At 71.1% G+C, this 57,671-nt stretch carries 46 protein-coding genes and 2 pseudogenes (2 of these 48 running past the window's edge); 26 read left to right on the plus strand and 22 right to left on the minus strand.

What is annotated here, in order from left to right; all coding sequences use genetic code 11:
- From Sri02f_RS44045 to Sri02f_RS11950, 11 genes are all read left to right on the plus strand, one after another.
- Positions 1–34, plus strand: partial view of a putative leader peptide gene (locus tag Sri02f_RS44045; RefSeq protein WP_309486338.1) — the 3' end only. 50 nt of this gene lie to the left of the window's left edge; only the last 34 of its 84 coding nucleotides appear in the window; its start codon lies beyond the left edge, outside the window; it ends in the stop codon at positions 32–34.
- A 127-nt stretch (positions 35–161) separates the two neighbouring features.
- Positions 162–1,859: a nitrite/sulfite reductase gene (locus tag Sri02f_RS11900; RefSeq protein ID WP_109001116.1), complete on the plus strand. Its 1,698-nt coding sequence runs from the start codon at positions 162–164 to the stop codon at positions 1,857–1,859.
- Positions 1,856–2,044: a hypothetical protein gene (locus tag Sri02f_RS11905; RefSeq protein ID WP_109001117.1), complete on the plus strand. Its 189-nt coding sequence runs from the start codon at positions 1,856–1,858 to the stop codon at positions 2,042–2,044. Before Sri02f_RS11900 ends, Sri02f_RS11905 begins: the two co-directional genes overlap by 4 nt.
- Positions 2,041–2,751 (plus strand): phosphoadenylyl-sulfate reductase, encoded by a 711-nt coding sequence (locus Sri02f_RS11910; protein WP_109001118.1) that lies wholly within the window; start codon positions 2,041–2,043, stop codon positions 2,749–2,751. Before Sri02f_RS11905 ends, Sri02f_RS11910 begins: the two co-directional genes overlap by 4 nt.
- 68 nt (positions 2,752–2,819) lie before the next feature.
- Positions 2,820–3,356: an adenylyl-sulfate kinase gene (gene cysC, locus Sri02f_RS11915; protein ID WP_109001242.1), complete on the plus strand. Its 537-nt coding sequence runs from the start codon at positions 2,820–2,822 to the stop codon at positions 3,354–3,356.
- The gene (gene cysD / locus Sri02f_RS11920) at positions 3,353–4,291 is read left to right on the plus strand and encodes a sulfate adenylyltransferase subunit CysD (protein WP_109001119.1); all 939 of its coding nucleotides are present in this window, start codon (positions 3,353–3,355) and stop codon (positions 4,289–4,291) included. The genes cysC and cysD overlap by 4 nt, the downstream gene beginning before the upstream one ends.
- Before the next feature lie 2 nt (positions 4,292–4,293).
- Positions 4,294–5,628 (plus strand): sulfate adenylyltransferase subunit 1, encoded by a 1,335-nt coding sequence (locus Sri02f_RS11925; protein WP_109001120.1) that lies wholly within the window; start codon positions 4,294–4,296, stop codon positions 5,626–5,628.
- A 275-nt stretch (positions 5,629–5,903) separates the two neighbouring features.
- Positions 5,904–7,016 carry an aliphatic sulfonate ABC transporter substrate-binding protein gene (locus Sri02f_RS11935; RefSeq protein WP_109001121.1) on the plus strand — a complete coding sequence of 371 codons (1,113 nt, stop codon included), beginning with the start codon at positions 5,904–5,906 and terminating at the stop codon, positions 7,014–7,016.
- A 9-nt stretch (positions 7,017–7,025) separates the two neighbouring features.
- Entirely contained in the window at positions 7,026–7,838 is an 813-nt protein-coding gene (locus Sri02f_RS11940; protein WP_167467530.1) for an ABC transporter ATP-binding protein, read from the plus strand.
- Positions 7,825–8,727, plus strand: coding sequence for an ABC transporter permease (locus Sri02f_RS11945; RefSeq protein WP_109001122.1), 903 nt, complete (start codon positions 7,825–7,827; stop codon positions 8,725–8,727). Before Sri02f_RS11940 ends, Sri02f_RS11945 begins: the two co-directional genes overlap by 14 nt.
- A gap of 6 nt (positions 8,728–8,733) precedes the next feature.
- Positions 8,734–9,483, plus strand: a complete 750-nt coding sequence (locus Sri02f_RS11950) for a sirohydrochlorin chelatase (protein WP_109001123.1) — start codon at positions 8,734–8,736, stop codon at positions 9,481–9,483.
- Positions 9,484–9,804: 321 nt separating this feature from the next.
- Here the strand turns inward: Sri02f_RS11950 and Sri02f_RS11955 are convergent, their stop codons facing one another.
- Together Sri02f_RS11955 and Sri02f_RS11960 are read right to left on the minus strand one after the other, a co-directional pair.
- A complete protein-coding gene (locus Sri02f_RS11955; protein ID WP_109001124.1) occupies positions 9,805–10,827 on the minus strand; it encodes a ketopantoate reductase family protein in 1,023 nt (340 codons plus the stop codon).
- A 354-nt stretch (positions 10,828–11,181) separates the two neighbouring features.
- Positions 11,182–11,730: a DUF1697 domain-containing protein gene (locus Sri02f_RS11960; RefSeq protein WP_109001125.1), complete on the minus strand. Its 549-nt coding sequence runs from the start codon at positions 11,728–11,730 to the stop codon at positions 11,182–11,184.
- Between the two features lie 393 nt (positions 11,731–12,123).
- Here Sri02f_RS11960 and Sri02f_RS11965 point away from each other — a divergent pair, with 393 nt between their 5' ends.
- Positions 12,124–14,391, plus strand: a complete 2,268-nt coding sequence (locus Sri02f_RS11965; RefSeq protein WP_109001126.1) for an MMPL family transporter — start codon at positions 12,124–12,126, stop codon at positions 14,389–14,391.
- Between the two features lie 245 nt (positions 14,392–14,636).
- On the opposite strand, the pseudogene mgt reads toward Sri02f_RS11965, so the two are convergent.
- From mgt to Sri02f_RS11990, 4 genes and pseudogenes are all read right to left on the minus strand, one after another.
- A pseudogene (gene mgt, locus Sri02f_RS11970) lies at positions 14,637–15,876 on the minus strand (macrolide-inactivating glycosyltransferase).
- Positions 15,877–16,129: 253 nt separating this feature from the next.
- A complete protein-coding gene (locus tag Sri02f_RS11980; protein WP_109001128.1) occupies positions 16,130–17,407 on the minus strand; it encodes an ABC transporter substrate-binding protein in 1,278 nt (425 codons plus the stop codon).
- The gene (locus Sri02f_RS11985) at positions 17,407–18,240 is read right to left on the minus strand and encodes a carbohydrate ABC transporter permease (RefSeq protein ID WP_109001129.1); all 834 of its coding nucleotides are present in this window, start codon (positions 18,238–18,240) and stop codon (positions 17,407–17,409) included. Before Sri02f_RS11985 ends, Sri02f_RS11980 begins: the two co-directional genes overlap by 1 nt.
- Positions 18,237–19,172, minus strand: coding sequence for a carbohydrate ABC transporter permease (locus Sri02f_RS11990; protein ID WP_373865090.1), 936 nt, complete (start codon positions 19,170–19,172; stop codon positions 18,237–18,239). The genes Sri02f_RS11985 and Sri02f_RS11990 overlap by 4 nt, the downstream gene beginning before the upstream one ends.
- Before the next feature lie 229 nt (positions 19,173–19,401).
- Between Sri02f_RS11990 and Sri02f_RS11995 the strand changes: the two genes are divergently transcribed.
- Positions 19,402–20,265 (plus strand): phosphotransferase enzyme family protein, encoded by an 864-nt coding sequence (locus Sri02f_RS11995; protein WP_109001131.1) that lies wholly within the window; start codon positions 19,402–19,404, stop codon positions 20,263–20,265.
- A gap of 335 nt (positions 20,266–20,600) precedes the next feature.
- Here the strand turns inward: Sri02f_RS11995 and Sri02f_RS12000 are convergent, their stop codons facing one another.
- From Sri02f_RS12000 to Sri02f_RS12015, 4 genes are all read right to left on the minus strand, one after another.
- Positions 20,601–21,323 carry a 3'-5' exonuclease gene (locus Sri02f_RS12000; protein WP_109001244.1) on the minus strand — a complete coding sequence of 241 codons (723 nt, stop codon included), beginning with the start codon at positions 21,321–21,323 and terminating at the stop codon, positions 20,601–20,603.
- 131 nt (positions 21,324–21,454) lie between these two features.
- On the minus strand, positions 21,455–22,693 hold the full coding sequence (locus tag Sri02f_RS12005) for a DUF5919 domain-containing protein (protein ID WP_109001132.1): 1,239 nt from the start codon (positions 22,691–22,693) through the stop codon (positions 21,455–21,457).
- Positions 22,694–22,795: 102 nt separating this feature from the next.
- A complete protein-coding gene (locus tag Sri02f_RS12010) occupies positions 22,796–24,142 on the minus strand; it encodes a copper amine oxidase (protein ID WP_109001133.1) in 1,347 nt (448 codons plus the stop codon).
- Between the two features lie 77 nt (positions 24,143–24,219).
- A complete protein-coding gene (locus tag Sri02f_RS12015; protein ID WP_109001134.1) occupies positions 24,220–25,050 on the minus strand; it encodes a Tat pathway signal sequence domain protein in 831 nt (276 codons plus the stop codon).
- Between the two features lie 189 nt (positions 25,051–25,239).
- Here Sri02f_RS12015 and glgX point away from each other — a divergent pair, with 189 nt between their 5' ends.
- The 3 genes from glgX to Sri02f_RS12030 all read left to right on the plus strand — a co-directional run bounded on the left by glgX (position 25,240) and on the right by Sri02f_RS12030 (position 31,474).
- Positions 25,240–27,357 carry a glycogen debranching protein GlgX gene (gene glgX, locus Sri02f_RS12020; protein ID WP_109001245.1) on the plus strand — a complete coding sequence of 706 codons (2,118 nt, stop codon included), beginning with the start codon at positions 25,240–25,242 and terminating at the stop codon, positions 27,355–27,357.
- A 264-nt stretch (positions 27,358–27,621) separates the two neighbouring features.
- A complete protein-coding gene (treY, locus tag Sri02f_RS12025) occupies positions 27,622–29,985 on the plus strand; it encodes a malto-oligosyltrehalose synthase (RefSeq protein ID WP_109001135.1) in 2,364 nt (787 codons plus the stop codon).
- Positions 29,986–30,223: 238 nt separating this feature from the next.
- On the plus strand, positions 30,224–31,474 hold the full coding sequence (locus Sri02f_RS12030; protein ID WP_109001136.1) for a M14 family zinc carboxypeptidase: 1,251 nt from the start codon (positions 30,224–30,226) through the stop codon (positions 31,472–31,474).
- Between the two features lie 135 nt (positions 31,475–31,609).
- Here Sri02f_RS12030 and Sri02f_RS12035 read toward each other — a convergent pair whose 3' ends face one another.
- Both Sri02f_RS12035 and Sri02f_RS12040 read right to left on the minus strand, forming a co-directional pair.
- Positions 31,610–32,080, minus strand: a complete 471-nt coding sequence (locus Sri02f_RS12035) for an SSI family serine proteinase inhibitor (protein ID WP_109001137.1) — start codon at positions 32,078–32,080, stop codon at positions 31,610–31,612.
- Positions 32,081–32,317: 237 nt separating this feature from the next.
- On the minus strand, positions 32,318–32,869 hold the full coding sequence (locus Sri02f_RS12040; RefSeq protein ID WP_109001138.1) for an FHA domain-containing protein: 552 nt from the start codon (positions 32,867–32,869) through the stop codon (positions 32,318–32,320).
- A gap of 166 nt (positions 32,870–33,035) precedes the next feature.
- Here Sri02f_RS12040 and treZ point away from each other — a divergent pair, with 166 nt between their 5' ends.
- Positions 33,036–34,781, plus strand: a complete 1,746-nt coding sequence (gene treZ / locus Sri02f_RS12045; protein ID WP_109001139.1) for a malto-oligosyltrehalose trehalohydrolase — start codon at positions 33,036–33,038, stop codon at positions 34,779–34,781.
- Between the two features lie 369 nt (positions 34,782–35,150).
- On the opposite strand, the gene Sri02f_RS12050 is transcribed toward treZ, so the two are convergent.
- The 7 genes from Sri02f_RS12050 to Sri02f_RS43840 form a co-directional block, all read right to left on the minus strand.
- Entirely contained in the window at positions 35,151–36,182 is a 1,032-nt protein-coding gene (locus Sri02f_RS12050) for an aminoglycoside phosphotransferase family protein (protein ID WP_109001140.1), read from the minus strand.
- 49 nt (positions 36,183–36,231) lie between these two features.
- Positions 36,232–37,359, minus strand: coding sequence for an aminopeptidase P family protein (locus tag Sri02f_RS12055; protein ID WP_109001141.1), 1,128 nt, complete (start codon positions 37,357–37,359; stop codon positions 36,232–36,234).
- A 407-nt stretch (positions 37,360–37,766) separates the two neighbouring features.
- On the minus strand, positions 37,767–38,396 hold the full coding sequence (locus Sri02f_RS12060) for a PDZ domain-containing protein (RefSeq protein WP_109001142.1): 630 nt from the start codon (positions 38,394–38,396) through the stop codon (positions 37,767–37,769).
- Between the two features lie 148 nt (positions 38,397–38,544).
- The gene (cyc2, locus tag Sri02f_RS12065; protein ID WP_109001143.1) at positions 38,545–40,752 is read right to left on the minus strand and encodes a germacradienol/geosmin synthase Cyc2; all 2,208 of its coding nucleotides are present in this window, start codon (positions 40,750–40,752) and stop codon (positions 38,545–38,547) included.
- Positions 40,753–40,965: 213 nt separating this feature from the next.
- Positions 40,966–42,279: a damage-control phosphatase ARMT1 family protein gene (locus tag Sri02f_RS12075; RefSeq protein WP_109001144.1), complete on the minus strand. Its 1,314-nt coding sequence runs from the start codon at positions 42,277–42,279 to the stop codon at positions 40,966–40,968.
- A 335-nt stretch (positions 42,280–42,614) separates the two neighbouring features.
- A complete protein-coding gene (locus Sri02f_RS12080) occupies positions 42,615–43,265 on the minus strand; it encodes a ScbR family autoregulator-binding transcription factor (RefSeq protein WP_109001145.1) in 651 nt (216 codons plus the stop codon).
- Between the two features lie 702 nt (positions 43,266–43,967).
- Positions 43,968–44,552 carry a proprotein convertase P-domain-containing protein gene (locus tag Sri02f_RS43840; RefSeq protein ID WP_307721031.1) on the minus strand — a complete coding sequence of 195 codons (585 nt, stop codon included), beginning with the start codon at positions 44,550–44,552 and terminating at the stop codon, positions 43,968–43,970.
- Between Sri02f_RS43840 and Sri02f_RS12090 the strand changes: the two genes are divergently transcribed.
- A complete protein-coding gene (locus Sri02f_RS12090) occupies positions 44,534–45,499 on the plus strand; it encodes a lytic polysaccharide monooxygenase auxiliary activity family 9 protein (protein ID WP_109001146.1) in 966 nt (321 codons plus the stop codon). The two genes, Sri02f_RS43840 and Sri02f_RS12090, sit on opposite strands and share 19 nt — an antisense overlap.
- 184 nt (positions 45,500–45,683) lie before the next feature.
- On the opposite strand, the gene Sri02f_RS12095 is transcribed toward Sri02f_RS12090, so the two are convergent.
- Positions 45,684–46,331, minus strand: coding sequence for a Tat pathway signal sequence domain protein (locus Sri02f_RS12095; RefSeq protein WP_109001147.1), 648 nt, complete (start codon positions 46,329–46,331; stop codon positions 45,684–45,686).
- Positions 46,332–47,008: 677 nt separating this feature from the next.
- On the opposite strand from Sri02f_RS12095, the gene Sri02f_RS12100 reads away from it, so the two are divergent.
- From Sri02f_RS12100 to Sri02f_RS12130, 7 genes and pseudogenes are all read left to right on the plus strand, one after another.
- Entirely contained in the window at positions 47,009–47,674 is a 666-nt protein-coding gene (locus tag Sri02f_RS12100) for a DUF6230 family protein (RefSeq protein ID WP_109001148.1), read from the plus strand.
- Positions 47,674–48,153: a DUF6114 domain-containing protein gene (locus Sri02f_RS12105; protein WP_109001149.1), complete on the plus strand. Its 480-nt coding sequence runs from the start codon at positions 47,674–47,676 to the stop codon at positions 48,151–48,153. The genes Sri02f_RS12100 and Sri02f_RS12105 overlap by 1 nt, the downstream gene beginning before the upstream one ends.
- A 792-nt stretch (positions 48,154–48,945) precedes the next feature.
- Positions 48,946–49,959 (plus strand): substrate-binding domain-containing protein, encoded by a 1,014-nt coding sequence (locus tag Sri02f_RS12110; RefSeq protein ID WP_109001150.1) that lies wholly within the window; start codon positions 48,946–48,948, stop codon positions 49,957–49,959.
- A 113-nt stretch (positions 49,960–50,072) separates the two neighbouring features.
- Positions 50,073–52,706, plus strand: a complete 2,634-nt coding sequence (locus Sri02f_RS12115) for a sensor histidine kinase (protein WP_109001151.1) — start codon at positions 50,073–50,075, stop codon at positions 52,704–52,706.
- Positions 52,707–52,717: 11 nt separating this feature from the next.
- Positions 52,718–53,152: a roadblock/LC7 domain-containing protein gene (locus Sri02f_RS12120; protein ID WP_069767649.1), complete on the plus strand. Its 435-nt coding sequence runs from the start codon at positions 52,718–52,720 to the stop codon at positions 53,150–53,152.
- Between the two features lies 1 nt (position 53,153).
- The gene (locus Sri02f_RS12125) at positions 53,154–53,510 is read left to right on the plus strand and encodes a DUF742 domain-containing protein (protein WP_109001152.1); all 357 of its coding nucleotides are present in this window, start codon (positions 53,154–53,156) and stop codon (positions 53,508–53,510) included.
- Positions 53,497–54,106, plus strand: a pseudogene (locus tag Sri02f_RS12130) (GTP-binding protein). Before Sri02f_RS12125 ends, Sri02f_RS12130 begins: the two are co-directional and overlap by 14 nt.
- Positions 54,107–54,226: 120 nt before the next feature.
- Here Sri02f_RS12130 and Sri02f_RS12135 read toward each other — a convergent pair.
- Positions 54,227–54,643: an ankyrin repeat domain-containing protein gene (locus Sri02f_RS12135; RefSeq protein ID WP_109001153.1), complete on the minus strand. Its 417-nt coding sequence runs from the start codon at positions 54,641–54,643 to the stop codon at positions 54,227–54,229.
- A 209-nt stretch (positions 54,644–54,852) separates the two neighbouring features.
- Between Sri02f_RS12135 and Sri02f_RS12140 the strand changes: the two genes are divergently transcribed.
- On the plus strand, positions 54,853–56,223 hold the full coding sequence (locus Sri02f_RS12140) for a glycoside hydrolase family 43 protein (RefSeq protein WP_109001154.1): 1,371 nt from the start codon (positions 54,853–54,855) through the stop codon (positions 56,221–56,223).
- Between the two features lie 66 nt (positions 56,224–56,289).
- Here Sri02f_RS12140 and Sri02f_RS42695 read toward each other — a convergent pair whose 3' ends face one another.
- Positions 56,290–57,671, minus strand: the 3' portion of a protein-coding gene (locus Sri02f_RS42695; protein ID WP_245970605.1) for an aromatic amino acid lyase. Its footprint extends 886 nt past the window's final position; only the last 1,382 of its 2,268 coding nucleotides appear in the window; its start codon lies off the right edge, out of view; its stop codon occupies positions 56,290–56,292.

The raw sequence follows: 57,671 nt of genomic DNA on the forward strand, positions 1-57,671 counted from the left end.
CCGCATGTCCAGCGCCATCTGTCCGGCGAGCTGACGAGCCGCAGCACCGCCGACGTCTCCGCAAGAGCCTTCCGCCTGCGCAATGATGCGCACGCTATTCCCATGCGCCCGTACGCGCAGGTCAGAGCCGCTTCCCGCCTGTCCCGAAGGACGTATCATCCATGGCCGCCACCCCGCAGAACCCTGCCGCCGCGACTCCCCGCCGCAAGGTGAGCCGTCACCGCGGCGAGGGCCAGTGGGCCGCGGGTCACTTCACCCCGCTCAACGGAAACGAACAGTTCAAAAAGGACGACGACGGTCTCAACGTGCGGACACGCATTGAGACGATCTACTCCAAGCGGGGCTTCGACTCGATCGACCCCAGTGACCTGCGCGGCCGGATGCGCTGGTGGGGCCTGTACACCCAGCGCAAGCCCGGGATCGACGGCGGCAAGACCGCGATCCTGGAGCCGGAGGAGCTCGACGACAGGTTCTTCATGCTGCGTGTCCGCATCGACGGAGGGCGGCTGACCACCGAGCAACTGCGCGTGATCGGCGAGATCTCGCAGGAGTTCGCCCGCGGGACGGCCGACATCACCGACCGGCAGAACGTCCAGTACCACTGGATCCGCATCGAGGACGTGCCGGAGATCTGGAACCGCCTGGAGGCGGTCGGTCTGTCCACCACCGAGGCCTGCGGTGACACGCCCCGCACCATCCTCGGCTCACCCGTCGCCGGCATCGCCGAGGACGAGATCATCGACGGCACGCCGGCCGTCGAGGAGATCCACCGCCGCATCGTCGGCAACCCGGCCTTCTCGAACCTGCCCCGCAAGTTCAAGACCGCGGTTTCCGGCTCACCGCTGCTGGACGTGGCGCACGAGATCAACGACGTCGCGTTCGTCGGGGTGCACCACCCCGAGCACGGCCCCGGCTTCGACCTCTGGGTGGGCGGCGGCCTGTCCACGAACCCGAAGATCGGCGTACGGCTCGGCGCCTGGGTCCCGGTGGACGAGGTGGCGGACGTCCATGAGGGCGTCGTCTCGATCTTCCGTGACTACGGTTACCGGCGGCTGCGCAACCGTGCCCGTCTGAAGTTCCTGGTGGCCGACTGGGGCCCGGAGAAGTTCCGGCAGGTGCTGGAGGACGAGTACCTCGAGCGCAAGCTGCTCGACGGCCCCGCCCCGGACCAGCCTGTCGAACGGTGGCGCGACCACGTCGGCGTGCACCGTCAGAAGGACGGCCGTTTCTACATCGGTTTCGCACCGCGCGTGGGCCGGGTGGACGGCGCCACCCTGACGAAGATCGCCGAGCTCGCCGAGGCGCACGGCTCGGGCCGGGTGCGCACCACCGTCGAGCAGAAGATGATCGTCCTCGACATCGAGGAGGCGCAGGTCGAGTCGCTGGTCGAGGCGCTGGAGGCGTTGGATCTCACCGCCCGGCCCTCCACTTTCCGGCGCGGCACCATGGCCTGCACCGGTATCGAGTACTGCAAGCTCGCCATCGTCGAGACCAAGCAGCGCGGTTCTCAGTTGATCGACGAACTGGAGCGCCGCCTCCCGGAGTTCGACGAGCCGCTCACCATCAACATCAACGGCTGCCCGAACGCCTGCGCCCGCATCCAGGTCGCGGACATCGGCCTCAAGGGCCAGCTGGTGCTGGACGACCAGGGCCGACAGGTCGAGGGCTACCAGGTGCACCTGGGCGGCGCACTCGGACTGGAAGCCGGCTTCGGCCGCAAGGTCCGGGGACTGAAGGTCACTTCGGACGAGCTGCCGGACTACGTGGAACGTGTGCTGAAGCGGTTCAAGGACGAGCGCGAAGACGGCGAGCGCTTCGCCGCCTGGGCTTCGCGGGCCAGCGAGGAGGCCCTCTCATGAGCGAGCGGGCGGCCCCCTTCTACTGCCCCTACTGCGGCGACGAGGACCTCCGGCCGAGTGAAGCCCTGGAGGGCGGTCACGGCGCCTGGGAATGCGCGGCATGCAACCGCGCATTCCAGCTGAAGTTCCTCGGGCTGCTCGCCCGGGGCGTTCAGCGCACGGACACGGGAGGGGACCGGATATGACGACCACTCAGGAAAACCGGACGACCGACGAGTTGAAGGCGCTGGCCGAGCAGGCCGGCCGCGATCTGGAGGAAGCCTCCGCCCTGGAGATCCTCCAGTGGGCGGTGGACACCTTCGGCACGCAGTTCTGCGTGACGTCCTCGATGGAGGACGCCGTGGTGGCGCACCTGGCGTCCCGAGTCCTCAAGGGCGTGGACGTCGTCTTTCTCGACACCGGTTACCACTTCCCCGAGACCATCGGCACCCGGGACGCGGTGGAAGCCGTGATGGACGTCAACGTCATCACGCTCACCCCACGCCAGACGGTCGCCGAGCAGGACGCCGAGTACGGGCCCAAACTGCACGACCGCGATCCCGACCTGTGCTGCAAGCTGCGCAAGGTGCAGCCGCTCGAGCAGGGGCTCAGGGGCTACCGGGCCTGGGCCACCGGGCTGCGCCGCGACGAGTCGCCGACCCGGGCGAACACGCCGGTCGTTGGCTGGGACGAGAAGCGGCAGAAGGTCAAGGTCTCTCCGATCGCCCGCTGGACCCAGGACGACGTGGACGCCTACGTCACCGAGCACGGCGTGCTGACCAACCCCCTGCTGATGGACGGTTACGCGTCGGTCGGATGCGCCCCCTGCACCCGTCGGGTCCTGGAGGGCGAGGACGCGCGCGCCGGACGCTGGGCGGGACGGTCCAAGACCGAGTGCGGGCTGCACGGCTGACCGCCATGACCGCCGACTCCCCGAACACCCCCAAGCCCACCCCCACTTCTACGAACCGGGAGAACCACGTGACGACCGGAGCCACCGTCTGGCTCACGGGTCTGCCGAGCGCCGGCAAGACCACCATCGCGTTCGAGCTGGCCGGCCGGCTGCGCGAGGAGGGCCACCTCGTCGAGGTGCTCGACGGCGACGAGATCCGCGAGTTCATCTCCGCGGGCCTCGGTTTCAGCCGCGAGGACCGGCACGTCAATGTGCAGCGCATCGGTTTCCTGGCCGAGCTGCTCGCCCGCAACGGCGTGAAAACGCTTGTGCCGGTGATCGCACCGTACGCCGACAGCCGCGAGGCGGTGCGCAAGCGGCACCAGGAGAGTGGAACCGCTTACCTGGAGGTGCACGTGGCCACCCCCGTCGAGGTGTGCTCGGTGCGTGACGTGAAGGGCCTGTACGCCAAACAGGCGGCAGGCGAGCTCACCGGCCTCACCGGGGTCGACGACCCGTACGAGGCGCCCGAGACGCCCGACCTGCGGATCGACTCCCAGGAGCAGAGCGTGCAGGAGTCCGCGGCGTCGGTGTACGCCCTGCTCAGCGAGAGGGGACTGGCATGACGACGACCGTCGCCCAGACCGAGGAGGGCACGGTCAGCCCGTACGCCCTGAGCCACCTGGACTCGCTGGAGTCCGAGGCGGTGCACATCTTCCGCGAGGTGGCGGGCGAGTTCGAGCGGCCGGTGATCCTGTTCTCCGGTGGCAAGGACTCCATCGTCATGCTGCATCTCGCGCTCAAGGCGTTCGCGCCGGCCACGGTCCCCTTCTCGCTGCTGCACGTCGACACCGGGCACAACTTCCCCGAGGTGCTGGAGTACCGCGACCGCGTGGTGGCCGAGCACGGCCTGCGGCTGCACGTGGCCTCCGTGCAGGACTACATCGACCGCGGCGCGCTGAAGGAACGTCCCGACGGGACGCGTAACCCGTTGCAGACGCTTCCGCTGACGGAGAAGATCCAGTCGGAGAAGTTCGACGCTGTCTTCGGCGGCGGACGTCGTGACGAGGAGAAGGCCCGCGCCAAGGAGCGCGTGTTCTCCCTGCGGGACGAGTTCTCGCAGTGGGACCCGCGCCGCCAGCGGCCCGAGCTGTGGAACCTGTACAACGGCCGACACGCGCCCGGCGAGCACGTTCGCGTCTTCCCGCTCTCCAACTGGACCGAGCTGGACGTCTGGCAGTACATCGCCCGCGAGGGCATCGAGCTCCCGGAGATCTACTTCGCGCACGAGCGGGACGTGTTCCAGCGCAGCGGCATGTGGCTGACCGCAGGGGAGTGGGGCGGCCCGAAGGACGGTGAAACGGTCGAAAAGCGTCTCGTAAGGTACCGGACCGTCGGCGACATGTCGTGCACCGGCGCCGTCGACTCCGACGCCGTGACGCTGGACGACGTCATCGCCGAGATCGCCGCTTCCCGGCTGACCGAGCGGGGCGCGACGCGCGCCGACGACAAGCTCTCCGAAGCCGCGATGGAAGACCGCAAGCGCGAGGGGTACTTCTAAGCATGAGCACCATCACCGCCGAGGCACTCTCGGAAACGACCCTGCTGCGGTTCGCCACCGCCGGCTCCGTCGACGACGGCAAGTCCACCCTGGTGGGCCGGCTGCTCCACGACTCCAAGTCGATCCTCACCGACCAGCTCGAGGCCGTGGAGCGCGCCTCGGCCGGCCGCGGCCAGGACGCCCCCGACCTGGCTCTCCTCACCGACGGCCTGCGCGCCGAACGCGAGCAGGGCATCACCATCGACGTGGCCTACCGCTACTTCGCCACTCCGCGGCGCCGGTTCATCCTCGCCGACACGCCCGGCCACGTGCAGTACACCCGCAACATGGTGACCGGCGCCTCCACGGCCGAGCTGACGGTGATCCTGGTCGACGCCCGCAACGGCGTCGTGGAACAGACGCGTCGGCACGCGGCCATCGCGGCCCTGCTCCGGGTCCCGCACGTGGTGCTCGCCGTCAACAAGATGGACCTGGTCGAGTACCGCGAAACCGTTTTCGCAGCGATTGCCGAGGAGTTCACGGCGTACGCGAGCGAGCTGGGCGTACCCGAGGTCACCGCCATCCCGATCTCGGCGCTCGCCGGGGACAACGTGGTGGATCCGTCGGCGAACATGGACTGGTACGGCGGCCCGACCTTCCTGGAACACCTGGAAACGGTTCCGGTAAGCCATGATCTGGCGCACTGCCACGCCCGCCTCCCCGTGCAGTACGTGATCCGGCCGCAGACCGCCGAGCACCCGGACTACCGGGGATACGCCGGTCAGATCGCCGCGGGGACGTTCCGGGTGGGCGAGGCGGTCACCGTACTGCCGTCCGGCCGCACCTCGACGATCTCCGGCATCGACCTGCTGGGCGAGCCCGTCGACGCCGCGTGGACGACCCAGTCGGTGACCGTGCTGCTCGCGGACGACATCGACGTCTCGCGCGGCGACCTGATCGTGCCCACCAAGGACGCGCCGGCCACCACGCAGGACGTCGAGGCGACCGTGTGCCACGTCGCCGACCAGCCGCTGACGGTCGGACACCGCGTGCTGATCAAGCACGGCACCCGCACGGTCAAGGCGATTGTCAAGGACATCCCGTCCCGTCTCACGCTCGACGACCTGTCCCTGCACCCGCACCCGGGACAGCTCGTCGCCAACGACATCGGCCGGGTGAAGATCCGAACCGCGGAGCCGCTGCCGGTGGACTCCTACGCCGACTCCCGCCGCACGGGCTCGTTCATCCTGATCGACCCGTCCGACGGCACCACGCTCACCGCGGGCATGGTCGGCGAGTCGTTCGCCGCGCCCGAGCCGGTCAAGGACCCGGCCGACGAAGACGGTTGGGACTTCTGAACCATGAACTCAACCGATTTCTACTCGACGTTCGCGAAGGAAGGCGGCCGTGTCGGCAGCGGCGCCCTCGGCAGCGGGCAGGGCGGAGTGGGCCGATGTGCGCTCTGACGTACGCGCACTGCCTGCGCGCCCCGTCCCCCCACCCTTCCCCCCATGCTCCACTTCGCTCGCAGGCGAGGGGACCCGCACCCCGGAAGCGACGAAGACCCTATGCCGATTTCCCGGCCACGACCTGAAAGACCGTGACCGCCGGGCCAACGAGAGGAACCCCTCCCGTGCCTGCCATCCGCTCTGCTTCTCTTCGCCGCGCCGTCGCGGCCGCGGCGGCCCTTCCCCTGCTCACCCTCGCCGCCTGCGGCTACGGGTCCGATGCCAAGCAGGACAACACCAACGAGAAGGTCGCCGCCGGCTCGAAGAAGATCGACGGGCTCGACACCGTCAAGATCGGCTACTTCGGCAACCTCACCCACGGGACCGCGCTGGTCGGCCGTGACCAGGGCATCTTCCAGAAGGCGCTGGGCGCCACCAAAGCGTCGTACGCGACCTTCAACGCGGGTCCATCCGAGATCGAGGCGCTGAACGCCGGTTCCATCGACATCGGCTGGATCGGCCCGTCCCCGTCGATCAACGGTTACACCAAGTCCGGCGGCAAGAGCCTGCGCATCATCGGCGGTTCGGCGTCCGGCGGCGTGAAGCTCGTCGTCAACCCGGACAAGATCAAGTCCGTCAAGGACGTCAAGGGCAAGAAGATCGCCACCCCCCAGCTCGGAAACACACAGGACGTCGCGTTTCTGAACTGGATCTCCGAGCAGGGCTGGAAGGTCGACGCCCAGAGCGGCAAGGGTGACGTCACGGTCGTCCGCAGCGACAACAAGGTGACGCCCGACGCCTTCAAGGCCGGCTCGCTCGACGGCGCCTGGGTGCCGGAGCCGACCGCGTCGAAGCTGGTCGCCGAGGGCGGCAAGGTGCTCCTCGACGAGGCGTCGCTGTGGCCCGACAAGAAGTTCGTGATCACGAACATCATCGTGTCGCAGAAGTTCCTCACGGCGCACCCGAAGGTCGTCGAGGCCGTGCTGAAGGGCTCGGTCGAGACCAACAAGTGGATCAACGCCAACCCGGCGAAGGCGAAGGCCTCCGCGAACAGGCAACTGGAGGCCGACTCCGGCAAGGCGTTGCCGACGAAGGTCCTGGACCCGGCTTGGACGTCGATCCAGTTCATCAACGACCCACTGGCCTCCACGCTCAACACCGAGGCGGAGCACGCGGTCAAGGCGGGCCTGCTGAAGCAGCCCGAACTCAAGGGCATCTACGACCTGTCGATCCTGAACAAGGTCCTCAAGGCCGAGGGCGAGCCCGCGGTCGAAGACGCCGGTCTCGGCGTCAGCTGATCGAATCCGATGAGTTCCCAGGAGGTGACGACCATGGCCACGACCCTCGCCGAGGCCGCCGAGACCGCTGAATCGGTGGAGTACGCGGCACGCCTCGAGCACGTCTCGAAGTCCTTCGCGGGACCGGGCGGGCAGCAGCTCGTCCTGGACGACATCACCCTCGATGTCGCTCCCGGCGAGTTCGTCACCCTCCTGGGGGCCTCGGGCTGCGGGAAGTCCACGCTGCTGAACCTGGTGGCGGGGCTCGACGAGCCCACCGCCGGCACCATCACCACGGACGGCCGCGCGGCGCTGATGTTCCAGGAGCACGCTCTCTTCCCGTGGCTGACCGCCGGCAAGAACATCGAACTCGCCTTGAAGCTGAGGGGGGTCGCGAAGCCCGACCGGCGCGGCAAGGCCGAGGAGCTGCTTGAACTGGTCCGCTTGAAGGGCGCGTACGGAAAGCGTGTTCACGAGCTTTCCGGCGGTATGCGACAGCGCGTGGCGATGGCCCGCGCACTGGCGCAGGAGAGCCAACTGTTGCTGATGGACGAGCCGTTCGCGGCGCTGGACGCCATCACACGGGACGTTCTGCACGACGAGCTGACCCGGATCTGGGAGGAGACGGGACTGTCCGTCCTGTTCGTCACGCACAACGTTCGCGAGGCGGTCCGGCTCGCGCAGCGCGTCGTCCTGCTGTCCTCCCGCCCCGGGCGGGTGGCACGCGAGTGGACGGTCGACATCCCGCAGCCGCGCCGGATCGAGGACGCCCCCGTGGCGGAACTGTCCATCGAGATCACCGAAGTCCTGCGTGGGGAGATCCGCCGTCATGGCCAGCACTGAGACGAAGACGACGGCGGCCACGAAGCCGGCCTCCACCACGCTGGCCGGTGTGGAGGCGGGTCTCGACGCGCTGGACGTGGTGACGCCCGCCGGCCGCGTCTCCTTCCGGCGGACGTTCGTCGACAAGATCCTGCCGCCGATCATCGCGACCGCGCTGCTGCTGGTCGTCTGGCAGATCACCTTCAAGGTGGTCGACGACCCGACGAAACTGGTCTCTCCGCTGGACGTGTGGGCCACGCTGCGGGACGCCTGGCTCCAGGGCGAGCTGCTCGGCTACATCTGGACCAGCGTCTCGCGCGGCCTGCTCGGCTTCCTCTTCGCCCTGGCGATCGGCACCCCGCTGGGGCTGCTGGTGGCACGGGTGAAGTTCGTACGGGCGGCGATCGGACCGATCCTGTCGGGTCTGCAGTCACTGCCGTCCGTGGCGTGGGTGCCGCCTGCCGTGCTGTGGCTGGGTCTGAACAACTCGATGATGTACGCGGTGATCCTGCTCGGCGCGGTGCCGTCCATCGCCAACGGGCTGGTGTCGGGGGTCGACCAGGTGCCGCCGCTGTTCCTGCGCGCCGGACGCACCATGGGCGCGACGGGGCTTCGGGGAACCGTTTACATCACGTTGCCGGCCGCGCTGCCGGGATACGTGGCGGGACTGAAGCAGGGCTGGGCGTTCTCGTGGCGGTCGCTGATGGCGGCGGAGATCATCGCGTCCTTCCCCGACCTCGGCGTGGGCCTCGGTCAGTTGCTGGAGAACGGACGCAACGCGAGTGACATGTCGATGGTGTTCGAGGCGATCCTGCTCATCCTGTTCGTCGGCATCGCCATCGACCTGCTGATCTTCAGCCCGCTGGAGCGATGGGTGCTGCGCAGCCGCGGTCTGCTGGTGAAGAGCTGACGCCCCATGTCCAGGAAACCGGTTCTCCCCGTCCTCGTGGTGATCGCCCACGGCAGCCGTGATCCACGGCATGCGGCGACCGTCGACGCCCTCGTGCGGTGTGTACGGTCGCTGCGGCCGGGGCTGCGTGTGGAAACCGGTTTCCTCGATTTCAACGTCCCGTCCGTGCACGGGGTGCTGGAGTCGCTCGCCGCGGAGGGCGTGCGTGAAGTGGTGGCTCTGCCGTTGCTGCTGACCCGCGCCTTCCACGCGAAGGCCGACATCCCGGCGGTGCTGCGGGACGCGCCCTCGCAGCTGGGGATTCGACAGGCCGAAGTGCTCGGCCCGTCCCCCCTGTTGCTAACCGCCCTGGAACGGCGGTTGTACGAAGCGGGTTTGACGCCCGCCGACAAGTCCTCGACCGGGGTCGTCCTGGCCTCGGCGGGGTCCACGGACCCGGAGGCGATCGCAGTGATCGCAGAAATCGCGCGGGAGTGGCGGCGCACCGGTTGGTGTGCCGTGCGGCCTGCGTTCGCCTCCGCATCTCTTCCGCGCACCGAGGACGCGGTCCGCGAACTGCGGGCTCTCGGCTGCTCCCGGGTCGCCGTCGCACCGTACGTCCTGGCCCCTGGCTTCCTGCCGGACCGCATCGCGCGGGGCGCGGCCGAGGCGGACGTCCTGGCCGACGTGCTCGGCCCGGCGCCGGAGGTGGCGCGGGTGTTGCTGCGGCGCTACGACTCGGCGCGTAGGCCCTTGCTCGCGGCCGTCGGAGCCTGACCGCCGAGGACGCGCACAGCGACGGCTGCCGACGAACGGGGTGGTGGACACCGAGGGCGGCGGCCGACGGGCTCACGGCAGGCGACGGGCTGGCGGCAAGCGGCGGGCTCACGGCAGGCGGCGGGCTCACGGCAGGCGGCGGATGGCCGGGCACGCGGCGGATGGCCGGCAGGGCCGACGGCTTGGTGCGGCGCCGAGGCGGGTGCGGGGGTACCGGCTTCGACGGCGGCGGGAGCAGCGCGCAACGGCCCGGAAGCGGTTACCGCTCCCACCTCTCCTGACCTCCAGAAACCCGTTGGTTTCTGTGCAAGCGGATCGACCTCAGTCGGCCTGAACCGCCCCGACGGCGGCGTCCGCCAGGCGGATGAGCTCGGGCAGCGGCAGGGATCCCGGTGCCTTCCGCTCCCGGGCGAACTCGTTCGCAAGCCGTTGCAGCAATTCGTTCAGCGGGGTCGGCACTCCGTGCAGGCGGCCGAGGAGCGCGATCTCACCGTTGAGGTAGTCGGCCTCGATGCTGCCCGCGCCGCGGCTGAGGGACTGCCAGGAGGAGCCGCCGCCACGCGGGGCGCCGTCGAGGGGGACGAGGGTGACCTTGTCGCCGCGGGCTGCCCGCTGTTCCTCCGTGCCCGTGTACGCGATGCCGGCCGCGTCGAGGACGGCCGCGCCCTCCGCCCGTATCCGGTCGAACAGCGCCTCGGCGGACGGGTCGGCGACCGTTCCGCTCACCGCTTCGAGGGCGTTGCCGAGGTTGGACAGCAGCTTGGCGTGCTGCCAGCGCGCGACGTCCGGTACGACCGGCGCTTCGAAGTGTGCCTTCTCCAGGTCGGCGGCGATGCGGCGAGCGGTGTCGTCAACGCCGTGCGGGTAGCGGCCGAGGTGAAGGATGCCGGTGAGCGGGGTGCCGGCGGCGGAGACGACGCCGGGTTCCGTATGGGTCGAGGGCAGCCAGACGCAGACGGCGTAGACGTGCCGGAAGCGGCGCAGGGCCAGCCGGGGGCTCTCCACTCCGTTCTGGGCACAGACCAGCGGGAGTCGTTCGGCCGCCGTGCCGCCGCCTGCGACCGGGGCCGGGCCCCAGGCCTGGAGCGCCGCCTCGCTGTCCTGGGTCTTGACGGCGAGGACGAGAACGTCGTCGGCTCGCAGGGCGCCGAGTTCGTCCGGTCCGCTGACCACGGGCAGCCGGTGCGTCAGTTCGCCTTCCGGGACCCTGAGTCGTAGTCCGGCCTCGGCGAGCGCCGTCCGGTGCGCGCCGCGCGCGACCAGGACGACTTCCTGCCCGGCCTCCGCGAGCCGCCCGCCGACCGTTCCGCCGATCGCCCCTGCCCCGATGATGATGTAGCGCATGGGACGAGCCTCGCACAGCCCGGCCGCCCCAGGCGATGTGGTTCAGGGCACGGATCGCCCCCTTGCGCGGGGGCATGTATGCGTCCACGACGGCGGGAATCGACGCCTCAGCACCGTAACGGAGTGGAACCGCTTCCCCAGGGAGAGCTGAGGGATCGGGTGGTTGGCCGGCTCCGGAACCCGCTGCCTCCCATCCCCGCGGATCCCAGCCGGGACGGCGACGATCCCCTCCCCTCACCGGGGGCCCCGCGTGCGGAGCCCGCACCGAGTGCCCCGCACGCGGAGACAGCCGGACACCCAGGCCCCCGTGCCCCCGTGCCCCGACACCTGAGGCGGCTCACCGTCCCGCGTCGGTCAGGCCTGCGTCATCTCCACCAGTTTGACGACGGTGTTCCAGTTCCGGGTCGTGGCGATGAGGCCCTTGTTCAGGCGGGGCTTGGCCAGTTGTTCGGCGAGTTTGGAACGGCCCAGTCCGTCGGGGGCGTACAGGTACAGGGCACGGTCGCCGAGCCGGAACTCCTCGGGGAGGTATGCGGCGCGGTCGATGCCGGCGTAGCGCTCCTCGTCGAGAGGGGCGGAGCAGTAGGTGACGTGGAGCTGCTTGGCCGTCAGCTCGGACGCTGGAAACGGGCAAGCCTCAGTAACCGATTTCAGATACGCGTGGTCGCGGACGATCACGTCGACGGCGAAGCCGAACCGCTTCTCGATCGCCGCCGTGAGGTCGGCCGCGAGGCTCTCCTCGTCGCCGTGCGCGCTGGAGAACACGGCCTGGCCGCTCTGCAGGTAGGTACGCACGTCGCCGTGTCCGAGCGCCTCCAGCAGAGTGCGCAGTTCGGCCATCGGGACCTTTCTGCTGCCGCCCACGTTGATGCCTCGCAGCAGGGCCGCGTACGTCGTCGTCATCCGCCCACCATAGGTGGCCGTCGTGCCCCGTGGGGGTGGGCACGACGGCCACGGTCAGGGTGGGGAACCGGAAGCAAACTCTGGCCGATCGACGGTGCACGGATCAACACTTGGCGCGCTTCTCCACAGGTCTGCGACTTCTTCAACAAACTCGCGTAATCCCCGTCCCTCGCCGCGCGGCCGGCTTCACCCTGATCGCCGCCCCCGAGACCGCCGGATAGATGTAAGGGACCGCTGTCCTCCCCAGCGGTGAGACGACGGGGTCCGACGGGAGGAGCCGTGCGCACCGCACCTCACCGGGCAGCACGAGGAGATGGCTTTATCCAGGACATACCTTCGAATCGAAAGGTGGCGGCAGGGGCCGTCACCGCATCACAAGGGGGCAGGCCCGTCATGGTGAACGGAGATATACGGGTGCGGGGCATCGCCGCGCGGGCCGGCGGCTGGAGTGCCCGGCACCGATGGGCCGCCGTGGGCATCTGGGTGCTGTTCGTCGTCCTGGCCATGGGGATCGGTTCGGCGGCGGGCACGGTCAAGCTCAGGGACAGCGACCAGCTCGGGGGCGAGACCCACACGGCGGCCAAGATCGTCGAGGACGCCGGCATCGAGGAGCCGGCCAGTGAGACCGTCCTCATCCAGTCGAAGGACGGCTCCGCCAAGGCCACGGACGCGGAGTTCAGGGCCGCCGTGACCGCGGTCGTCGCAGCCGTCGACAAGACGGGCAAGGTCACCGACGTGACCTCGCCGTACGACACGAAGACGATCTCCAAGGACGGTCACAGCGCGCTCGTGCAGTTCGACATGCGCGGCGACTCCGACACCGCGGGCGAGCGGGTCGAGCCGGTTCTCGACGCCGTCGCGGACGTTCAGAAGGAGCACTCCTCGCTGCGGATCGAGGAGATCGGCGGCGCCAGCATGAGGAAGACGTTCGACGACGCCTTCGGCGACGACTTCCAGCAGGCGGAGTACTCCGCCGTGCCGGTGGCCCTGGGCATTCTGCTGATCGCCTTCGGGGCGCTGGTGGCGGCGCTGCTGCCGGTGGCCCTCGCCATCACCGCGATCATGGCGACGATGGGCCTGATGGGCATCGTCAGTCACTTCCAGCCGATGGACGACTCCTCGAGCTCCGTGATGCTGCTGGTCGGTCTGGCCGTGGGCGTCGACTACTGCCTGTTCTACCTGCGCCGGGAGCGCGAGGAGCGGGCCGCCGGGCGTGATCCGGAAACCGCTCTGCGGATCGCCGCGGCGACCAGCGGCCGTGCCGTGATCGTCTCCGGTGTCACCGTGTGCGTGGCGATGGCGGGCATGCTGTTCACCGGGCTCGCCACGTTCCAGGCGATGGGCCTGGCCTCCCTGATGGTGGTCGCGGTCGCCATGGTCGGTTCGGTGACCGTGCTGCCCGCGCTGCTCTCGCTGCTCGGCCATCGGGTGGAGAAGGGCCGGATCCCGTTCCTGCACCCCGACAAGCGCCGCAAGAACGGCCACGGCAACCGCGCCGCCGAGGGCAGCCGGTTCTGGAGCGCCGTGCTCAGGGTCGTCCTCGCCAAGCCCGCCGTCTCGCTGGTCGTGGCGGCCGGCGCGCTGCTCGCCATCGCCGCTCCGGCGGTCGGCATGAAGACCCAGAACCTCACCCTGGACCAGGAGTTCGGCGACTCGCTGCCCATCGTGCAGACCTACAACCGGATCAACGACGCCTTCCCGGGCGGCTCCGAACCGGCCGAGGTGATCGTCAAGGCGGCCGACATCAACGCCGCCGAGGTGAAGGCGGCGCTCGCGGCGTTCAAGGAGCAGGCGGTCGCCTCGGGCGCCTCGCGCGGTCCGGTCGAGATCAAGCTGCACGACGCGCAGAACATCGCGTACGTGTACGTTCCGCTGGTCGGCGGCTCCGACCTGGACAAGGCGGGAGCGAGCCTGGACAAGCTGCGCGACGAGGTGCGGCCCGCCACGCTCGGCAAGGTCGACGGCGTCCAGGCGCCGATCACCGGACAGGTCGCCGGTTCCAAGGACTTCAACGACCAGCTCGGCGGAGCCGTCGCTCCCGTCTTCGCGTTCGTCGTGGTCTTCGCCTTCCTGCTGATGCTCCTGTCGTTCCGCTCGCTGACGATCGCGATCACGTCGATCGTGCTCAACCTGCTGTCGGTGGGCGCGGCCTACGGCATCCTGGTCGCCGTCTTCCAGCACGGCTGGGGCGCCTCTCTGGTGGGCGCCGAGGGCGTCGGCGCCATCATCACCTGGCTGCCGCTGTTCCTCTTCGTGATCCTGTTCGGCCTGTCGATGGACTACCACGTGTTCGTCGTCTCGCGGATCCGCGAGGCGCGGCTGCGGGGCCGTACGACGAACGAGGCCATCAAGCACGGTGTGGTCACGACGGCCGGCGTGGTCACCAGCGCAGCCGTCATCATGGTCGCCGTGTTCGCGATCTTCGGAACGCTGTCCATGCAGTCCATGAAGCAGATGGGCGTGGGTCTGGCGGCGGCGGTCCTGATCGACGCGACGATCATCCGGGGCGTGCTGCTGCCGGCCGTGATGGCGCTGCTCGGTGAGCGCAACTGGTACCTGCCGAAGTGGCTGCACCGGCTGCCCGACCTCACCCACGACGAGGCGCCGGAGGCGATCGCTCCGGCGGCGCGGGACGACGAGGGCGAGCGCCTGAGGGTCTGACCCTGCCGAAGTCTCATGAACAGTCTCATCGACCGAGGGCCCGTCGATCTCCCCACGGAGTCGACGGGTCCTCATTTTGGTTTGCCGGCAACGTAGTTGACGCAGTTTGTGGCCAGGTCGCAAGTCCGCCGGTTGGTCGGTCGCCGATCGTCGGCCGCCGGTAGGCGGGTCCTTCAGACCGTTGATCCGTCAGCCCGTCAGCCCGTCAGCCCGTCAGTTCGTCAGCCCGTCAGTTCGTCAGCCCGTCAGTTCGTCAGTTCGGCCTCGATGAGGTCTGCGGCGCGCCGTGTGCCGCCCTCGTCCGCCATCTCGGCCTGGATCGCCTTGAGTCGACGCGCGACCTCGGCGTCGTCGACGAGGGCCAGGGCGGCATCCCTGAGGGTCTCGGCCGTCGCCTCCGCACCAGGGATGTGCCGGGCCACCCCGAGGCGCTGCAGCACGTCGGCGTTGCCGAACTGGTCCACGGCCTGGGGTACGGCGATCATCGGAGTGGCGGTGGCCAGGCCCTCCTGGCTGCCGCCCGCGCCGGCGTGCGTCACGAAGAGGTCCGCCTGCCTCAGGATCGCCAACTGCGGTACCCAGGCATGCACTTCGACGTTGTCGGGGACAACGCCCAGCGCCGCGGGGTCGACACGTCTGCCGATCTGGAGCACGAGGCGCCAGCCGGGCAGCTCCCCGAAGGCGCGCACGCACTCCCGGTAGAAGTCCGGCCGGTCGGTGAACGTCGAGCCCAGCGACACGAGGACCACCTTGTCCGCGTCGGCGGGCCGGGTCCACTCCCCCTCGGCGGCCCGGTCGCCCTGGCAGGCGCCGACGAACGTGTACACGCTCTCGTCGACCCGGTCGGCACAGGGCTGGAGCGCCCTGGGGATGAGCACGAGGGAGCGGGCGGGTCGACCGGTGAAGCGGTCGGGGTGCTCGGTGATCCCGTTCTCCTCCAGCCAGGCGTGGAAACGGGCGTAGTAGGCCTTTCCACGCTCCGTCTGCCGCGGCTCGGCCCACATCGGTTCGGCGACCTCCTCCTCGTACCCCTCCCAGGCCACGAGGTTGGGCGAGAGAGAGACAGCGGGGACGCCCCAGCGGTGGGCGAGGACGCGGGCCGGATAGGAGGTGATGTCGTGCAGCACCAGATCCGGCCGGTCCCCGTCGTAGGCCTCGACCAGCCGGGGCAGCGCCTGGATCGCGTCGGCCAGGAAGGGCTCCACATGATCGAGGAGGGTGCTGCCCCAGGCGGCGGGGTCGTCGTCGGGCGAGGGCAGGGTCGAGTGCCACGGCTTGACCTCGGCGCCGGTGGCGGCGACCTTCTCGGCGAAGACGGGCGGAATTGCGTACGTCACCCGATGCCCGCGCGCGACGAGTTCGCGGATGACTTCCAGGCTCGGGTTCACATGGCCGTGCGCGGCGATGGAGAACATGGCGATATGGGCGGGACGACTGGTCATGACAACGACCGTAGGCGAGACGAGACGTCTCGTGCAACTGGATTGCGGCGGATGTCGTCCGACGGGTCCGACGGGTCCGACGGGTCCGACGGGTCTGACGGGTCTGACGGGTCTGACGGGCACGTTGCTGCGGACGTGGTCCGACGGGTCCTGACGCGCGCGTCACTGAGCCGACTTGCTGACGATGCCTCTCGCACGCGCCGAAGCCTCAGCCCGCTTCGAAGCCGCGGGCAGCGGGCAGCGGGCAGGCCTCGGCCGGCGGCGAGGTCTTACGGTCCCGCCGCCCGAGCTGCCGTTCAGCGCTGGTAACGGGCCAGTACCCGGTTGCCGTCCTTTTCCAGCCGCTCGCGCAGTTCGCCGAGACCGATCGCCCCGCTGTAGTACTCCTGGAAGGCGGGGGTGGCGACCTTGTCCTTCCACTCGGGATAGCCCCGCACGGTCTGGGCGGGGGCCGGACGCAGGTGCGCGGCGAGTGCCGTGCCGGTCGCCCAGTCGTCCTTCGCGGTGTGCAGGGCGGGGTCGGAGAGCGCCTGGGCGCCGGTCGGCAGCATCCAGTCGCCCAGCGCGAGGCGCACCATGTTCTTCGGCCGGAGCAGGAAGTCGATGAACGCCACGGCCTCCTTCTTGTGGCGGCTGTCCGCGGCGACCGACAGTGTCTGCGGGCTGACGCCCTGGGTCGGTCCGTCGGCGCCCGCCGGGGCGGGCAGCACCTGCCAGCGGAAGCCCTTCGGCGCCTGCTGCGCGATCTGCTGGCGGTAGGAGAAGCCGAGCGGGACCATCGCGTAGCGGCCGCCGAAGAACCCCGGCAGCGTGTCCGAGCCGCCGCTGCCCAGCGTCGTGGGCGAGGCGCTGCGGTCCGCGCCGATCTGGTCGTGGACGGTGCGCGGGACGACCTCGTCGCCGGCTTCGAAGCGGACGGTGACGTCGCCGTCCGCGTCCCGGTGGAAGAGCTGCCCGCCGGCCGACAGGGAGAGGTTGAGGGTGGCGGAGACGGGCTCCTTGAGGGGCCAGGCCACGCCGTACTTCCCGTCGCCGCTGAGCCGGCGGGTGATCTGACGGAACTCGGGCCAGCTCCAGGGGTGTTCAGGGGTCGGGATCCGCACGCCGGAGCGCTTCAGCCAGGTCGCGTTGGCGACGAGGACGCGCGGTTCCTGCAGGAACGGCACGCCGTAGACGCCCTCGCCGAAGGTCGTCGTCTCCCAACTGCGCCGGGGAATGTCCGACTTGAGGCGGGCGGGCAACAGGTCCGTCAGGTCGGCGAGACAGCCGCCGTAGGCGAAGTCGGCGAGGTCGTCGGAGGCGTCGTGGATGACGTCGGGCGCCTCACCGCCCTCGAAGGAGGTCAGGAGCTGGTCGTGCACGCTGTCCCAACTGCCTTGGATGTACTCGACCTTGACCTCGGCATGGGTCGCGTTCCACTGTCCCACCAGTTCCTTGTTGGCCGTGACGGACTCCGCCTGCCAGGCCAGGGACTGGAAACGCAGGGTGACGGGGCCGTCGTCGCGTCCGCCGCCGGAGGAGCAGCCCGCGAGGAGGAGCAGCGCCAGCACCAGGGTGAGCGCTCTCGTGCGCATCAGCTCTTCACCGCCCCGGCGAGCATGCCGCCCGTGATCCGCCGCTGGATGAGCGCGAAGACGACCAGCGAGGGCAGAGTGGCGAGGAACGCGGCGGCGGCCAGCGGTCCGAGGTCGGCCGCCCCCTCGGCGCCGATGAAGTGGGTCAGCACGACCGGCAGCGTCTGTTTCTCAGGCGTTTTCAGCAACACCAGCGCGAAGAAGAACTCGTTCCACGCCGTGATGAACGCGAACAGCGCCGTCGCCACGATGCCGGGCGCGAGCAGCGGCGCGGTCACCGAGACGAGCGTCCGCAGCCGGCCCGCGCCGTCGATCGCCGCCGCCTCCTCCAGTTCGACGGGGACGGCCCGGACGTAGCCGACGAGCATCCACAGCGCGAACGGCAGCGACCACACCACGTACACCATCACCAGTCCCGGTACGGAGTCGATCAGCCGCAGTTCCTTCAGCACCAGGAACAGCGGGATGATCACCAGCACGAACGGAAACGCCTGGCTGACCACCACCCACCCGGACGCGGCCCGCGCGAGCAGGGTTCGCCGGCGGGCCATGACGTACGCCATCGGCGTGGCGAGCGCGACGGCGATCACGGCGGCGCTCAGCGCGGCGGACAGCGAGTTGAACGCGGCGTGCAGCAGCGGCTGTTCGTCGAAGGCCTGGCGGAAGTTGGCGAGGGTGGGATTCTTCGGGATCCAGGTGGGGTGCAGGCTGCCCAGTTCGCGGGGCGGCTTGAACGCGACGGAGAGAAGCCACAGGGACGGGAAGACGAGAAAGGCGAGGTAGGCGAGCAGGGCCGTGTACTGGCCGGCGCGGACTGCGGGGCGGGTCCTCATGCTCCGTCGCCTCCCCTGATCCGGCCCACCAGGAAGAGGGCCAGGAACACCGAGACCACCGCGACCATCACGCAGCCCATGGCCGCCGCGTAGCCGAACTGTCCGTAGCGGAAGGCCTCTTCGTAGGCGAAGAGCATGGGCAGCCGGGTGCGTCCGCCGGGTCCGCCGTTGGTCAGCACGTACACCAGGGCGAAGCTGTTGAAGTTCCAGATGAAGTCGAGCGCCGTGATGGCGAGGGCGACGGGTCTGAGCGCCGGCCAGGTGACGGCGCGGAAGCGGCGCCAGGCGCCCGCGCCGTCCACGGCGGCCGCTTCGCGCAGTTCGGGCGGGGTGTTCTGCAGGCCGGCGAGCAGGGTGACCGTCGTCTGCGGCATGCCCGCCCACACGCCCACGACGATCACCGCCGGCAGCGCGGTCGCGAGCCCGCTGAGCCAGTCCCGTCCGTCGCCCAGGCCGAGGTCGTGCAGGGTCTCGTTGAGGATGCCGGCGTCCGGGTTGTAGACGAGCCGCCACATGACGCCGACGACGACCTCGGGCATCGCCCAGGGGACGATGGCCAGGGCGCGGGCCGGCCAGCGCAGCCGCAGGTCCTGGTCGAGCAACAGGGCGAGGCCGAGCGCCAGGAGGAACTGCAGGGCCGTCACGGCGACCGCCCAGAGGAGTCCGATCCGGAACGACTCCCAGAACAGCGTGTCCCGGAGCAGGTCGGAGAAGTTGAGGGCCCCGATCCATCGCGTGGGCTCGGTGCGGCCCGACTGCGCGTCGGTGAACGCGAGCAGGATGCCGTACAGCAGCGGGCCGACGCTCAGCACCAGGATGGGGAGGAGGGCCGGCAGGACGAGGAACCACGCGCCGCGGTCGGCGACGCCGTGCGGCGCTCCGCCGCCGGACACCGGGCGCACCGGCCGTCTCCTCTCGGTCGCCGACGTCACGAAAGGGTCCCCCTTCCCGCGGCTGCGACGGGCTCCGCCATGGTCGTGAACGTGCCGTACGCCGTCAAGACACCATGCGCGCGATCCCGTCCGTGCGAATGCGACACTGGCCCTCGGATGGCCGGATCCCGATGCCGTCCGGTGGGCCGGGCAGAACAGGGCCGGGCAGGGCGTGCAGCCGGGCCGAGCAGGGCGTGCGGCCGGGCGGAGAACGACACGGAGGCGGACGATGGACGAGGCACGGGCGCGCGACGTACTGGCCGCGACGGGAGTGCTGCCCGGTCCGGCGGCCGACGCGCGGCTGCTCGCCCTGGGTGAGAACGCGGTGTTCGCCGCCGGCGACCTGGTGGTGAAGGTGGGGCGCGACGCCGAACTCCTCGACCGGGCCCGGCGCGAGCTGGACATCGCGGCGTGGCTCGCCGACGCGGGCGTCCCCGCGGTGCGGGCGGCCGCGCCGGATCCGCTGCTGTCCGAAGGGCTTCCGGTGACGGTGTGGCACCGGCTGCCCGACCCGGTCCGGCCTGCCGGGCCGCGGGATCTGGCCGAACTGCTGCGCCTGGTGCACTCGTTGCCCGTCCCGTCCTTCGGCCTGCCGCCGCGCGACCTGCTGTCCGGGGTGGAGCGCTGGCTGCGGCTCGCCGGTGACGCCGTCGATCCGGCGGACGCCGCGTATCTGCGGGAGCGTCGCGACGGCTATGCGGCGGCGGCCGCCGCGCTCACCCCGCAGCTGGCGCCGGGTCCGATCCACGGGGACGCGCTGCCCCGCAATGTGCACGTCGGGCCCGACGGCCCCGTCCTGGTCGACCTGGAGACCGTCTCCGCCGATCTGCGCGAGCACGACCTGGTGGTGATGGCGCTCTCCCGCGACCGGTACGGCCTGCCCGCCTCGGACTACGACGCGTTCACCGAGGCGTACGGCTGGGACGTGCGGGAGTGGGCGGGCTGCGACGTCCTGCGGGGCGCACGCGAGACCGCGAGCTGCGCCTGGGTCGCCCAGCACGCGCCCACGAACCCCGAGGCGCTCGCGGAATTCCGACGCCGGGTGGCGTCGCTGCGGGACGGAGACGAGGAGGTGCGGTGGTATCCGTTCTGATCCGCGTACTGCGGGAGTGGCGCACCGCCGCTCGGCCCGGGCAGAGCGCCCCTGGCGCATCCGCCGGAAGCTGAAGGCTCCGGACCGAGCGCCGACAGCCGGCGCCGACAGCCGGCGGCGGCTGACGGCTGACGGCTGACGGCTGACGGCTGACGGCTGACGGCTACGGCTGACGGCTGACGGCTGACGGCTGACGGCTGACGGCTGACGGCTGACGGCAGCAGCTCGTCTCTCATCCCTCGTCTCTCATCCCTCGTCACTCGTCCCTCGTCCCTCGGTGCGGCCCGCACTCCGGGCTCGACTTGGCAGGCGGCAGAGGGGCCACAGGCGGGACCTCAGGCGGGGTTCGTGGCCGGCGAGCGCATCGGCCAGGCGCCGTCCACCACGGCGTCCGCGTCCCCCTTGCGGCGCAGGAAGCTCTGGAAGTCCGCCGCCCATTCGGCATACCACTCGATCTGGCGGCGGTGCAGCTCCGCCGGGCCGAGCGACGCGACCTTGGGGTGGCGGACGGCTATGGCGCAGGCCAGGCGGGCCGCGGCCAGGGCGTCGGCGGAGGCGTCGTGGGCCGACTCCAGAGGGACGCCGTACTCGGCGCAGACCGCTTCGAGGTTGCGCTTGCCGCGCCGGTAACGGTCGACCGAGCGGTCGATGGTGTACGGGTCGACGACCGGCGCCGGGTCGAGGCCGCCCAGGCGGTCGCTCAGGGACGGCAGACCGTGGCGGCGCAGCTCGGCGGAGAGAAGCGTGAGGTCGAAGGCTGCGTTGTAGGCCACGACCGGGACGCCGGTGCGCCAGTAGCCGGTGAGGACGTCCGCGAGCGCGTCCGCCACCCGGTCGGCGGGGGCGCCCTCGGCGGCGGCCCGCTCGTTGCTGATGCCGTGCACCGCGACCGCGTCGGCCGGGATCTCGACGCCCGGATCCGCGAGCCACTCCCGGTGGCCCAGGACCTGCCCGTCCCTGACCTCGATCACGGCTCCCGTGACGATGCGCGCCTCGCGCGGGTCCGTCCCGGTCGTCTCCAGGTCGAAGCCGATCAGCAGCTCCTGGTACCAGGCCATCATGGCCCCCCTTCTCGGTGGTGCTTCCCCCAGTGGTCTCCACCCTCGCATGCGCCACTGACAATCAGAGGATCGCGTTCCGCACGCGCGGCCGCGACCCCGCGCGCAGCCCTGGGGACGGGCAGGTCGATTCAGGACACCGGCCGCGAATCCGCCCAGGCGAGTTCGAACTCCTCTCGATACGCCGCGAAAAGTCCGCCTTCACCCACCTCGCCCGACTTGACCACCCGGTTGCCGCCCCGCAGCACCAGCACCGGCGCCTCCATGCCGCGCATCCGCCGCAGATAGGACTGGATCACGGCGATGCCGTCGGTGCCGTCGCCGTCGACGAGGTAGGCGGTGAAGCGGGGCGTCTCGTCGTACACCTGGATCTGGAAGGCCCCCGGGTCGCGCAGCCGGGCGCGGACCCGGCGCATGTGCAGGATGTTCATTTCCACGGCCCGGCTCAACTCTCCCCGCTTCATGCCGAGTTCGCGCTCGCGGCGTTTGACGGCGCTGGAGGCGGGGTTGAGGAAGAGCAGCCGGACGCGGGCGCCGCCCTCGGCGAGGCGGACCAGCCGGCGGCCGGAGAAGTTCTGCACGAGCAGGTTGAGGCCGATGCCGATGGCGTCGATGCGGCGGGAGCCGTCGAAGATGTCCTCGGCGGGGAACTGGCGCAGCAGCCGCACCCGGTCGGTGTGGACGGCGACCACGTCCGCGTACCGGTCGCCGACGAGGTCCTCGACGGCGTCCACGGGCAGCCTGCGCGCGGAGGGCACGTCGCCGCTGGTGCCGAGCATCTCCAGCAGCCGTGCGGAGGCCCGTTCGGCCTGGCTCAGCACCGCCTCGGACAGGGCGCGGTTGCGCGAGACGACGTTGCGGGTCACCTCCAGCTCGTCCAGCGCGAGTTCGACGTCCCGGCGGTCGTCGAAGTACGGCTCGAAGCAGGGCCAGTGCTGCACCATCAGCTCGCGCAGCTGGGGCAGGGTGAGGAAGGAGATGACGTTGTCGTCGGCCGGGTCGAGCAGATAGCCCTTGCGGCGGCTGACCTCGCGCACGGCGACCGCGCGCTGGACCCATTCCTGTCCGGCGGGCCCGGCCGCGGCGACCACCCACTCGTCGCCGTGAACGGGTTCGTAGATGGGCCGCAGCACGGCGGCCACCACGGCGCGCAGGCGCTGCTCGACGAGGTTCAGCCAGATGTAGGCCCGGCCGGCCCGCTGGGCGCGGGTGCGGACCTCGCGCCAGGCGTCGGTGTCCCAGTCCAGCTCCGGTCCGATGGCGTTCGTCTCCATCGGCCGGGCCAGGGACACCGTGCCGGTCGGGACCTCTGCGGAGCCCCCCTCGTGACCCTCGTCACCAGGGGGCAGCTCCAGCCCTCCCGAGCCCACCCGCGCACCGCCTTCCGCTCCCCCGAGCTCTCCCCGTCCCAACGATCAAGGAAGGGTACTCCGGGAGCGGCGGGCGGTGCAGCCGGATGGACAGGTCGTTTCTCAACTACCGTCGGCGGGCTCACCGTTCTGCCCGGCGAGGGCGGCCGGCGTGAGCGGGTTCATGGCCGTGACGTCCCTGGGGACCAGCGAGAAGCCCTGCCAGTGGACCGGCATGGGCTGCTGGTCCTCGTCGCGCGCGATGTGGTGGAAGCCCACGTTCACCCAGGCCACGGGGTGGGTGAGGGACTGTCCGTCCACCCACTTGTCGACGGAGTAACCGTGCAGCGGGGAGCCGCAGTTGCGCACGTTGTTGCTGGCGTACTGCTCGCACTGGTTGTACTGGGTGAAGTAGACGTCGTGCCGGGTGAAGGCGCGTCCGGAGTACTTCGTGGTGGCGCCGGGGACGAGCTCGTAGGAGCGGGCGTGGCCGTCCTTGTTCTTGCCGGTGGCGCTGACCACGCGCCACCAGCGCATGTTCTTGGCGTCGCCCGCGAGTTCCTTGGCGACGACGGTGCGCGTGGTCTTGGCGGTCGGGCCCTGCTGTCCGCCGGCGGGCGGGCTGACCACCGAGTCGTACTGCTCCACCTTGGCGGCCGAGTTGCCGTCCAGGCCGAAGTCGAGCCGCCAGAAGACGTTGTGGCTGTGGCTGGTGGCGTAGGCCTTGGCACCCTTCCCCAGGGGCCAGCCGCGGCCGTCGCCGGCGTCGTAGTCGACGGGCGAGAGGCTGCCGGTGGCGCCGATGTTCATGTTGATCGCGCCGTCGTCGGAGAAGCGCCACTCGGTGATGTACTCGTACCAGCCGACCTTGTTGACGGTGTACACGAGCAGGTCCTTGCCCTGGGCCTGGAAGACCTTGTTGCCCGTGTCGGCCTCCATGCGGTAGGCGTGGCCCCGCGCGCGCGTGGTGGTGCACAGGCCCTTGACGTTGGGGTTGTCGGAGAACGACTCGGGGACCTTGACCGTCTTGATGGTGCCGCCGGGGCACTCGGCGGGGGCCATGTTCACGAGGCCGGAGCCGAAGTTGTAGTCGGTGATGTCGTTGTACTCGTTCTTGCCGTCGTCGTACGGCACGTGGATCTGGGCGATCTTGGCGCTGTTGAGGACTCTGATCGGCTTGGTCTCGCCGGGCGGCTGGTAGGAGATCTTCTCCAGGACCAGGCCGGACTTGGCCTCGAAGCGCCAGCACATGCGCCAGGTGGTGCCGGTGGAGAGCTTCTGCTCGATGTGGTAGGCGGCGCTGCAGTCGGCCGCCGCCGCGGGGGCGGCCTTCGGCCGGGCGGCGGCCGGACCGGCGCCGGTGGTCGCGCCGGCGGCCAGGGCGGCCACCGAGAGGCCGACGACGGCCCCCTTGCGGACACGGCTGACGCCCCGCGGCCGGAGGCCGCCGATCGGATCGGGAACGCGCATGAGGACACGACTCCTTTGCCTCCCCGCGTGGGAGACACGTCGGAAAACGGAACTGGGAGGTGGGGCTGCGGGTCGGTTCAGCCGGTGAGCCGGGCGACCTTGCGGGTGCTGAGGTCGACGACCAGGGACCGGGTGTCGATCCACGGGCCGTTCTTGACCTTCGTCAGCAGCCGCGCGCAGCGGTGCTCCCCGCACTTGTCGAGGACGGCGGGTTCGGCGCCCGGCACCGCCCGGTAGACCATGCTGGCGAGCTGCAGCTGGTCCGGGGAGGTGAGCTCCTTGCCGGTGGCGTCCTTGTAGTCCGCCTTGAGGCCCGCGCCGAGCGGGTCGGCGATGAGCAGCTGGGCGACCTCGGTCTGCTCGGCGGGGCCGAGCGGCGGCTGGACGCCGTGCTGGACGCCGGTGGCCTCGACCTTGCCGGTGTCGAGGTTGACGGTCTTGGTGAGCAAGGTGTCGTTGCGGTAGTCGTAGAACGACACCTCCGCGCGCCGCGGGGCGTCGGGTTCGTCCACCTCGTCGGCCCGGGGCTCGGCGAGGTCCACGCCGAGACGCTGGGGGCCGCGGTCGCCGTCCACGTCCTGGGCGGCGTCGAACTGCTGCCGGCTGAGCGCGATCCGCTCCACGCGCGCGGTCTCGTCGTCGGTCAGCGGGTCACGGCCGTGCCCCCTGTCGCCCTCGGCGGGCGCCCCTTCGACGACGCCGGGCCCCACGGCCCCCGCCGCGTCGGCCTGCCGCCCGGCCGCCTGCCCGGCGCTCCGTCCGGCGCCCGGCCCTCCGCTGCCGCCTCCCTTGTCGTCCGCCCCCGCCGTGCCCGGCAGGGTGATCCCCACCATCACGGCCGTCGCGGCCACCGCAATGGCCGTCCCCGCCACCACCTTGCCCAGGTGGCGGCGCACCGTCGTGCGCACAATCTCCCCCTACTCCCCCTGATGCCCGGGAGTACGTCTGCCCCACTGGTTCGGCACACGTCATATGTCGGCGTATGCACCGGTCATTTGGTAAGAGGGGCGTAAGTCACAGGTGGTTCCATCAGTTTCCTGGAGACTCGAAGCCGAGGCGCCCCCACCGGGGGTCCAACACCTGGAAGAGTCGTGTCCATGCAGGTCTGGCCTGGAGAGGCGTATCCACTCGGTGCCACGTACGACGGCGCCGGCACGAACTTCGCGGTCTTCACGGAGGCCGCGGACCGAGTAGAGCTGTGTCTGTTGCACGACGACGGCTCGGAGACGGCGGTGGAGCTGCGCGAGAGCGACGCGTTCGTCCGGCACGCGTACGTGCCCGGCATCATGCCGGGGCAGCGCTACGGCTTTCGTGTGCACGGCCCGTACGACCCCGGTCGCGGGCTGCGCTGCAACTCGGCGAAGCTGCTGCTCGACCCGTACGCGAAGGCGATCAGCGGGTCGATCCGTTGGGGCGAGGAGGTGTACGGCTACCACTTCGACGACCCCGAACGGCGCAACGATCTCGACTCCGCGCCCCACACGATGACGTCGGTCGTGGTCAACCCCTACTTCGACTGGGGCGACGACCGCAGGCCGCGCACGGAGTACCACCACACGGTGATCTACGAGGCGCACGTCAAGGGCCTGACGATGCGCCATCCGGGGCTCCCCGAGGAGCTGCGTGGCACCTATGCGGCGCTCGCGCACCCGGCCATCATCGAGCATCTGACGGAGCTCGGGGTGACGGCCCTGGAGATGATGCCGGTGCACCAGTTCGTCAACGACCACCGGCTGGTCGACATGGGCCTGAACAACTACTGGGGCTACAACACGATCGGCTTCTTCGCCCCGCACAACGCGTACGCCTCCTGGGGCGACCGGGGCCAGCAGGTCCTGGAGTTCAAGTCGGCGGTGCGGGCGCTGCACGAGGCGGGCATCGAGGTGATCCTCGACGTGGTCTACAACCACACGGCCGAGGGCAACCACCTGGGGCCCACGCTGTCCTTCAAGGGGATCGACAATCCGTCGTACTACCGGCTGACGGACGACCCGCGCTACTACATGGACACCACGGGGACCGGGAACTCGCTGCTCATGCGGTCCCCGCACGTACTGCAGATGATCATGGACTCGCTGCGGTACTGGGTCCTGGAGATGCATGTCGACGGGTTCCGCTTCGACCTCGCGGCGACCCTGGCCCGCCAGTTCCACGAGGTGGACCGGCTGTCGTCGTTCTTCGACCTGGTCCAGCAGGATCCGGTGGTGTCCCAGGTGAAGCTGATCGCGGAGCCGTGGGACGTCGGCGAGGGCGGCTACCAGGTGGGGAACTTCCCTCCCCTGTGGACGGAGTGGAACGGCAAGTACCGCGACACCGTGCGGGACGTGTGGCGGGGGGAGGCGCGCGCGGTCGGCGAGTTCGCCTCCCGGCTGACCGGCTCCTCCGACCTCTACCAGGACGACGGGCGCCGTCCGCTGGCCTCCATCAACTTCGTGACCTGCCACGACGGCTTCACCCTGCGCGACCTGGTCTCGTACAACGACAAGCACAACGAGGCCAACGGGGAGGACAACCGGGACGGCGAGAGCCACAACCGGTCCTGGAACTGCGGCGTCGAGGGCGAGACCGACGATCCCGAGGTGCTGGGGCTGCGGGCCCGGCAGATGCGCAACTTCATCGCCACGCTGATGCTGTCCCAGGGCGTGCCCATGATCAGCCACGGGGACGAGTTCGGACGCACCCAGCAGGGCAACAACAACGCCTACTGCCAGGACAGCGAGCTCGCCTGGGTCGAGTGGCCCGACGCCGAAGGGCCCGGCGCCGAGCTGCTGGACTTCACCCGCGCGCTGGTGGGGCTGCGCAGGGAGCATCCCGTCTTCCGGCGGCGCCGCTTCTTCCACGGCCGTCCGGTGGAGGGCACCCACGACGAGCTGTCGGACATCGCCTGGTTCACGCCCGAGGGGAAGGAGATGGCGCCCCGGGACTGGGACCGGGCGCAGGCGTCCGCGCTGTCGGTGTTCCTCAACGGCAACGCGATCTCCGAGCCGGGCGCGCGCGGCGAACGGATCACCGACGACTCCTTCCTGCTGATGTTCAACGCCTCGGCCCGCCCTCTGGAGTTCGTGGTCCCGGTCGACCTCGGACGGCAGTGGCAGGTCGTCGTCGACACGGCGAACCCGCAGGCCGTCGCGCCGGAAGCGGGCCCGAAGCTGCAGGCCGGAGCCCGGCTGACGCTGGTGGACCACAGCATGACGGTGCTGCAGCGGCCCACCTAGGCGTCGTCGGCCCGGACGTCGTCGGCCCGGACGTCGTCGGCCCGGACGCGGTCGGTCCGGACGTCGTCGGCTCAGGCGTGGTCGGGCCAGGGGTCGTCGGCCGTGGTCGGCCGCGCCCGCAGGGGGAGGCCCCGGCCCCGTGAGGTGAATTCAAGGGGTCGGGGCCTCCCGCTGACGCGGACAGGGCCTCGCGTCCGCTAGCGGGGGGCGACCCGCCTGGCGGGGTGTGACACGAAACGCGACAAGGCGGGTACGTAGGTGGTCATGACCCCTGAGCGACGTGCCGCCCTCCCTCCCGTGACGCCCACGGCCACCTACCGGCTGCAGCTGCAGCCCGCGTTCCCGTTCGGGGCCGCGGCGGCGGCCGTGCCGTACCTGGCCTCGCTGGGTGTCTCGCATCTGCACCTGTCCCCGGTCCTGGAGGCGGTGCCCGGCTCCCTGCACGGCTACGACGTCGTGGACCCCACGCGCGTGCGCGAGGAGCTGGGCGGGGAGGACGGCCTGCGGGCGCTGGCGCGCACCGCACGCGAGCACGGCCTCGGACTGGTCGTGGACATCGTGCCGAACCACATGGCGATGGCCCCGCGGCACAACCGCGCCCTGTGGGAGGTGCTGCGCGAGGGCCCGCAGTCGCCGTACGCGCGCTGGTTCGACGTCGACTGGGAGGCGCAGGGCGGCCGGATGCTGGTCCCGGTGCTCGGCGGGCCGGTCGGCGCGGAGCTCGAGCACCTGCGCGTCGACGGCGACGTCCTGCGCTACCACGACCATGTGTTCCCGCTGCGCGAGGACACCGGGAAGCTGCCCTTGCCGCAGCTGCTGGACGCGCAGTGGTACCGCTTGGCCTGGTGGCGGCTGGCCCGCACCGAGCTGAACTACCGGCGCTTCTTCAGCATCTCGGAGCTCATCGGGGTGCGGGTGGAGGACCCGGAGGTGTTCGAGGCCACCCACGGCACGATCCTGCGCCTGGTGCACGACGGGGTGATCGACGGACTGCGCGTCGACCACCCCGACGGGCTCGCCGACCCCGACGCCTACCTGGAGCGGCTGCACACCGCGAGCGGCGGCCGCTGGACGGTCGTCGAGAAGATCCTTGCCGACGGGGAGCGGCTGCCGGACTCCTGGCCCGTGGCCGGCACCACCGGCTACGACGCCCTGCGCCGCGTCGACGGCCTCTTCACGGACCCCGAGGGGGCCCGGGAGCTCCTGGACCGCTACCGGCGCTTCGCGGCCCCGCAGAGGGACGGCGGGGGCGACTGGGCGGCCACCGTGCGGCGCGCGGCGTACTCGGTGATCGGCCACGAGCTGGCGGCCGAGACGGACCGGCTGACCCGCACGGCGTCCCGGGCGTGCGCCGACCCGGAGGATCCGGCGCTGCGCGACCGGGCGCCCTGGGCGCTGCGCACGGCGCTGACGGAGCTGCTCGTGCGGATGGAGGTCTACCGGCCCTACGCCTCGGGCGACCCGGCGGCGGTCGTGACCGAGGAGGCGGCGGCGCAGGCCCGGCAGGCGTTCGCGGTGGCGCAGGAGGCGGACGCGGTCGACGTGGTGCGGGGCCTGGTGCTGGGCGGGGAGGGGCCGAAGGGGGCGGAGCTGCGGGCGCGGTTCGCCCAGACGTCGTCCGCGCTGCGCGCGAAGTCGGTGGAGGACACGGCGTTCTACCGCTATGTGCCGCTGCTGGCGGCCAACGAGGTGGGCGGCGACCCGGGCGACCCGGGCGTGTCGCCGGCCGGCTTCCACGCGTACTGCGCGCGCGTGCAGCGCGACTGGCCGGTCACAGGGACCGTCGTGTCGACGCACGACACGAAGCGCAGCGCCGACGTGCGGGCCGCGCTCGCCGTGCTCACCGAGTGCCCGCAGCGCTGGGCCGACCTCCTGGAGCAGGTCACGGGCGCACAGGAGGACGTTCCCGACCGGCAGCTGGCGTGGGCGGCCTGGCAGACGGTCTTCGGACTGGGGCCGTCGGCCCCGGAACGCGTCCAGGAGGCACTGCTCAAGCACGCGCGCGAGGCGGGTCTCCACACCACCTGGACGGAGCAGCAGCCGTCGTACGAGGAGGCGGTGGCCGCGTTCGTGGCCGCGGGGCCGTGCGGGGCGCCGGGCGAGCGGGCGGCCGCGCTGCGCGACGCGCTGGAGCCGCACATCCGGGCGAACGTGCTGGGCACGGCCCTGGTGCACCTGACGATGCCGGGCGTGCCGGACGTCTACCAGGGCACGGAGAGCGAGTACCGGGCGCTGGTGGACCCGGACAACCGGCGTCCGGTGCGCTTCCCGCCCGAGGATCCGGGCGTCAAGGGCGCGGTGACCGCGGCCGTGCTGCGGTTGCGCCGGCGGCGGCCGGAGGTCTTCGGGGAGTCGGCCTCGTACGAGCCGCTGTACGCCGAGGGGGCGGCCGCGGACCACTGCCTGGCCTTCGCGCGCTCGGGCCGGGTCGTCACGGCCGTGACGCGGCTGTCGCTGCGGCTGGCGCAGGCGGGCGGCTGGCGCGAGGAGCGGCTGGAACTGCCCCCGGGCAGGTGGGTCGACGTGCTGGCCGGGCAGGACGGCTCCGCCCGGGAGTTCACCGGGCACGCGCGCGTGGCGGAACTGTTCGAGCGGCTGCCGGTGGCGCTGCTGGAGCGGGCGGAGTGAACATGGGTGAAAAGGCGAGAACACGCAGGTGAGCCTCGGCGTCGGCAGGGACGGGCGGACGCCCTTTCCGTGAGCGGCGCCTACGTCCGCGCGCCTCGCCGCACGGCGCTCCCCGATCTCCCCGTCGCCGGCGGCGCGCGCATCCGAGCGCCCCCCGGAGCCTCCCACGGGCGTTCTTGACAGTTCCCAGCGGCCGTGGGGTACTGCGGGGGCGAAGGCCGGGCGGACGAATACGGGGGTGAGTCTCCTGCCGGAGCTGCGCTACCCCACGGTGACCGAACTGACCACCTCAGCGCGGGCGTTGGCCATGCAGCAACGCGGCGTGTGCGGGCTGCGGCAGGTGGGGGTCTCCCGGGCGGGACGGCCTCTGCATCTGCTGTCCGTGGGGCACGCCAGGCGGGCCGTGCTGGTCGTCGCCGGCGCCCACGCGAACGAGCCGACCGGGGGGTGCACCCTGCTCGCGCTCGCGGAACGGGTGCTGTACGAGCGGGAGTTGCGGGAAGGCACGTCCTGGCACTTCCTTCTCTGCGCCGACCCCGACGGGGCGAGCCTGCACGTGACCCCGGCGCCGCGCAGCCTGCTGGAGTACCACCTCGGCTTCTTCCGGCCCGCCGGGCCCGAGCAGCCGGAGTGGTCGCCGGCGGTGCTGCCGCCGGACCGGCTGCCGCCCGAGACGCGCGCGCTGACCCGGGTCATCGACGAGCTGCGGCCCTACCTGCAGGTCACCCTGCACGGCACCGACCTGGGCGGCAGCTGGGTGCAGCTGACGAGGGACATCCCGGGTCTCGCCGAGCCGTTCGTCAAGTCGGCGGCGCAGTTGCACATCCCGGTGGAGACGGGCGCCTCCGACGCCGCGGGCTGGCCCGCGTCCGGGCCCGGCGTGCACGTGATGCCGGCCGCCGGAGCGGAAGCGGCCTATCCGAGCATGCCGGACGACGCACGGCACAGCACCTGGTACCACGCGCACCGTTACGGCGGTCTGACGGCCGTGGTGGAGGTGCCGATGTGGGCGAGCGACATGGTGGACGACCCCGCACCGCACCCCGCGCCGGCCGCGGCGATCCGGCGGCTGGCACAGAGGCTGCTGCGCGACGCCACCGAGGTGGAGCGCGTCCTCGTCGACGCGCTGCCGCGGCTGGAGGGCGTGGACGGGCCGCTGCTGCGGGCGGCCAAGTGGGCTCTGGAGCTGGTGCCGGGGCTTGCCGCGGACTGGACCCACACTCCCCCGGCCGACACGACGATGGCGTACGTCGGCAGCGTCGACGCCTTCGCCCGCCGGCTCCCGTTGCGGGCGGCGGCGATGCTGTGGCGGGTGCTGCAGGAGAGCGACGACCACGCCGCCCCGCACCTGGAGCAGCTCGTGGAGACCTGGAGCGACGCCTTCGCCTACCGCTTCCGGGCCCGCTGGGTGCCCCTGGAGCACCAGGTCGAGCACCAGTCCCGCACGGTCGTCGCGGCGGCCCTGCACGCCCGCGACGGCGCGGCCTGACGGACCGCAGAGCGGCCCCCGGCCCGACCGCCCGGCAGCGCGGCAGCGCGGGCGGACAGGGTGGGCGGACAGGGTGGACGGACAGACGGACAGGGTGGGCGCGGCACGCGCGCGTGCCGCGCCCACCGGTCCCGGTCAGACCTCGGGCACCTGCTCGTCGTCCAGGGCGAACACCGCCCCGGTCAGCGCCTCCCGCTCGCAGTCGTTGCTGAAGGTGTGCTGGTAGTCGACCGCGCGGCCGTCCCACCGCCCCTGCGCGCGGACCGTCACCGGCGCGTACACCAGGGGACAGACGCGGTCACCGTCGCCGGGGACGGCGTCGACGTCGCCGCCGGCCCTGGCCAGCGTGTCGCAGGCCTCCGCGGCCCGGGGGTGACCCTGGGGCGGGTCGCACATCAGCAGGGTGCCGCGGGTGTCGCTGGAGCGGGCGTCGCCGCGGGTGACGGTGAGCTGGAGCCAGTTGCCGGGGAGGGCGTCCTGCGAGGCCGCGAGGGCCGGGGCGGCGCCCACGGCGAGGAGGAGGGCGGCCACGGCCGGCAGGGCACGCCGTACGGCTCTGGCCGAACGGGATCGGGATCCGTGGGGGAAGTCGGAGAAGTACGTCATTCCCGGTGCATCGGCACGGCGGGCCGGGTACCCCAGACCGACTCACCCGAACGGGCCGGACAGGATCCGGCCCGGCAGGGCTCGAGCGGCCCCGGAGGGGACACTGGCCCGACCTGCTCCGGACTCGGACGGGCCCTGCGGCAGGCCTCGCACCCGCCTTACGGAGGGCCTCGTACCCGCCTTACGGAGGGTCTCGAGCTCGATCTGCAGCCGGACTCGTGCGCGACCTGCGAGGGTTCAGTTCACCGAGAGACGGAACGCCGTCCGCCCGAAGGCGACCTGGTCGCCCTCGCGGACCACGGCCGCGCCGATGACGCGGCGTCCGTTGACGGTCGTCCCGTTGGTCGAGCCGAGGTCGCGCAGCACCCACATCCCGCCCTGACGGCTCAGCTCGGCGTGCACCCGCGAGACGCTCTCGTGGGTCAGCCGCAGGCCGCTCGCCGGGTCGCGGCCGATGCGCAGCGCCTGCTCGGTGCCGGGATGCGGCAGCAGCAGCTTGGGCAGCCGCTCGGCCTGCCAGGCCCGGCGCAGCCGCACGGTGAAGCCCGAGACCGCCTCGACGCTGCCGAAGACCGCGCGGGACAGGCGGCTCTCCCTGGGCAGGTCGGCGGTGAGGACGGCGAGCTCGTCCGAGCGGCGGGCCGAAAGGGCCAGCTCCATGCGCCGGATGAACGTGTCGTGCGACAGACGCCCCATGGCGACGCCGTCACGCAGCACCTTCAGCGCCCGGTCGCGCTCCACGTCGGACAGCCGCGCGGGGTACGTGTTGAACTCGAAGGACGACGTCACGCTGGTGATTGTCGGTCAGCGAAACCCCGGGTGTCCAGAAGACGGGAAAACGCCACCGCGCGCGCGTGGCCACAATGGGAGTGTTCCCGAAGCGCATCGATCTCCGTTGGAGCACGATGGACGACGACGCGCTCCATCACGGTGAACAGACGAAGGGGAACCGTCCGTGCAGTTCGAGGTGTGGGCACCGCAGGCCGAACGTGTGACGCTCCAGTGCCAGGGCGTCGCACAAGCGATGGAACGCGATCCCGAGCGATCCGGGTGGTGGACCGTCGAGGCGGAGGCCGGGGAGGGCGCACGGTACGGCTTCGCGCTGGACGACGGCCCGCTCAGGCCCGATCCGCGCTCACGGCGCCAGCCGGACGGCCCCGAGGGACTCAGCGCGGTCGTCGACCAGGGCCGCCACACGTGGCGTGCGCAGTGGCCCGGGCGCCCGCTGCCGGGGGCGGTCCTGTACGAACTGCACGTCGGCACGTACACCCCCGAGGGCACCCTGGACGCGGCGGCCGGACGGCTGGACCATCTCGCCGAACTCGGCATCACCCACGTGGAGTTGATGCCCCTGTGCTCCTTCCCGGGCCGGCACGGCTGGGGATACGACGGGGTGTCGCCGTGGGCCGTGCACGAGCCGTACGGCGGCCCCGAGGCGCTGAAGCGTTTCGTCGACCGGGCCCACGAGCTCGGTCTGGGGGTGGTCCTGGACGTGGTGCACAACCATCTGGGCCCGTCCGGCAACTTCCTGCCCGAGTTCGGCCCGTACTTCACCGAGACGCATCACACGCCGTGGGGGGCCGCCGTCAACCTGGACGCGCCCGGCTCGGACGAGGTGCGCGCCTACCTGCTGGGCAGCGCGCTGGCCTGGCTGCGCGACTACCGGCTCGACGGACTGCGGCTGGACGCGGTGCACGCCCTAGCGGACACGCGCGCGTGCCACTTCCTGGAGGAGCTGTCGGCGGCCGTGGACGCCCTCGCCGCCGAGACCGGCCGGCCGCTGTTCCTGATCGCCGAGTCCGACCTGAACGACCCGCGGATGATCACCCCCCGCCGGGAGAACGGCCTGGGGCTGCACGCGCAGTGGAACGACGACTTCCACCACGCCCTGCACACGGCGCTCACCGGCGAGTCCCAGGGCTACTACGCCGACTTCGCGCGCGACTCCTTCGCCGCACTCGCCAAGACCCTCACCGGCGGCTTCTTCCACGACGGCACGTACTCCGGTTTCCGGGGCCGCCGCCACGGCCGTCCGCTGGACCGCGCCCGGATGCCGGCGCACCGGCTCCTGGGCTACGCCCAGACCCATGACCAGGTGGGCAACCGCGCCTTGGGCGACCGCCTCTCGGCGTCCCTCTCCCCCGGCCTGCTGGCCTGCGCGGCCGCACTGACGCTCACCGCCCCGTTCACACCGATGCTGTTCATGGGCGAGGAGTGGGCGGCGGGCACGCCCTGGCAGTACTTCACCGACCACACCGACCCCGAGCTCGCCGAGGCCGTACGGCGGGGCCGGCGGCGGGAGTTCGCGGCGCACGGCTGGGCCGAGGAGGACGTGCCCGACCCGCAGGACCCGGCGACCCGCGAGCACTCCTGCCTGGACTGGTCCGAGCCGCGGCGCGAGCCGCACGCGCGCGTGCTGGCCTGGTACCGCGAGCTCATCGCGCTGCGGCACGCGCAGGCCGACCTCACCGACCCCGACCTGGCCGACATCAAGGTGGCCCACGACGCACAGGCCCGCTGGCTGGCCTTCCGGCGCGGTGACGTCCGGGTGGCCGTCAACCTCGGCAAGGAGCCGGCCGCGATCCCGCTCGGCCCGCGTCCGGCCCGCGTGCTGGCCGCGTGGGAGCCGGTGGACGCGCCGGGCCCGGACGGACTGCTCCAGTTGCCCGGCCAGTCGTGCGTGATCCTGGAACAGGACTGAGCACGCCCCACGACCGGAACGGGGCGGGACGAACGGCACGGGCCGCCCTGGCGGAACGGGGCCTGGAGCAGCTTGACGGGGCGCGGCGCAGCGCATCTGGCCGGGCGGGGTGGCGGGAGGAGGCGAGCATTGCGGAGCGGGGCGGGACGCGGGCGCCCGCCGGCACCGTATGCGGAAGCCGGCCCCACCCCGGATGCGGCGTCGGACGCGTCCCGACGAGCAGGTGCCGGACGGCGACGAGCCGGCGGGCAGGTGCCGGACGGCACACCGGCGGGCAGGCACTGCGCGGCGCCCCGGGGACCGGACCCCGCGGGCACGCTCCGAGGTCCGGAGGCCGAGGCGGAGGCCGAGGCGGGCCGGTCGAGGTGGTCACGGCTCCTCGTCCGGTGGGCCTTCGCCGCCCTCCCCGCCCTCTCCGTCCTCGCGCAGCTCCGTCACCCGTTCCAGCAGGATGGCCTCCCACGCGCGTCCCAGCCGGGTGCGCCAGAGGGAGAGGGCGTCGGGGTCGCCGCGCCCGGCGGCGCCGCGGCCCTTGACGTGTTCCGCGAGGCGGACGACGGAGTCGCAGCGGGCCAGCCACAGGCCGCGCAAGCAGGGGCGAGGGCCGTAACCGGCAAGGGTGGCGGCCCGCACGGCGGCGCCGGAGCCCACGGCCAGGGCGAGGCCGGCGATGTCCTCCGCGGGGTCCCCGACGACCGCCTCGGTCCAGTCCAGGACACCGCGCACCCGGCCGTCCTCGCTCACCACGAGGTGCTCGCCGCGCAGGGCGTGATGGACGAGGACGGCCGTGGCGGGCTGGGCGGTCAGCTGGGCCGCGCCCGCCGGGGTGAGCTGGTGCAGACGGGCGGGGTCGAACTCGTCGGCCCGCGCCAGGCCTTCCGCGGCGGCCACCGCCTTCCGGCGCAGCGCCTCCAGCGAGCGCGGGGCGGTGCGCGGCACTCCGAGCGCCTCGGCCGCGCGAGGCGGGACCTCACGCAGCCCGCCGAGCAGTCCCGCCAGGTCGGCCTCGCCGACGGCCGACACGTCGTGCTCCTCGGCCGTGCCGCCGGGCAGCCTGGTGTCGAGGGTGTAGACGAGCCCCGGGGACCACTCGCCGTGCGCGACGCCGGTCGGCAGGGCCATGGGAACGTGCGGGCGGACGAGGTCGCGCAGCCGCAGCTCGCGCAGGCGGCGCCGGCCTGCCTCGCGGTCGGGGGCCAGATGCAGTACATGGCGGGCGCCGACCCACCAGGTGGTCTGCGGGCCGCCCTCCGCGACCGGCCGTACCTCCGGTCCTGGGCCGGCGGATCCGCCCGGACCGCCGGAGCCGGCCGGACCGCCGGTGCCGAGGCCGCTCTCCTTCAGGATCGCGCGGACCAGTCGGCGGACGGTGTCCGCGGTGGGTGTCGGTGCCTGGGTCATGATCGCGCCGTTGCCGTTCGGGTGGGTGCCGGGGACTCCTGGGTGCGGGTCAGTCCACTATGACCAGCTCGCGAGTGGTGTAGTTGAGACGGCGGCCGCCGCCCTCGGTGACGGTGACGATGTCCTCGATGCGCACCCCGAAGCGGCCGGGCAGGTAGACGCCGGGCTCGACGGAGAAGCACATCCCGGGCACGAGGGGCTGTTCCTCGCCCTCGATCATGTACGGCGGCTCGTGGGTCGTGACGCCGATGCCGTGGCCGGTGCGGTGGATGAAGTACGGGCCGTAGCCGGCGTCGGCGATGACCGCGCGGGCCGCCCGGTCGATCTCCTGGCAGGCGACGCCGGGCCGCACCGCCCGGAAGCCCGCCTCCTGCGCCTCGCGGACGAGGTCGTGCACCCGGCGCTCCTCCTCGGTGGGTTCGCCGACATGGACGGTGCGGGAGGTGTCGGAGCCGTAGCCGTCCTTGAGGCCGCCGAAGTCGAGGACGACCATGTCGCCGTGTTCGATGACGCGGTCGCCGACCTCGTGATGCGGGTTGGCGCCGTTGGGCCCCGAGGCGACGATCGTGAAGTCGACCTGGGAGTGTCCGAACCGGCGGAGCAGGTCGGCGAGGTCGGCGCCGACCTCCGTCTCACGGCGTCCGGCGAAGGGGACCCGCCGGATCTCCTCGAACGCCCGGTCCGCGGCGGCGCCCGCGGCCGCCATCAGCTCCAGCTCGGCCGCGTCCTTGACGGCGCGCAGCATCGGCAGCACCTGCGTGAGGGAGGCGTAGGAGGCGCCGGGCAGGGCCTTCTGGAGGCTGAGCAGGTGCATCGCCCACGCGTTGTCGCTGATCCCGAACCGGCCGCCGGCGTCGAGCAGGGCGGCGGCGACGGCGTAGGGGTCCTTGCCGTCGGTCCAGTCGCGCAGGCTGAGGGCCGGGGCGCCGGCCGCCTTCGCGGCGTCGGGGGCCTCCAGGGTGGGCACGACGAGGACGGGATCCCGGCCCGCGGCGAGCACGAGCAGCGTGAGCCGTTCGGTGGCGGCGGTGGGCGCGTACCCGGTGAGCCAGACGAGGTCGGGGCCCGGCGCCACGAGGAGGCCGGCGAGTCCGGCCTCGGCGGCCTCGCGCGCGGCACGCGCCATACGGGCCCGGTAGTCGTCGGCCGTGAAGGGCGCGGGGGCGGTGCCGGTCATCCGGGCCTCCCTGGAGGGACGTGGCGACTGAAGGTGTGACGGTGACGGTCGCCCGGACGCAGTGACGCCGACCAGACGGCCACGGGCAGCATCCTGCCCGTCCGGCGAAGGTCCCGCGAGCCGATTGACGAGGTTGCGGCGTTTCACCGCGGGACGCACCGGCCCCGGCCGGCGACCGTCGCCGTCGTCCCGACGCCTGCCCTCCGAGGCGCGGCGGCGCAGCCTGGACAGCGGGGTCCTGCGCCGGAACCCGTCGTCCAGGCTGCGCGCAGCGACGTCCCCGGCAGCCGGGACCGTCCGCCGATCGCGACCCGGCGCAACCGTACCGGTGGCACAGGCGCACCCCCCTCCACGGCAGGCGCGCCGATCCACACCCCTTGTCCCTCATCCCTCGTCGTACGGCCGCCTCAGGTAACGACTCCTGGCGTCACCGTCAACTGCTGGTAAGCGCCGTTACGGTGACGAACCGTCAGCCAAACCGTCTTGCCTGGGCGCGTCGCGTCGACCGCCCGGGCGAGGTCCGTCGCCGAGTCGATCCTGACGCCGTCGAACCGGAGCAGGACGTCGCCCCGGACCAGGCCCGCCGTGGAGCCGGGGCCGGGCACATGGACGGCGACGATCCTGGCGCCCGCGTTCTTCGCGTCCACGGCCTCCAGCCCCAGGGCGGCCCGGGCGGACCGCGGCGACCCCCCGGCGGGCGCGGACGGTGCGGACGGCAGAGACGGAACCGACGGCACCGACGGGTCGGTACGGCCGGAGCCGGCGCCCTGCCCCGCCTGTCCCTCCCGCGCGCCCTGTCCCGCCTGCCGCTGCAGCTCGGCCAGTCTGCTCATTCCGATCACGGTCGTCCCGACGGTGCCCAGTCCCACGCCTGACAGCACCAGGACGGCGCCGGCGAACAGGCCGAACGACAAGGTCGTCAGCCTGCCGCCCCGACGGCGTGCGGCATGCGGGCGTGAGCCCCGGTCGCCCGGACCGCCGCAGCCGCCGGACTCCTGACCCGGCATCGGCTTGGGACGCAACGCTGTCTGTTCCATGGATCGCCTCCGGCTGGTGCTCTACCCGGCGCACCGGCGCACCACGAGCCACGAACGAGTGAGACTGACCCCCGGCGGGACGGAGGACGGCCGGCGCGGGCCGCGGTCGAACAAGCCGCCCGCAGGACGCGTCAGCCGGTGCAGGGCGTCAGGAGAGCGACGAGTGCGGAACGCGAGCCGGATACGGGACGGAGGCCGGGTACGGGGCGAGGGCCGGCGACGCGGGGTCCGGCAGGAAGCCGTGCGTGCGGCGGGCCAGATAGCCGGACTTGTAGCGGTCGACCTCCCGATGCCAGTGCAGGATGCCCGCCAGCCAGTTCTGCAGGTCGGCGACGTAGTTCCCCATCGCCTCGCGGGCCTCGGGCGAAAGGCCGAAGTCGTCGTACAGGACGGGCAGTTCATGCGCGATCACATGCTCGAACTGCTGCATGCGCTGCGTCATCAGATCGTGGACGACGCCGAGCGCCGCCGGGTAGTCGCAGCCGAAGAAGTTCTGCACGACGAGGATCGCGTTGTGCATCTCCCCCTCGTACTCGATCTCCTTCTGGTATGAGAAGACGTCGTTGGTGAGACACGCGTAGTCCACGGCCGCGTTCTCCAGCGCGCGGACGACGCCGCTGCGGTAGACCTCCGCCGGGATCGCGGGGCCACAGCCCATCCGGCACATGCTCAGGGTGAGGTCGGAGCCGAAGGTGGCGCGGCGCATCTCCAGGTAGTCGACCGGGTCGGGAACGCGGTTCTGGAGCTGGTTGGACAGCTCCCACACCCAGCTCTCGGTCATCACGTCGACCGCGTCGCGCAGGGTGCGGCGCTGGTCGGGGGTCATCGCGGCGGTGGTGCGCGCCCACAGGTCGAGCAGGCCGCGCTCCATGGCGTTGACGGGGGCGACGGGCGCCGCCTCGCCGTCCACGGGCATGCAGGCCGACAGGCGGGCGGTGGTCAGACGGGCGGCCGCGAGGTCGCGGCGGCCGCCGAAGACGAGCGGATAGTAGTCGTCGCCGTAGGTGCCCCAGGCGAGCCACTGCGCGCTGAGGTCGAGCGCTTCGGGGGTGGCATCCGGGTCGAGGCCGGCCGAGCACAGCGGGAGGTCGTAGGCGGCGAGTTTGTCCTCGTCCCAGACGCCCTCCTCCAGGATGCCCATCCGGTGCGACCACGCCTCCAGACGCGGGCGGCACGCCTCGAGGTGCGGGCTCAGCTCCACCTGGAAGGGCATGTGGAAGTCGGGCAGCAGCGACGGGCCGACCTTCTGGAACGGCACGTGCGCGTACGCGCGCAGGCGTTCGGCGGCAGCCGATGCGAGCAGCGCGCCGACGTCGGCGGCGGACGTGCCCGGGCCGGTCAGCTTCTGCCAGGGCGCGCCGACGGCCACGTCCTTGTTCATGTAGCGACTGGAGCGCATGTGCCACTCGTGGCCGCCGGACTGCCAGTCCTGCAGGCCTTTGGCGTAGGCGGCGACGGCCGCCACCTCGTCAGGCCTGAGCCCCTTCTCGACGGCCACCGCGGGCACTTCGGTGAACACGGTGTGCTCGAACTGGTGGAGGCGGGAGGTGAGGATGTCGTTGACGGTGTCGGCGGCCTCCTGGGTCGTGCAGCCGAAGAACTTCTCCAGGACGAGCACACCGTTGCTGTTCTCGCCCTCGTCCTCGACCTCGCGTTGGTAGGAGAACAGGTCGTTGCGGAGATGGACGGCGTCGGAGAAGGTCTCCATCAGCACCCTGAGCGGCCTGGATCCGGCGACGGCGGCCGGGACCTCGGCGGCCGCGAACTCCACCAGCCCCGCCGACCAGGGCGCGCCGCCCACCTTGCGCCGCATCTCGATGTACTCGACGGGGTTGGCGATCCGCCCTTCGTCGATGTTGGACAGCTCCCACATCGACTCGTTGAGCAGGTGCTCCGTCGCCACGGCGAAACGGCGCCGCCAGTCCTCGGACATGGCCGGCACCGTGCGTGTCCACAGGTCCTTCAGGCCGGCTTCCACCGGGTTGCGCGGCTCGGGCACGGGCGTCGCCAGGTCCAGCGGCATGAACAGCGGCAGCCGGTCCAGATGGGCCTTGCCTGCGGCGCGGTCCGGGGTGCGCTTGAACATGTCGAGGAAGTGGTCGTCGAAGAAGAACACCCACACGTACCAGTCGGTGATCAGCGACAGCACGGGGCCGTCGCAGTCGGGGTGGGTGTAGGCGCAGAGCAGCCCGTAGTCATGGGCCTCCAGGTCGGACTGCTCCCAGATCCCGGACCCCTCCAGCATGCCCATGTCGCGCGCCCACTGGGTGGAATGGGCCCGCGCCTGCTCGACGTGCGGGTTCAACCGCGCGGGATGCGGCATGTAGAACTGCGGGAGTTCGAACGGTTGCGTCATGGCCGGGCCCTACCCGGGGGTTCTCACCGCCATCCGCGCGGCGGCACATGATCACACCATCGCGTGAATCGCACGGAAAGCGGTGAACGGTACGGCAGTCGGCATGCGCGCCGGCACACGCACGAATTCCCGGAGGACGAAGGGAACGCGGAGCACGAGGCGGACGAGGCGGACGAGGCGGACGAGGAGGTCCAAGAGGAGGCGGCGGCGGGGTCATTCCCGCAGCTGGATCAGCGCATGCGTTCCGCCGGTCCGCCAGCGTTGTCCCTCGGCGGCGACCAACGCGGCTTCCGTGGCGGCGTCGAGCCCGGTGATCACATCTGACTTCAACGTGCGCAGCGCCACGACCGGACCGGGGAAGCAGGCGGTGACGTCGGCGAACGGGGTGGTCGGATCCCATCGGCTGTCGCCCACCAGGCGGCGGTAGTTGAGGTCGCCCTTCACGATCGTCAGGGCCGCGCCCGCGAACTCGGCCCGCAGGTCCTCCGGCATCCGCGCGTACGGCAGTGGTGCGGCGGAGAACGGGTGGGCGCGCACCGTCAGGACGCCGTCGGCCATGGCCGCCCAGAGACGTCGGCCGTGGTCGGCGGCCGCTCCTCCCGCGCCTGTCAGCTTCCGCAACGCGTCGACGACGTCGGCCGTGGTCGCGTCGGAGACGTAGTACGGGTACGGCTTGACGTGCAGGACGACCCGGTCGCACTGCCCGTGCTCGAGGAGATGGGCCACCAGGAGGAGATCGGGGATCAGTTCGCGGCCCGCGTTGTCGGCGACCAGACACAGGGTCGTGCCCGCGCCCGCGCTCACTTCCCGGCCCCGGTCCTGGTCCCGCACCTGGTCCCGGCCCCCGTCCGGGTCGCGGCCCCCGTCCGGGTCCCGGCCCCCGTCCGGGTCCCGGCCCTCCTGCGGGTCCCGGCCCTCGTGCGCATGCGCGACCGCCAACAGGGACCACAGCGCCTCGCTGTCGTCGGCGACCAGTCCCGGCACGGCGGCCCGGCCCTCGGCCTCACCATCGGACAGCCGGAAGCCCAGGTCGGCGCGGTTGCCCCATAGCGAACCGTGCAGAAGGGCCCGGCCCCGCTCCTCGGCCGGTCGGTCCGCGAGGGAGTCGAGCGCCGACAGTTCCTCGTCGGTCTCGGCCGCGTCGAGTTCGGCGAGCTTGAAGGGGCGGAAGGGATCGATGCCCGCCCACGGCCCGGGGCCGAAGTACCCGACCGCGTCGAGAAGCCGACGGTAGAAGTAGCTCTCCGACCACAGCCACGGCACGTCGAACCAGGAACGGCCGGCGTAGACGTCGAGCCCCCAGTCCCGCCAACGATCCCGGTCGTGAGCGTCGTCGGCCAGCGGTTCGATGACGCCGTCGGCACAGGAGGCCGCCAACACGTCCAGCGCGCGATGGGCCTCGGGCCCGTAGGGAAAGGCGTCCCGCACCTGCCGGATGATCGCCGGATGCCGTTCGGCCAGCACACTGCGGGGAAACGAGCCGGGTTCGTTGCCGAGGATCACGGGCGGTGCCGGGGTGCGACGCATGCGGCTCACGGTATCGCGGAGGTGCGGAGGAAGCGCCTCTCATGATCGCTGGGCCCGGCCGGACGGGTGGCGCCGAGCCGGAAGATCGGGCGGTTCCGACCGTTCCCGCCGATCCGGCCGGCAGCGCGGGGACCGACCGGCAGCCCGGCTCCCACGCCCGCAGCTCTGCGGCCCTCCGGCCCTCCGGCCTCCGCGACACGTGCCGGACCCGCCCGACGTTCCGGGCCCCGGCACTCCGCGTGCACGTCGCTCGGAGTCACGGCCGCCGTTCCACGCCTCCACCCTTCGACGCGCCTGTCGTACCGCGTGTTGGGCGATGCGTGCTCCGACGCCTATCAGACCGCCGCCATGATCTCTCGTTCCAGCCGCGTGACGAGGGTCAGATAGCGCGGACGACGCGGTACCGGCACCAGACCTCGGATGAGGACGTACCACATCTCGGACATCCGACGGGGCAGCCGACCGGCTGGTTCGCGGGAACGGCCCACGACACGGGTGCCGACGAAGAAGCAGACCAGGGAGTGGGCCACGGCGTCGACGTCGACGTCCTGGTGGATGTCGGACTCCTTGACCGCGCCCACGAGCCGTCGCGAGATCAGGTCCAGCAACTCCGCGAACGGGTGCGGCAGGGGTGGCCGGACCGCCACTCCCCCGGTGGCGAGCCGCAGGCCGGCGCGGGCGATCGGCCCCTCGACCGACAGCCTGGCCAGACCGAACGTCAGACGCATCACGGCTTCGAGGGACGCGTAACCACGGTCGTCGATCTCCCGGGCGACCCGGCGGGCGGCCTGGGACTGCAGCTCCATGATGGCGTGGGCCAGATCCTCCTTCGCCGCGAAGTGGAAGTACAAGGCTCCCTTGGTGACATGGGCGTGCGCGACGATGTCACTGAGGCTTGTCGACTCGTAGCCGCGCCGGTCGAACAGATCGGCGGCGGCCGTGATGATCGTCGTGCGGGTCTGTTCGGCGCGTAACTGCCTCGCCATCGGCTGATACTCTCCCGGGCCGGTAAAGAACGGGTCATGCCGTTTTTTCTTACCCCACGTAGACCATAGCTCACCGTGTGGCAATGGCGACCAGGTCGCGAAGATCGCCGACTCCCGTGACGATGACCGGACTTGCCCGCAGAGGACGGCTACTTGAGCAGCCCGCCTCCAACAAGAAACGTACCAGTGGCACACTCCGAACGGCCATCGAAAGAGACGGGATGCGCGGTTTCTGGAGCGATTACCAGAGGGCCGGGTTCTGGGGAGACGTACTGACACGTGTAATCAATGCCGAAACTGATCGTGTCACGCAACGGACCGTCTGTTCCCGGTCGCTTCGCGGATGGTACGGGGAAACAGTTTGCAACCAGAGTTACAGCAACAATCGCGGAAACGGTTGCGACCACGGTTGCAGCACCGGCCCCGGCAACGGTCGCGGCACCGGACCCGGCAACAGTTGCGACCACGATTACAGCACCGATTCCAGCAAGGGTTGCGACCGCGGTTACGGCGGCCGTAGCGGAAACCGTTGCGACCACGGTTGCGGCGGCTCTTGCGGAATCAGACGTGAGGCGGGCCGGTCGGTGTCCATCCACACCGGCCGGCCCGCCCGTTCATGGTGACCCGACCACTGCGACGGTCTGCTCAGAAGCCGGAAAGGCCTTCAGGAAACGTCGATCAACAGGTCGGCCAGACCCTCGGTCAGAAAGTCAGCTTCCAGCCGTTGAGCCTTCCCGTGTCCTGCGCGGCCGTGTCCTGCACGCGCAGCTTCCAGGTGCCGTTGGCGGCTTCCGCGGAGGCGTTGACCGAGTAGGTGGTGTTGAGGTCGTCCGCGGAGTCGGAGCTGCTTGCCGCCTTCAGGCGGTAGGCGGTCCCGTCGGGCGCGACAAGATCGACGACCAGGTCACGAGGCAAAGGATCGGTCATACGGATACGGGGAAACCCTCGATCCGGCCGGAAACCCACCCTCGCCGAGCACGATCGGTCACGGAACAGCCGATGTGATCCGGTCGGCTCCGAACCTGCCGGCTCCGATCCAGCGGAATGCGATCCGGCGGGCCCGGTGCTCGCGGGCGCAGGCACTGGCCCTGGCACTGGCACTGGCGATGAACCGGCACTGGCACTGGCGATGAACCGGCCCTGGCACTGGCGATGAACCGGCCCTGGCGCTGGCGCTGAACCGGCCCTGGCGCTGGCGCTGAACGCGCCGCGCCGGATTCCCGTACTCACCACAGACCGTTCCCGCGCCGGCCGAGGAGACGTCCCCGATGCCCCGCATGACCGCACACCGCACCGCAGCCCTCGCGGCCACCGCCGTGGGTCCGCTTCTGCTGGGCCTGTGGGCCGCCGGGCCGGCCCAGGCGCACGGCGCCCCGACGGATCCGGTCAGCCGGGTCTACGCCTGCTCCCCCGAGGGTGGCGCCGCCGCCCGCACGGCGGCCTGCCGGGCTGCCGTCGACGCGAACGGCTCCTCCTTCGCGGCCTGGGACAACCTGCGGGTGGCCAACGTGAACGGCCGAGACCGGCAGACCGTCCCTGACGGGCAGTTGTGCAGCGGAGGCCTGGCCGCCTACAAGGGGCTCGACCTCGCCCGCACCGACTGGCCGTCGACCAGACTGGCCCCGGGCGGGACGCTGCGCATGACGTACGCCTCGACGATCGCGCACACCGGGACGTTCAAGCTGTATCTGACGAAACCCGGGTACGACCCGTCGAAACCGCTTACCTGGTCCGATCTGCCGGAGCGGCCGTTCGCCGAGGTCAAGGACCCGGAGCTGAAGAACGGCGCCTACCGCTTCACGGCGAAGCTGCCCGCGGACCGGACGGGACGGCAGATGCTGTACACGATCTGGCAGAACAGCAGCACGCCCGACACCTATTACTCCTGCTCGGACGTGGTTTTCTCGACATCGGCCTCGCAAAGCAGAGCGGAGAACAAGCCGGCGAGCACACCGGTGAGCAAGGCGCCGGTTTTGGCCACGCCGACGTCTCCGGGGAGCGGGGCCCCGTCGTCGGCGTCCGGCGGTCCTTCCGCGTCGGCCTCCTCAGGCTCCGCGTCGTCGGGCACCCCGTCATCGGCGCAGGCCGTCGTGGCCGAGCCCAGGAGCACCCCGGTGGCGTCCGACACAACGGCCGGCTCCGGACCGTCGGCGCCGATGCTTGCGGGCGGCGCGGCGGCGGTGCTGGCCCTTACCGGCGGGACGGCCCTGGCCGTGCGGCTTCGCCGGCGCTGAGCCCGGTTGATCAAAGGGGCGGCATACGTAACTCCGGTTGCACGGACGTCAGTTGCGTCCGCACACCCGGATGAGATGTCCGTGCACGGCCGGCCGCGTCCGGGCCGGCCGTGCACGGTTCAGTCGTGCTCAAAGCAGTCGTGCTCAAAGCAGTCGCGCTCGGAGCAGTCGCGCTGAGCGGTGATCAGTTGACGGTGACGGCCGCGCCCGCGTCGGTCACCGGGGCGTACTTCGCGGTGAAGTAGCCGTTGGCGAAGCAGAGCGACGAGCCGGACGTCTTGGTGAAGTGCTGGCTGGTGAAGGTGATGCTGTTGTCGGCGTTGCTCGCGACGCCGGTCAGGCTCGGGGCCTGGTAGACGCAGTTGATGCTGCCGAGCAGCGTGCGCAGCACGACCGTGGTCTGGACGGTGGAGCCGGCCGCCGGGGTCACGGTCACGGAGCCGTCCGACCCCACGCTGGTGGTGTAGGGCAGGTTGTTGACCGTGACGCTGGTGACGCCGAGCACGCCGAGCACGTTGGCCGTGCAGCCGCCGAACGTGTGCGCGGTGAGCGACTCGGTGGCGGTGCCGGGCGCGGTCGGGTTGTCGGTCACGGTGGCGTTGAAGGCGGACGCGGCACAGGAGACACCGCTGGTGCCCGTCGCGCTGGAGTACAGCGTGGCGGTCGTGCCGCTGGCCAGGGACGCGTTGAGCACGTCACCGACGGCGACGTCGCCGTTGGCGGTCGTCAGGACCGCTCCGGCAGCGGAGGCCGGGGTGACGGCGGCGAGGGACAGGGCGGCGACAGTACCGGCAAGGGCCAGGAGGGAGCGGGAGCGGGTGCGGGTGCGCATGAGGGTGCCTCTTTCTCAAGGGGGGTTTACTACAGGGGAGTTGTTCGGTGCGAGGGAAACCGGCGCGTTGCATGGGAGCAACATGGGGGGACGCGTTCGGCGTCCACCGCTGCCGGCCCGTGACGCCTTCTCCGTACGTGACGGACCGACAACGGCAGGCGACCGGTGACCGGTCGGAGGCACTGGTGGGTGCTCCGGCCGGGCCGGGCGGAAAGGGCGACCGGCCGCGGCCACAGGGGGAAGCGGCCTTGCCGGTGCCGTGAAGGGATCGAGCCCGGACTGAGGGCCCGTGCTGGCTGAAAACGTCCGGGAGCGCGAGCTTGTCGCCGCGCTGCGGATCCGGCGCCACGGATCCGGGCTGGGCCAGGGAGAGTTGTAGACCTGATGTTCAGCCAACGTCAATAGCTGGAAAGGAACTTGATGGAGCGACAGATATATGCGAGCAGGTCGATCGGTACCGTGTTCCGCAGGTGGCACATAATGAACACTCTTTTTCCACATCTCCCTTGACCGCATGGTGTAACCATCGGTAACTTCCTCGACGGCTACTGCTGCGTAACGTGAAAGCCCTTGCGACTTCCGGGAGTCACAAGGAGACGTGCGCGGCAGCCGCTGTCCGCGCCAGGACAACGTGCCACTGAAGCCCAACCCGCATGACTTAGCGCATGGGAGCAGACATGGCCTCGTCCCCGGACGTCACGTCGTCCGCCGGCAACACCCCCGAGAACCCCGAAAGCGGTTCCACAGAGAGACGCGGCCGAGTCCGGCTGCGCCGGGCCGCCGTGATGGCGGTGCCCGCCACCTTCGTCGCCGCGGGTCTCGCGGTCCTCACCGCACAGGGCGCACTGGGCGTGCAGTTCGCGATCTCCGGCATGCCGTTCGTCGTCACCGCCGACCGGCTCGACGGTGAGGGCTTCGCGCAGTTCGGCGGCCTTGACAACATGATCGAGAACAGCCCGAACCAGGGCGACACCGGCGGCCAGGTCCTGGTCGTCACCTCGGTGGTGAAGAACGGCAAGATCACCAACATGTGCCAGAGCGTCGACCTCGGTGGCATCCAGCTCATCCTCAAGGCCGGCGGCGGTAACACCCCGGTGAGCGTGAAGAACCTGGCCATCGACTCCGACCAGATCACCGGCGACGCCGAGTTCAACAACATCGAGATCGGCCGCGACGCCAGCACCTTCGACAAGGTCCCGATCCAGGGCCCCGCGGGCGTCTACGGCCAGCAGGCCGACACGGTCGTCATCAAGAACCTGTACCAGCACAACTACGCGGCCACCGCGGCCGTCTTCAAGCTCCCCGGACTGAAGATGAGCTTCTCCAGCGAGGGCTGCAAGTAATGACCTTCACCCAGTGGCGGGACCGCTTCCACGGATGGAGAGGCCACCGGCCCTTCGCAGGCGGCGTGCTGCTCGTCCTGGGCGGCGCCGAGATCCTGGTGACCATGAAGGCACCGCTTCCGGTCATCCTGCACGTCGGCATGCAAGGGCTGGCGGGTTACCTCCTGCCCACCCTGATGGTGCTCTGCGGTCTGCTGATCCTGTTCAACCCGACCCAGCGGCTGTTCTACTCGATCATCGCGATCATGCTCTCCCTGGGCACCTGGCTCACCTCCAACATCGGCGGCTTCGTCATCGGCCTCCTGATGGGCGCCGTGGGCAGTTGCCTGGCCTTCGGCTGGGTTCCCGACCAGGAACCGCGCCAGAGCCGTCGCAGGCAGCGCGAGCAGAAGCAGACCGAGAGGACCGAGCGGACCGAGCGGACCGTCCAGACGGTCCACAAGGGCGGCCACCTGCCCGAGACGGGCAGGCCCGCCTGAGCCGGGTCGCGAAACCCTCTCTCCGGGTTTCGAATCCGCTCTCGTAACGCGCTGGACCGGAACGGGCCCGCAACCCCCGGCCCGCAAGGGCCTACGCGGACCGGACGGCACCAGACGGCCCCGGACGCCATCGGACGACAGCCGGAGCAGGCCGAACAGGAGCGGACCGGACCGGACCAGGCCGAGCCGAGCCGAGCGGAAGAAGAGCGGTACGGAACAGGTACAGGACGAATCCGACGCGCGGCCATGATGGACGGCCGCACGTCACCTCCCCGGCGGGGCCGGGCGACCAGCGCACAGCCGGCCGCCACCGGCTCCGCCGGTCTCGTCATCCCGGGGCGACTGCGAACTTTGCCGCACGCCCGGCCACCCCCTCGCGCCGCATGCCGCACGATCCCCGCCCCGCCCCCTCCGGCCCTCCCTCGCCGCCCACCCTCTGGCGGTATGGGCACCCGGTCATCCGCGCGTGGGCGCGGGCGTGGTCGTGTGGGCGTGTGCGTGTAGGCGTACGAGCGCGGGCGTAGGCGTGCGGGCGTACGCGTGCAGGCGGGCGGCAATTTATTGACGATCAGTGAATCCACCTGGTTTTTTCCCGTACTGGTCCGTACCGCAGGCCCACTGGATCACAATGCGGCACCGGCACCTCACCCCCGGTGGTTGCTCACTTGACTACCAGCGGTCACACACGGTTGGCTCCGAGCCAACGAATGTCCCCCGCCGGTGCCCACCCCCTCGCATCGGTGCCGCTCGCCCCGTCCCTCTGCTCTGCCGCACAGCGAGGTGCAGCCCCCCATGAACACTCCCCTCCCCGTTCCTCCCTCTTCCTCACTCCCGAGATCGTTGCGCCTCGCCGCCCTGGCCGCGGCGTGCTGCCTGGTGCTCGCCGGTTGCTCCGGCGCAGACCTGGCCGCCTCGACCACGGACAGGGCCGGCGGTTCGGCCGACCGCATCAAGATCGCCCTGATCACCCACGGCGCCAAGGACGACGCTTTCTGGGAGCTGGTACGCAAGGGCGCCGAGGCGGCGGCCGCCAAGGACGGCGTCGATCTGACCTATGCCAGCGACTCCGACGGCGCCGGACAGGCCGAGCTGGTGCGGGACGCGGTCCGCGACAAGGTCGACGGCATCGCGGTGACCCTGGCCAAACCGCAGGCCCTGCGAACTCCGGTGGCCGCGGCCAAGGCTGCCGGCATACCCGTGGTCGGCCTCAACTCCGGTATAGACGCTTGGCGTTCGACCGGACTCCTCGAATACTTCGGCCAGGACGAGAGCGTCGCGGGCCGCGCCGTGGGCGACAAACTGGACGGCCTCGACGTCAAGCACGCCCTGTGCGTCATCCACGAGCGGGGCAACGTCGCCCTGGAGGCGCGCTGCGCGGGCGTGAAGAAGACCTTCACCGGCGAGACGGACATGCTCTACGTGGACGGAACGGACATGGACGCGATGACCGCCGCCGTGACGACACGTCTGCGGCAGGACCCCGACATCGACGAAGTCATCACCAACGGGGCACAGTTCGCGATCGCGGCCGTGAAGGCGGCCGGTGAGGCGGGCAGCAAGGCCAGAATCGCCACGTTCGACCTCAACAAGGACCTGGTCACGGCCGTCCGCGACGGTCGAGTGCAATTCGCCGTCGACCAACAGCCCTATCTGCAGGGGTACCTGGCCGTGGACGGACTGTGGCTCCACCGGACCAACGGCAACGTCAGCGGCGGTGGCGTGGCTCCCGTACTGACCGGCCCTGCCTTCGTCACCCGGGCAAACGTCGCCCAGGTCGCACGCTTGGCCGCAGCCGGAACCCGCTGACCAGGCGGTTCTCCAGCCCGGTCTTCCTTTTCCCCCCCGCGCCGACTCCCTCTCCACCTCCCCTTCTCTCCCTCTCCTTCTCTCCCTCCCCGCTGATCGTTCCTAGGACGGCCATGTCTCCACGGTCAGGCGCCCGGCGCCGCCGTCTCGGCTCCATACGTCTCTCCCTGATCCTGCTGGCCCTGGTGCCCGGCGTCACCCTCACCGCCATGTGGGGTGTGACGACGACCCAGATGTTCACCGAGGGGCTTCGGCTGCGCGCGCAGACGGAACTGAGCCGGTCCACCGGTGCCATGGGCACCGAAGCGACGCTCGCGCTGCAGCAGGAGCGCAGTCTGTCGGCCGTGTGGCTGGCTTCCGGGCCCGGCGGATCCCAGGCCCCGCTGGAGGCGCAGCGCACGAAGACGGACGAAGCGGTCGCCAAACTGGTGTCCCGGGCGGACGACATCCACAAGGCGCCCGCCCGTGTCCGCGACCGGCTTTACTCGGTCGTCGCCTCCGTCAGCAGCCTGGAGTACTACCGTGGTCAGGTGGACGACCCCGTCGACATCACCGCCGCGCAGGCTCTGGACCAGTACACGTCCATCATTGACGACCAGATCCATGCCTTCCAGGAGCTGTCCCAGGTCGACGACGGCGACCTCACCTCACAGGCGGGGCCGCTCGTGGCACTGGAGCACGCTGCCGAGCTGGTCTCCGAAGAAGACCTGCAGCTCACCCTGGCCGGCCCCAAGGGCCGGATGGACGAGAAGACTTGGGCGCAGTTCGCGCAACTGGTCCACAGTCGTCGCTGGTTGGTGCAGGACCAGATCGTCCCCTCGCTCACCGGTGACGCGAAAGCGGCGACCGAGGAGATCCTGACGAGCTACCGGTGGCAGACCCTGGAGGCCATCGAGGACAAGGTGCTCGCCGCTCGCGCGAAACAGAGCGAAAGCGGTGACATCGTTTTGCCGGACGTGCAGAAGGCCTGGCGCGCCGCGCTCATCGACGTCTCCGACCAGTACTCGGAGCTGATCCGGCAGCAGACCGCGACCCTGCTGCAGCACAGCGCGGACGACTCCCGCGGGCTGCTGATCAAGGCCGCCTCGCTGAGCGCCGGCGGTCTCCTCGCCCTGCTGGTGTGCATCGGCATGTCCTGGCGGATCACCCGCTCCTTGTCGCGGCGGCTGCTCGGGCTGCGGATGGCCACGCTGAGCCTGGCGCACGAGCGGCTTCCGGACGTGGTGGCCCGGCTGGACCGGGGAGAGACCGTAGACGTGGACGCGGAGACCCCGCCACTGGACTACGGGAGCGACGAACTCGGTCAGGTGGCCCAGGCGTTCAACACCGCGCAGCGCACTGCCGTGCTCACGGCGGTGGAACTCGCCGACACCCGGCGCGGTTTCCAGAAGGTCATCCTGGGCATCGCCCGGCAGAGCCAGAACCTGGTCAACCTCCAGCTCAGCAAGCTCGACGCGCTGGAGCGTCAGCACCAGGACCCCGACGTCCTGAACGGGCTGTACGAACTCGACTCCACAGCAAGCCAGTTGCGACGCTACGAGGAGAACCTGGTCATCATCAGCGGTGGCCGGCCGGGGCGCAGCTGGGCGGAGCCGGTGGCTCTGATCGACATCCTGCGCAGCGCCGTCGGAGAGGTCGCCGAGTACCGGCGGGTGGAGGTGCACACCGAGGAGGAGGTGGCCATCGCGCCGCCCGCCGTGGCGGACGTCATCCATCTGCTGGCCGAGCTCATCGACAACGCGACCTCCTATTCGCCCGCACCGTCCCCGGTCGGGGTCCGGGCGACGCTGGTGGCCAAGGGGCTGGCGATCGAGGTGGAGGACCGCGGGCTCGGCATGCCCGAGGACGACTACGCGTCGTTCAACGAGCAGTTGGCGGTCCCTCCGCAGTTCGACGTGGTGGCGCTCGCCGACGACCTGCGCCTGGGCATGTTCGTGGTCGCCCGGCTCGCGACCCGGCACGGCATCGCCGTGACGCTGCGCTCCTCGCCGTACGGCGGCACCACCGCGATCGTGCTGGTCCCGCACGACATCGTGGTCCTCGACGCGGCCGACGACCGGTCCCCGGCGGACGACCTGCCCGACGCCCCCGCTGCCGCGGGGTCACTGCGCCCGGACACAGGCCTTACGCCCCGGGGACGAGGGCCGTCGGATCCGCCACGGCACGCGGACGCGAACGCTGCTGACACGGCGCGGAAGCCTGGCGTCGAGGCACCGGAGGACTCCGCAGTGACACGGGCTGCGCCCGCCGGCGAGGGACCGGGAGGGTCCGACCCGGAGCAGGACCCGGCCAAAGACCGAGCCAAGGACCCAGCCAAGGATCAGGCCAAGGACCAAGCCAAGGGCCAAGACCAGGCGCGGGAGCGTTCGGCGGTCCCGGTCCCGGTCCCGGTCGCGGTCCCGGGCCCGGAATCGGCCGGCCGTCCTGGTGGGCTTGTCCCGCTGCCCCGCCGGGTACCGCAGACCAGCCTCGCCACCGAGTTGCGCGACGACGCCGTATCCGCTGTCTGTGCCGGATACGCCGAGGAAAACGGTTTCCCGGACGATTTCACCGCCGAGCGCGCAGCCTCCTCGCTCGCCGGCTTCCAGCGCGGCACCCTGCTGGCCCTCGCCGACACGGACGCCGATGCCGATGCCGACGAGCCACACTCCGGACCTCAGGAGACGGCCGCCGTGCAGGACGTCGGCCCGCCGGTGACCGCCACCGGCGCCTCCAAGACCTCGCCCCCGCCCGCCGACCGCTCATGAAGGACACCGCGATGACACCCTCCGTCCCCGGCACCAACACCCAGCTCGACCAGCTGCTCACCGGTCTCGTCGACCGGGTCGCCGACGTCAACCAGGCCGTCGTGCTCTCGGAGGACGGCCTGGTGGTGAGCAAGTCCACCGGATTCCTGCGGGAGGACGCGGAACGGCTGGCGGCGACCGCGTCCGGCCTGATGAGCCTCAGCAAAGGCGTCAGCATGGATTTCCGCGGCGGCCCTGTGCGCCAGGCGCTCATCGAGATGGCCAACAGCTATCTGATCCTCACGTCGGCCGGCCCGGGCGCCCACCTCGTCGTGCTGGCGGGGAAGAACGCGGACGTCGGCGTGGTGGCGTACCAGATGAACATGCTGGTGAAGAAGATCGGCGAGCACCTCAGCGCGGCACCGCGGGCCCATGTCGGTCCCGCCGTCCGCACCAACGGCGGGTGAGGTGAGCGGAGGCGACGAAGCGGGCCGGCTCGTCAGGCCGTTCGCCCTCACCGGTGGACGGACCCGGCCCAGCCGCGCCGACTTCACGCTCATCACCACGGTGACCGCGGTGGACCCGCCGCCCGAACGGACGACGCGACCCCAGCCGGAGCACGGCCGGATGCTGCGGCTGTGTGCTCGGCCGGTCGCGGTGGCGGAACTCGCGGCTCATCTCGACCTGCCGGTCAGCGTGGTCGTCATCATGCTCTGCGATCTGCTGGAGGCGGGGCTGATCACGGCCCGGCCGCCTCGCTCAGTCACCGGCGCCCATGACCTGGATCTGCTGCAGAAAGTGAGGGACGGCCTTGGCCGGATCTGACACCGCCGCTTCTCCGGCCGCGTCGGCGGCGGCCCCCGACACGGTGAAGATCCTCATCGCGGGCGGCTTCGGCGTCGGCAAGACGACCATGGTCGGGGCGGTCAGCGAGATCACGCCGCTGCGCACGGAGGAGCCGCTGACGGCGGCGGGGCTGGACGTCGACGATCTGAAGGGCATCGAGGAGAAGCGGTCCACCACCGTGGCCCTCGACTTCGGGCGGATCTCCATCGGCGACGACCTGGTGCTGTACCTCTTCGGCACGCCCGGCCAGCAACGGTTCTGGTTCATGTGGAACGACCTGGCGATCGGTGCGCTGGGGGGCGGTGGTCCTCATCGACGTGCGCCGACCGGCGTCCAGCTTCGCCGCCGTCGACTTCTTCGAGCGGCGGAAAATCCCGTTCGTCGTTGCCGTGAACGGTTTCCATGGCTTGCACCCGTATCCCACGGAGGAGATCAGGGAGTCCCTGGCACTGCCGGAAAACGTTCCCGTGTTGCTGTGCGACGCGCGGGAACGTGAGTCGTGCCGCGATGTGCTGATCGCTCTGATCGACCGACTGATCGACGATTTCACCCTGCGGTCAACCCCACCCGACTGACCCCGGCCAAGCCACACACGCTCATCCCCCTGGACCCGCTGAAACTGCCTTGGGGGTAGGCGCCGACCTCTTGGGCAGGTCGCATCGCTCGGGCTGAGCCCGTCACACGGGCAGGACCCGTCAGTGGGCACCGGCCGCGCGCAGTACGGCGATCGTCTCGGGGTGGGGCCCCGTGGTGGCCCATTCGAGGGGCGTCAGCCCGGTGCCGTGGTCCTCGCGAAGTGCTGGGTCCGCGCCATGGGCGAGAAGGACGCGGACGGCCTCGACGTGGCCCCAACAGGCGGCCGCGCACAGCGGGGTGCCCTCGGCGCCGGTGCCGGTGCTCTCGGCGTCGGGCGGCGCGCCGGCCTCCAGCAGTCTGCGCGCCACGTCGGCCGCACCCTGGACACAGGCCGTATACAACGGGGTAGTGCCCTCGGCGTCGGCCGTCGCCGGGTCCGCGCCGGCCCGCAGCAAGCGGTCGACGTCCTGAGCGGTCCCGCACAGAGCCGCCGCGACCAGGCGCGACGTGAGTTTCTTCTGCCGTCTTCTGTTCACGCTCGCCGAGACTAGCCCGGGCCCGTGGACGGGATCTCCGGAATTTCCATGGGCCGCTCACAGGCACGAGGCGGGAAACCGCCAAGCGTGTCCCAGTGATTGACCTGTTCCCCTCTCGCCCCTACCTTCTGACCGACTCGCCGAACCGAGTTCGATATATCGAATATTCGGTCGGCGGCAAAGGGCACCCCGCACCCCCTGGAGCGCACATGACCCCCAACCCGTCCCGCCGCCTCTTCCTCGGCGCGGCCGCCTCCGTCCCGCTGGCCCTCACCCTCGGCGTCCCGGCCGCCCAGGCAGCCGACTCGGCTTATGTGATGGGGTACTTCACCGAGTCGACGAAGCTCGGCGACGGCACGGACTACGGCCTCCATCTCGCGGTCAGCACGGACGGGTTGCGCTGGATGCCGCTCAACCAGAACAACCCGGTGGTCACCCCCACCGAGGGCTCGCTCGGCCTGCGCGACCCGTTCATCCTGCGCAAGCAGGACGGCACCTTCGTCGTGCTCGCCACCGACCTCAAGGGCACCGACTGGAACTACGTCAGCCAGTACGTCCACGTCTGGAACTCGACCGACCTGCGCACCTTCACCGGCTACCACCGGCTGAAGCTGCACGACATGAACACCCATAGCTGGGCGCCGGAGGCGTTCTGGGACGCGAGCCGCGGCCAGTACGCACTCATCTACTCCGCCGTCAACAGCAGCGGCCACAACGTGATCATGGTCAACTACACCACCGACTTCGTCACCGCCTCCGCCCCTCAGGTCTTCTTCGACCCCGGCTACGACGTGATCGACGGCGACATGGCCGTCGGCGTGAACGGCGTCAACTACCTCTACTTCAAGAAGGACCAGACCCTGGTGGGCGCCCGGTCCAGCTCCCTCGACCCGGGCAGCTTCACGGTCTTCAACACGGGGGTCGCGCACGGCGGAACCGAGGCGCCGACCCTGGTCAAGTCCCTCACCTCCGCCACATGGTGGCTCTGGGGTGACACCTACACCCCCAACGGCGTGTTCTACGCCTGGCAGTCCACGGATCTGTCGGCGGGCACCTGGTCCCCGCTGGACCAGAGGACCTACACCCAGCCGGTCAACTCCAAGCACTGCGGCATCACGACGATCACGTCGGCCCAGTACACCAACCTCGTCGCCAAGTGGGGCGCCCCGGCCTGGAACCGTCTGAAGTCCTACAACTTCCCCGCGCGATACGTCCGTCACTCCGACTACGTCGGCCGCATCGACGAGTACCCGGTCGAGCCGTACAAGGACTCGCAGTGGACGCTGGTGCCGGGCCTCGCGGACAGCTCGGGCGTCTCCTTCCGATCGGTGAACTACCCGACCCGCTACCTGCGGCACTACAACTACCAGCTCCAACTCGACGTCAACGACGGGACCTCGACGTTCGCCGGGGACGCGACCTTCTACCGCACGGCGGGCCTGGCAGACGCCGGCTGGTCGTCGTTCCGCTCGTACAACAACCCGACCCGTTACATACGGCACTCGAACTACGTGCTGCGCATCGACCCGATCTCGACGGCCACGGAGCAGCAGGACGCCACGTTCTACGTCGGCTACTGAGCGCTACGTCGGCTACTGAGCGCTACGTCGGCTACTGAGCGAGGGCGGCGCGAGAACGCGTCCGTCTCACAGACCGGCCAGCACCGGCAGCAGTCGGACGGCCGTGGTCACGTCGTCGGTCAGAGGGCGGTCCTGCGTATCCGTGGGCAGGGCCGCCGTCGCCACCGCAAGCGCCGCGACGCGGGGCGGCTGCGTGTGCAATTTCAACGCCCTCACAGCGCTGACGAGTTCGCAGGCCAGGACGGTGGCGTAGGCGTCCACCGCGCGCAGGGTCTGGCGGGCGGCCTGGCCGGCGAAGCTGGCGGCCTCCTCCAGGCCCCGGGAGAGGACCGCGTGCCCCGCCGAGGCGGGCGCCGCAGCCGAACGCAGCTCCGCCAGAGCCGAATTGGCGGTGTACTCCAGGATCATCGTGCCCGAGCTGCTCACCGGTCCTGCGGCGAGGAACGGGGGCAGGCCGGTGAGTCCGGGGTCGCCCAGCGCAGCCAGGCGGGCGGCCGAGAGCTGGGCCGTCTGCAGCAGTGCCAGGACGGCAGCGTCCAGGGCCAGTCCCAGCGGCGCGGCGAAGAAGCCGCCATGGTGGTACGCGGCAGCGGCGTCGGCATCCATGAGCGGGTTCTCGGACGGGCAGTTGATCTCCACCTCGACGACCTCGCGCAGTCGCTCACAGGCGTCCAGCACGCACCCATGTACCTGTGGAAAGGCCCGAAAACCGAAGGGGTCCTGGATGCGCCCTCCCGAGCGGGGCGGCGGCTCGTCGGGGAGCCCGAGCAGCCGCCGCACCTCGCTCGCCGCACGGGCTGCGCCGGGATAGGGACGCAGGGCGTGCACAGGCGCTGCGTAGGCCTCGGGTGAGCCGGACACCGCAGCTAGGGACAGCGCGGCGACGGCATGCGTGGCCCTCAGCAGCACCTCCAGCTCCCCCTGGGCGAGCGCGGCCTGGCCGAGCGCGAGGGCGTTGCTGCTGAGCAACGCCAGGGCGTCACCGGCCCGCAGGACGACGGGAGCGGGAGTCCCGGCGGCGGTCGCGGCAGCGCGAGGGACAGAGGTGGAGACGGGGACGGGGACGTGTCCGCGGGCTGGAATCCCAGCGGCGGGAGGGACGTGGGCCGAGGGTCCCTGGGTAACCGCTCTCGAAAGCGCGTCGAGGGGCGCGTCGGCGGAACGGCCGGCGGGGACCATCACGAAGCGCACCGGGCCGGCGGGCCCGTCACCGCGAGAGCCCTCGAAAGCGAGCGAGTTCGGGCGCGCGGACGCAAACATGCCAGGAACCGCTTGTGCAACGGGAGAAGCTCCACCATGGAGCCCGCCGCCCACAGCGACCCCAGCAACCCCAGCAACGCCGGTAACGGATTCAGTAACCGGTTCAGTATCTGAATCGGCAGCGGTGACGGCTGCCACGGGCTGGGCAACGGCGCTGGAAACGCTTACAGCAACAGGCTGAGCGCGCA

The organism is Streptomyces rishiriensis (assembly GCF_003112535.1).
Classification (GTDB): Bacteria; Actinomycetota; Actinomycetes; order Streptomycetales; family Streptomycetaceae; genus Streptomyces; species Streptomyces rishiriensis.

Coding starts and splice junctions, on each gene's coding strand:
- Sri02f_RS11950 (WP_109001123.1), top strand. CDS start 8,734: ATGTCCAGGAAACCGGTTCTCCCCGTCCTCGTGGTGATCGCCCACGGC.
- Sri02f_RS12075 (WP_109001144.1), bottom strand. CDS start 42,279: ATGCGTCGCACCCCGGCACCGCCCGTGATCCTCGGCAACGAACCCGGC.
- Sri02f_RS11905 (WP_109001117.1), top strand. CDS start 1,856: ATGAGCGAGCGGGCGGCCCCCTTCTACTGCCCCTACTGCGGCGACGAG.
- cysD (WP_109001119.1), top strand. CDS start 3,353: ATGACGACGACCGTCGCCCAGACCGAGGAGGGCACGGTCAGCCCGTAC.
- Sri02f_RS12055 (WP_109001141.1), bottom strand. CDS start 37,359: ATGACCGGCACCGCCCCCGCGCCCTTCACGGCCGACGACTACCGGGCC.
- Sri02f_RS11925 (WP_109001120.1), top strand. CDS start 4,294: ATGAGCACCATCACCGCCGAGGCACTCTCGGAAACGACCCTGCTGCGG.
- Sri02f_RS12000 (WP_109001244.1), bottom strand. CDS start 21,323: ATGGCCTGGTACCAGGAGCTGCTGATCGGCTTCGACCTGGAGACGACC.
- Sri02f_RS12105 (WP_109001149.1), top strand. CDS start 47,674: ATGACCTTCACCCAGTGGCGGGACCGCTTCCACGGATGGAGAGGCCAC.
- Sri02f_RS11940 (WP_167467530.1), top strand. CDS start 7,026: ATGAGTTCCCAGGAGGTGACGACCATGGCCACGACCCTCGCCGAGGCC.
- Sri02f_RS12095 (WP_109001147.1), bottom strand. CDS start 46,331: ATGCGCACCCGCACCCGCTCCCGCTCCCTCCTGGCCCTTGCCGGTACT.
- Sri02f_RS11945 (WP_109001122.1), top strand. CDS start 7,825: ATGGCCAGCACTGAGACGAAGACGACGGCGGCCACGAAGCCGGCCTCC.
- Sri02f_RS12010 (WP_109001133.1), bottom strand. CDS start 24,142: ATGCGCGTTCCCGATCCGATCGGCGGCCTCCGGCCGCGGGGCGTCAGC.
- Sri02f_RS11985 (WP_109001129.1), bottom strand. CDS start 18,240: ATGAGGACCCGCCCCGCAGTCCGCGCCGGCCAGTACACGGCCCTGCTC.
- Sri02f_RS11995 (WP_109001131.1), top strand. CDS start 19,402: ATGGACGAGGCACGGGCGCGCGACGTACTGGCCGCGACGGGAGTGCTG.
- Sri02f_RS12115 (WP_109001151.1), top strand. CDS start 50,073: ATGTCTCCACGGTCAGGCGCCCGGCGCCGCCGTCTCGGCTCCATACGT.
- glgX (WP_109001245.1), top strand. CDS start 25,240: ATGCAGGTCTGGCCTGGAGAGGCGTATCCACTCGGTGCCACGTACGAC.
- Sri02f_RS11980 (WP_109001128.1), bottom strand. CDS start 17,407: ATGCGCACGAGAGCGCTCACCCTGGTGCTGGCGCTGCTCCTCCTCGCG.
- Sri02f_RS12100 (WP_109001148.1), top strand. CDS start 47,009: ATGGCCTCGTCCCCGGACGTCACGTCGTCCGCCGGCAACACCCCCGAG.
- Sri02f_RS12120 (WP_069767649.1), top strand. CDS start 52,718: ATGACACCCTCCGTCCCCGGCACCAACACCCAGCTCGACCAGCTGCTC.
- Sri02f_RS11955 (WP_109001124.1), bottom strand. CDS start 10,827: ATGCGCTACATCATCATCGGGGCAGGGGCGATCGGCGGAACGGTCGGC.
- Sri02f_RS12080 (WP_109001145.1), bottom strand. CDS start 43,265: ATGGCGAGGCAGTTACGCGCCGAACAGACCCGCACGACGATCATCACG.
- Sri02f_RS11900 (WP_109001116.1), top strand. CDS start 162: ATGGCCGCCACCCCGCAGAACCCTGCCGCCGCGACTCCCCGCCGCAAG.
- Sri02f_RS12050 (WP_109001140.1), bottom strand. CDS start 36,182: ATGACCCAGGCACCGACACCCACCGCGGACACCGTCCGCCGACTGGTC.
- Sri02f_RS11960 (WP_109001125.1), bottom strand. CDS start 11,730: ATGACGACGACGTACGCGGCCCTGCTGCGAGGCATCAACGTGGGCGGC.
- Sri02f_RS12090 (WP_109001146.1), top strand. CDS start 44,534: ATGCCCCGCATGACCGCACACCGCACCGCAGCCCTCGCGGCCACCGCC.
- treY (WP_109001135.1), top strand. CDS start 27,622: ATGACCCCTGAGCGACGTGCCGCCCTCCCTCCCGTGACGCCCACGGCC.
- Sri02f_RS12140 (WP_109001154.1), top strand. CDS start 54,853: ATGACCCCCAACCCGTCCCGCCGCCTCTTCCTCGGCGCGGCCGCCTCC.
- Sri02f_RS11910 (WP_109001118.1), top strand. CDS start 2,041: ATGACGACCACTCAGGAAAACCGGACGACCGACGAGTTGAAGGCGCTG.
- Sri02f_RS11965 (WP_109001126.1), top strand. CDS start 12,124: ATGGTGAACGGAGATATACGGGTGCGGGGCATCGCCGCGCGGGCCGGC.
- cyc2 (WP_109001143.1), bottom strand. CDS start 40,752: ATGACGCAACCGTTCGAACTCCCGCAGTTCTACATGCCGCATCCCGCG.
- Sri02f_RS12110 (WP_109001150.1), top strand. CDS start 48,946: ATGAACACTCCCCTCCCCGTTCCTCCCTCTTCCTCACTCCCGAGATCG.
- Sri02f_RS12060 (WP_109001142.1), bottom strand. CDS start 38,396: ATGGAACAGACAGCGTTGCGTCCCAAGCCGATGCCGGGTCAGGAGTCC.
- Sri02f_RS12035 (WP_109001137.1), bottom strand. CDS start 32,080: ATGACGTACTTCTCCGACTTCCCCCACGGATCCCGATCCCGTTCGGCC.